This window comes from Anaerohalosphaeraceae bacterium (assembly GCA_035378985.1).
GTDB lineage: Bacteria > Planctomycetota > Phycisphaerae > Sedimentisphaerales > Anaerohalosphaeraceae > JAHDQI01.
Genome location: DAOSUR010000001.1, coordinates 288358 through 345820 on the forward strand (window position 1 = coordinate 288358; position 57463 = coordinate 345820).

56 protein-coding genes (2 of these 56 running past the window's edge) are annotated in these 57463 nt (G+C 53.0%); 25 read left to right on the plus strand and 31 right to left on the minus strand.

Features of this window, described 5'->3' with window-relative positions; translation table 11 throughout:
* The 9 genes in view from PKY88_01290 to PKY88_01330 are tightly spaced (at most 25 nt apart) and all read right to left on the minus strand, a layout consistent with a single transcriptional unit that may run on beyond the window.
* Window positions 1-239 carry the 5' portion of a hypothetical protein gene (locus PKY88_01290; GenBank protein ID HOQ03834.1) on the minus strand. It extends 160 nt beyond the left edge of the window, so 239 of the gene's 399 nt are visible here — the first part of the coding sequence; the start codon lies at window positions 237-239; its stop codon lies off the left edge, out of view.
* The gene (locus PKY88_01295) at window positions 236-1366 is read right to left on the minus strand and encodes a flagellar basal body P-ring protein FlgI (GenBank protein HOQ03835.1); all 1131 of its coding nucleotides are present in this window, start codon (window positions 1364-1366) and stop codon (window positions 236-238) included. Before PKY88_01295 ends, PKY88_01290 begins: the two co-directional genes overlap by 4 nt.
* A 14-nt stretch (window positions 1367-1380) precedes the next feature.
* The gene (locus PKY88_01300) at window positions 1381-2013 is read right to left on the minus strand and encodes a flagellar basal body L-ring protein FlgH (protein ID HOQ03836.1); all 633 of its coding nucleotides are present in this window, start codon (window positions 2011-2013) and stop codon (window positions 1381-1383) included.
* Complete coding sequence (gene flgA / locus PKY88_01305) at window positions 2010-2981, minus strand: flagellar basal body P-ring formation chaperone FlgA (GenBank protein ID HOQ03837.1); 972 nt, start codon at window positions 2979-2981, stop codon at window positions 2010-2012. Before flgA ends, PKY88_01300 begins: the two co-directional genes overlap by 4 nt.
* A gap of 17 nt (window positions 2982-2998) precedes the next feature.
* Complete coding sequence (gene flgG / locus PKY88_01310) at window positions 2999-3781, minus strand: flagellar basal-body rod protein FlgG (GenBank protein ID HOQ03838.1); 783 nt, start codon at window positions 3779-3781, stop codon at window positions 2999-3001.
* A gap of 11 nt (window positions 3782-3792) precedes the next feature.
* Window positions 3793-4533, minus strand: coding sequence for a flagellar hook basal-body protein (locus tag PKY88_01315; protein ID HOQ03839.1), 741 nt, complete (start codon window positions 4531-4533; stop codon window positions 3793-3795).
* A complete protein-coding gene (locus PKY88_01320) occupies window positions 4534-5718 on the minus strand; it encodes a hypothetical protein (GenBank protein ID HOQ03840.1) in 1185 nt (394 codons plus the stop codon).
* 25 nt (window positions 5719-5743) lie between these two features.
* A complete protein-coding gene (locus tag PKY88_01325; GenBank protein ID HOQ03841.1) occupies window positions 5744-7471 on the minus strand; it encodes a flagellar hook-basal body complex protein in 1728 nt (575 codons plus the stop codon).
* 18 nt (window positions 7472-7489) lie between these two features.
* Window positions 7490-7924: a flagellar hook capping FlgD N-terminal domain-containing protein gene (locus PKY88_01330; GenBank protein HOQ03842.1), complete on the minus strand. Its 435-nt coding sequence runs from the start codon at window positions 7922-7924 to the stop codon at window positions 7490-7492.
* 440 nt (window positions 7925-8364) lie between these two features.
* On the opposite strand from PKY88_01330, the gene PKY88_01335 reads away from it, so the two are divergent.
* Complete coding sequence (locus PKY88_01335; protein ID HOQ03843.1) at window positions 8365-9759, plus strand: sigma-54 dependent transcriptional regulator; 1395 nt, start codon at window positions 8365-8367, stop codon at window positions 9757-9759.
* Between the two features lie 48 nt (window positions 9760-9807).
* On the opposite strand, the gene PKY88_01340 is transcribed toward PKY88_01335, so the two are convergent.
* The 7 genes from PKY88_01340 to PKY88_01370 form a co-directional block, all read right to left on the minus strand.
* Window positions 9808-10266, minus strand: coding sequence for a biopolymer transporter ExbD (locus PKY88_01340; GenBank protein HOQ03844.1), 459 nt, complete (start codon window positions 10264-10266; stop codon window positions 9808-9810).
* A complete protein-coding gene (locus tag PKY88_01345) occupies window positions 10263-11045 on the minus strand; it encodes a MotA/TolQ/ExbB proton channel family protein (GenBank protein HOQ03845.1) in 783 nt (260 codons plus the stop codon). Before PKY88_01345 ends, PKY88_01340 begins: the two co-directional genes overlap by 4 nt.
* Complete coding sequence (locus PKY88_01350) at window positions 11042-12034, minus strand: VWA domain-containing protein (protein HOQ03846.1); 993 nt, start codon at window positions 12032-12034, stop codon at window positions 11042-11044. The genes PKY88_01345 and PKY88_01350 overlap by 4 nt, the downstream gene beginning before the upstream one ends.
* A complete protein-coding gene (locus PKY88_01355; protein ID HOQ03847.1) occupies window positions 11979-13118 on the minus strand; it encodes a L,D-transpeptidase family protein in 1140 nt (379 codons plus the stop codon). The genes PKY88_01350 and PKY88_01355 overlap by 56 nt, the downstream gene beginning before the upstream one ends.
* A 1-nt stretch (window position 13119) precedes the next feature.
* Window positions 13120-13710, minus strand: a complete 591-nt coding sequence (locus PKY88_01360) for a 5-formyltetrahydrofolate cyclo-ligase (GenBank protein ID HOQ03848.1) — start codon at window positions 13708-13710, stop codon at window positions 13120-13122.
* Complete coding sequence (locus PKY88_01365; GenBank protein HOQ03849.1) at window positions 13703-15106, minus strand: replication-associated recombination protein A; 1404 nt, start codon at window positions 15104-15106, stop codon at window positions 13703-13705. Before PKY88_01365 ends, PKY88_01360 begins: the two co-directional genes overlap by 8 nt.
* 98 nt (window positions 15107-15204) lie before the next feature.
* Entirely contained in the window at window positions 15205-16215 is a 1011-nt protein-coding gene (locus tag PKY88_01370; protein HOQ03850.1) for a sensor domain-containing diguanylate cyclase, read from the minus strand.
* 584 nt (window positions 16216-16799) lie between these two features.
* Here PKY88_01370 and PKY88_01375 point away from each other — a divergent pair.
* From PKY88_01375 to PKY88_01390, 4 genes are all read left to right on the plus strand, one after another.
* Window positions 16800-17075 (plus strand): MerR family transcriptional regulator, encoded by a 276-nt coding sequence (locus tag PKY88_01375; protein HOQ03851.1) that lies wholly within the window; start codon window positions 16800-16802, stop codon window positions 17073-17075.
* 35 nt (window positions 17076-17110) lie between these two features.
* Window positions 17111-17527, plus strand: coding sequence for a hypothetical protein (locus tag PKY88_01380; GenBank protein ID HOQ03852.1), 417 nt, complete (start codon window positions 17111-17113; stop codon window positions 17525-17527).
* A gap of 157 nt (window positions 17528-17684) precedes the next feature.
* On the plus strand, window positions 17685-18509 hold the full coding sequence (locus tag PKY88_01385; GenBank protein ID HOQ03853.1) for a MinD/ParA family protein: 825 nt from the start codon (window positions 17685-17687) through the stop codon (window positions 18507-18509).
* Between the two features lie 149 nt (window positions 18510-18658).
* Window positions 18659-19444: a FliA/WhiG family RNA polymerase sigma factor gene (locus tag PKY88_01390; protein ID HOQ03854.1), complete on the plus strand. Its 786-nt coding sequence runs from the start codon at window positions 18659-18661 to the stop codon at window positions 19442-19444.
* A 74-nt stretch (window positions 19445-19518) separates the two neighbouring features.
* On the opposite strand, the gene PKY88_01395 is transcribed toward PKY88_01390, so the two are convergent.
* Window positions 19519-20667, minus strand: coding sequence for a HEAT repeat domain-containing protein (locus PKY88_01395; GenBank protein ID HOQ03855.1), 1149 nt, complete (start codon window positions 20665-20667; stop codon window positions 19519-19521).
* A 263-nt stretch (window positions 20668-20930) separates the two neighbouring features.
* Here PKY88_01395 and PKY88_01400 point away from each other — a divergent pair, with 263 nt between their 5' ends.
* The 9 genes from PKY88_01400 (at window position 20931) to PKY88_01440 (ending at window position 29923) form a co-directional block, all read left to right on the plus strand.
* The gene (locus PKY88_01400) at window positions 20931-22916 is read left to right on the plus strand and encodes a NosD domain-containing protein (protein HOQ03856.1); all 1986 of its coding nucleotides are present in this window, start codon (window positions 20931-20933) and stop codon (window positions 22914-22916) included.
* Between the two features lie 486 nt (window positions 22917-23402).
* The gene (locus PKY88_01405) at window positions 23403-24017 is read left to right on the plus strand and encodes a redox-sensing transcriptional repressor Rex (GenBank protein ID HOQ03857.1); all 615 of its coding nucleotides are present in this window, start codon (window positions 23403-23405) and stop codon (window positions 24015-24017) included.
* A 34-nt stretch (window positions 24018-24051) separates the two neighbouring features.
* Window positions 24052-25095 carry a 4Fe-4S dicluster domain-containing protein gene (locus PKY88_01410; protein ID HOQ03858.1) on the plus strand — a complete coding sequence of 348 codons (1044 nt, stop codon included), beginning with the start codon at window positions 24052-24054 and terminating at the stop codon, window positions 25093-25095.
* 36 nt (window positions 25096-25131) lie between these two features.
* Entirely contained in the window at window positions 25132-25968 is an 837-nt protein-coding gene (locus PKY88_01415; GenBank protein ID HOQ03859.1) for an FAD/NAD(P)-binding protein, read from the plus strand.
* Window positions 25968-26714, plus strand: coding sequence for a hypothetical protein (locus PKY88_01420; protein ID HOQ03860.1), 747 nt, complete (start codon window positions 25968-25970; stop codon window positions 26712-26714). Before PKY88_01415 ends, PKY88_01420 begins: the two co-directional genes overlap by 1 nt.
* On the plus strand, window positions 26711-28018 hold the full coding sequence (locus PKY88_01425) for a Ni/Fe hydrogenase subunit alpha (protein HOQ03861.1): 1308 nt from the start codon (window positions 26711-26713) through the stop codon (window positions 28016-28018). Before PKY88_01420 ends, PKY88_01425 begins: the two co-directional genes overlap by 4 nt.
* Before the next feature lie 142 nt (window positions 28019-28160).
* Window positions 28161-28655, plus strand: coding sequence for a hydrogenase maturation protease (locus PKY88_01430; protein HOQ03862.1), 495 nt, complete (start codon window positions 28161-28163; stop codon window positions 28653-28655).
* A 124-nt stretch (window positions 28656-28779) separates the two neighbouring features.
* Window positions 28780-29115: a cupin domain-containing protein gene (locus PKY88_01435; protein HOQ03863.1), complete on the plus strand. Its 336-nt coding sequence runs from the start codon at window positions 28780-28782 to the stop codon at window positions 29113-29115.
* A gap of 1 nt (window position 29116) precedes the next feature.
* Window positions 29117-29923, plus strand: coding sequence for a DUF1080 domain-containing protein (locus PKY88_01440; GenBank protein ID HOQ03864.1), 807 nt, complete (start codon window positions 29117-29119; stop codon window positions 29921-29923).
* Between the two features lie 7 nt (window positions 29924-29930).
* On the opposite strand, the gene PKY88_01445 is transcribed toward PKY88_01440, so the two are convergent.
* The 4 genes from PKY88_01445 to amrB all read right to left on the minus strand — a co-directional run bounded on the left by PKY88_01445 (window position 29931) and on the right by amrB (window position 33735).
* Window positions 29931-30530 carry an SIS domain-containing protein gene (locus PKY88_01445; protein ID HOQ03865.1) on the minus strand — a complete coding sequence of 200 codons (600 nt, stop codon included), beginning with the start codon at window positions 30528-30530 and terminating at the stop codon, window positions 29931-29933.
* 38 nt (window positions 30531-30568) lie between these two features.
* A complete protein-coding gene (locus PKY88_01450; GenBank protein ID HOQ03866.1) occupies window positions 30569-31804 on the minus strand; it encodes a DEAD/DEAH box helicase in 1236 nt (411 codons plus the stop codon).
* A 40-nt stretch (window positions 31805-31844) separates the two neighbouring features.
* Window positions 31845-32621: a DUF1080 domain-containing protein gene (locus PKY88_01455; protein ID HOQ03867.1), complete on the minus strand. Its 777-nt coding sequence runs from the start codon at window positions 32619-32621 to the stop codon at window positions 31845-31847.
* A 244-nt stretch (window positions 32622-32865) separates the two neighbouring features.
* Entirely contained in the window at window positions 32866-33735 is an 870-nt protein-coding gene (amrB, locus tag PKY88_01460) for an AmmeMemoRadiSam system protein B (GenBank protein ID HOQ03868.1), read from the minus strand.
* Window positions 33736-33835: 100 nt separating this feature from the next.
* Between amrB and purE the strand changes: the two genes are divergently transcribed.
* The 3 genes from purE (at window position 33836) to PKY88_01475 (ending at window position 38511) form a co-directional block, all read left to right on the plus strand.
* Window positions 33836-34345: a 5-(carboxyamino)imidazole ribonucleotide mutase gene (gene purE, locus PKY88_01465; GenBank protein ID HOQ03869.1), complete on the plus strand. Its 510-nt coding sequence runs from the start codon at window positions 33836-33838 to the stop codon at window positions 34343-34345.
* A gap of 25 nt (window positions 34346-34370) precedes the next feature.
* Complete coding sequence (locus tag PKY88_01470) at window positions 34371-35009, plus strand: DUF4405 domain-containing protein (protein HOQ03870.1); 639 nt, start codon at window positions 34371-34373, stop codon at window positions 35007-35009.
* Window positions 35010-35412: 403 nt separating this feature from the next.
* Window positions 35413-38511: a GLUG motif-containing protein gene (locus tag PKY88_01475; protein ID HOQ03871.1), complete on the plus strand. Its 3099-nt coding sequence runs from the start codon at window positions 35413-35415 to the stop codon at window positions 38509-38511.
* A 61-nt stretch (window positions 38512-38572) separates the two neighbouring features.
* Here PKY88_01475 and PKY88_01480 read toward each other — a convergent pair whose 3' ends face one another.
* Both PKY88_01480 and lpxB read right to left on the minus strand, forming a co-directional pair.
* Complete coding sequence (locus PKY88_01480) at window positions 38573-39373, minus strand: FliA/WhiG family RNA polymerase sigma factor (protein ID HOQ03872.1); 801 nt, start codon at window positions 39371-39373, stop codon at window positions 38573-38575.
* Window positions 39374-39691: 318 nt separating this feature from the next.
* Window positions 39692-40897: a lipid-A-disaccharide synthase gene (gene lpxB / locus PKY88_01485; protein ID HOQ03873.1), complete on the minus strand. Its 1206-nt coding sequence runs from the start codon at window positions 40895-40897 to the stop codon at window positions 39692-39694.
* Window positions 40898-41273: 376 nt separating this feature from the next.
* Between lpxB and PKY88_01490 the strand changes: the two genes are divergently transcribed.
* The 5 genes from PKY88_01490 (at window position 41274) to PKY88_01510 (ending at window position 47602) form a co-directional block, all read left to right on the plus strand.
* Entirely contained in the window at window positions 41274-42959 is a 1686-nt protein-coding gene (locus PKY88_01490) for a tetratricopeptide repeat protein (GenBank protein HOQ03874.1), read from the plus strand.
* A 570-nt stretch (window positions 42960-43529) separates the two neighbouring features.
* Window positions 43530-44498 (plus strand): hypothetical protein, encoded by a 969-nt coding sequence (locus PKY88_01495; GenBank protein HOQ03875.1) that lies wholly within the window; start codon window positions 43530-43532, stop codon window positions 44496-44498.
* Window positions 44499-44559: 61 nt separating this feature from the next.
* Window positions 44560-45186 (plus strand): cysteine peptidase family C39 domain-containing protein, encoded by a 627-nt coding sequence (locus PKY88_01500; GenBank protein HOQ03876.1) that lies wholly within the window; start codon window positions 44560-44562, stop codon window positions 45184-45186.
* Window positions 45187-45600: 414 nt separating this feature from the next.
* Entirely contained in the window at window positions 45601-46260 is a 660-nt protein-coding gene (locus tag PKY88_01505; GenBank protein ID HOQ03877.1) for a hypothetical protein, read from the plus strand.
* 28 nt (window positions 46261-46288) lie between these two features.
* Window positions 46289-47602 carry a hypothetical protein gene (locus PKY88_01510; GenBank protein HOQ03878.1) on the plus strand — a complete coding sequence of 438 codons (1314 nt, stop codon included), beginning with the start codon at window positions 46289-46291 and terminating at the stop codon, window positions 47600-47602.
* Between the two features lie 38 nt (window positions 47603-47640).
* Here the strand turns inward: PKY88_01510 and PKY88_01515 are convergent, their stop codons facing one another.
* The 7 genes from PKY88_01515 to PKY88_01545 all read right to left on the minus strand — a co-directional run bounded on the left by PKY88_01515 (window position 47641) and on the right by PKY88_01545 (window position 53663).
* On the minus strand, window positions 47641-49314 hold the full coding sequence (locus tag PKY88_01515; protein ID HOQ03879.1) for a S8 family serine peptidase: 1674 nt from the start codon (window positions 49312-49314) through the stop codon (window positions 47641-47643).
* Window positions 49315-49404: 90 nt separating this feature from the next.
* Window positions 49405-49782 (minus strand): hypothetical protein, encoded by a 378-nt coding sequence (locus PKY88_01520; GenBank protein ID HOQ03880.1) that lies wholly within the window; start codon window positions 49780-49782, stop codon window positions 49405-49407.
* A 46-nt stretch (window positions 49783-49828) separates the two neighbouring features.
* On the minus strand, window positions 49829-50377 hold the full coding sequence (locus PKY88_01525) for a transcription termination/antitermination NusG family protein (protein ID HOQ03881.1): 549 nt from the start codon (window positions 50375-50377) through the stop codon (window positions 49829-49831).
* Between the two features lie 26 nt (window positions 50378-50403).
* The gene (locus PKY88_01530) at window positions 50404-51348 is read right to left on the minus strand and encodes a class I mannose-6-phosphate isomerase (protein HOQ03882.1); all 945 of its coding nucleotides are present in this window, start codon (window positions 51346-51348) and stop codon (window positions 50404-50406) included.
* Between the two features lie 70 nt (window positions 51349-51418).
* A complete protein-coding gene (locus tag PKY88_01535; protein ID HOQ03883.1) occupies window positions 51419-52240 on the minus strand; it encodes an N-acetylmuramoyl-L-alanine amidase in 822 nt (273 codons plus the stop codon).
* 239 nt (window positions 52241-52479) lie between these two features.
* A complete protein-coding gene (locus PKY88_01540; protein HOQ03884.1) occupies window positions 52480-52917 on the minus strand; it encodes a transcriptional repressor in 438 nt (145 codons plus the stop codon).
* Window positions 52914-53663, minus strand: a complete 750-nt coding sequence (locus tag PKY88_01545; GenBank protein HOQ03885.1) for a hypothetical protein — start codon at window positions 53661-53663, stop codon at window positions 52914-52916. The genes PKY88_01540 and PKY88_01545 overlap by 4 nt, the downstream gene beginning before the upstream one ends.
* 197 nt (window positions 53664-53860) lie before the next feature.
* On the opposite strand from PKY88_01545, the gene PKY88_01550 reads away from it, so the two are divergent.
* On the plus strand, window positions 53861-54442 hold the full coding sequence (locus tag PKY88_01550) for a hypothetical protein (protein ID HOQ03886.1): 582 nt from the start codon (window positions 53861-53863) through the stop codon (window positions 54440-54442).
* A gap of 71 nt (window positions 54443-54513) precedes the next feature.
* On the opposite strand, the gene PKY88_01555 is transcribed toward PKY88_01550, so the two are convergent.
* The gene (locus tag PKY88_01555) at window positions 54514-55059 is read right to left on the minus strand and encodes a bacterioferritin (protein ID HOQ03887.1); all 546 of its coding nucleotides are present in this window, start codon (window positions 55057-55059) and stop codon (window positions 54514-54516) included.
* 209 nt (window positions 55060-55268) lie between these two features.
* Here PKY88_01555 and PKY88_01560 point away from each other — a divergent pair, with 209 nt between their 5' ends.
* Together PKY88_01560 and PKY88_01565 are read left to right on the plus strand one after the other, a co-directional pair.
* Window positions 55269-56876 carry an LptF/LptG family permease gene (locus PKY88_01560; GenBank protein ID HOQ03888.1) on the plus strand — a complete coding sequence of 536 codons (1608 nt, stop codon included), beginning with the start codon at window positions 55269-55271 and terminating at the stop codon, window positions 56874-56876.
* 14 nt (window positions 56877-56890) lie between these two features.
* On the plus strand, window positions 56891-57463 hold the 5' portion of the coding sequence (locus PKY88_01565) for an LptF/LptG family permease (GenBank protein ID HOQ03889.1). 549 nt of this gene lie beyond the right edge of the window; 573 of the gene's 1122 nt are visible here — the first part of the coding sequence; its start codon is at window positions 56891-56893; its stop codon lies off the right edge, out of view.

Here is a 57463-nt window from a genome sequence, read left to right on the forward strand (position 1 = left end):
TCTCTGAATCCGGTCTCCTCTCCTTCCTCCTCGTCATTGACTTCAAGGGATTCTGTGGCCTCTTTCATCTGTTTAAAAACCTGCTGGAGGAGTATCCCTTCAAACTGTTTGGCCGTTTCCTCCAGCTCTTTGGTTCGACCGACCGACTCCTGCCCTGCTCCCAGACGCTCGACAGCCGTCAACGAAGGCAAAGGCACAGGAGGAATCAGAGAATCAGATGGAAACTCTATCGGCATCACATCATCTCCAGCTTGGCCTGCAGGGCTCCGGCTCGGTTCAAGGCGTCAAAAATGGATATCAAATCCCGCGGTGAAGCCCCGATGGCATTCAAGGCCCGAGCCAGCTCCTCCACCGTTACCGTTCGGGGAACCGAAATGAGATACCCCTGCCGTTCCTCTACCGAGAGTGCAGTATCGTCAATGACGGCGGTCGTAGCCGACTCCGTAAACGGCGTTGTCGGCTGGGATACGTACTGCTGCTCTTTGATTTTGACCACCAGGTCACCCTGCGCAACGGCTGTCTCAGAAATACTCACCGTTCCGCCGACGACAATCGTTCCCGTCCGTTCATTGATCACGACAATCCCCGGCAAATCCACCTCCACCTCCAACTGCAGCAGCGAATCCACAAATTTCAGGATATCGGCATCCGCTACCGTATCGGGAATCCGCACCCGTATCGTCCCGGGGTCCTCCGCAAAAGCAGACTCCGGATACAGCCGGTCAATGGCCGCCCGAATCCGCTCTGCCGTCGTAAAGTTGTGATGCCGCAGCGACAGCGTGATATACCGCTGATTGCCGATCAATTGAACAAATCGGGATGTCTCCGCCCGCTCCACATAGGCACCGTTCGGAATCCGCCCGACTGTGGGATGATTTTTGGCGACCTTGCTGCCGGTCTTGCCTTCCACGGTCCACGAACTGGTTGAGACCGACGCCACCCGCGCCACAGCATAGACTTCGCCGTCCAGTCCTTTCAGTTCCGTCGCCAGCAGTGTCCCGCCCTGCAGACTCTTGGCGGCACCCAAAGCGGAGATGTTAATATCAATAAGAGAACCTTCCCGGTCCCACGGCCCCAGTTCCGCCGTAACCATCACAAGGGCGATATTCTCCGACCGAAGCATCTCCGGAGACAAACTCACCTGCCCTTCCCGCTGGAGAAGACTGGTGAGCATTTGAGCACTGGGCAGCGACCCGTCGCCGGTTCCGTTCAGGCCGACAACCAATCCCGTTCCGAACAGCGGGTTTCCACGAATCCCGTGCACCTGCACAATGTCAGCGACGCGGGCTGCAAAACCGACAGTCGCCCATCCTGCCAGGCAAAGGAGGGCAGCGGCCGATTTCTGTATTCTGCTGACGGTCTTCATTCTCATTGTCCTCTTTAGAACGGCCAGATTTTATCGAGAAATTTCCCCAGCCAGCCGGGTTTGGTAAAATCCTTTGTGACCCCTTCATTGACGGCAATCATCTGAAAATTCGCCACCTGTTCACTGCGAATCGTATTGTCAAAACTGATATCGCGCGGACGAACAATCCCGCTCACCTGAATCGTCTGGGTGTCGCCGTTTAACTCCCGCGTCCGCGTGCCCATCACCACCAGATTGCCGTTCGGGTGAATATCCATCACGACGACGGTAATTCGGTCTTCGATTTTCCGTTCGTCCTTGTAGTCCGACTTTCCGCTCAGACTTTTGCTTGAATCGACATCCACCTTAACCTTGCTGACGTTCGGAAGGATATGGCCGACTGAGATATCATCCCCGCCCAAATCAAAACTCCGATCGCTGGTACGGCTCAAATCCTGCTTGACCTTGTTGTCCACCTTGTGAATTTCGCTGATAATAATCGTCAGGACATCTCCAATCTGATTGGCCTTGTCATCCGCATACATCGGCTTGGCGGCGGTTGTCCGTTTGGCCCAAATCGAACCTGCCTGAAGCGAGCCGGAAGACAAGAGAAGCACCATCAGGACGAATCCGCAGTACCGGGCATGTTCAAACCAGTCTCTCTTCATTTGTTCTCCTTTTCCCATAAAGGCTGAACTGTGCCGTCCGCCATCACACGGCCCAGCACAATCCGTTCATCCGGACGTTGCCCTCGCTTGACCCGGATTATCTGGCCTTCCGCACCTTCATCGAGGGCCTCGCCGCCGGCGGTAATCTGCATCAGACCTGTATCAATTTTCAGCACAACCTTTTGGCGTCGCTGAACAAGAATCGGCGGTGCGGGCTTCTGAAGCCATTGGGGACGAATCACCGTTCCGGCTGAAATGGCCCGTCGGGCCGTCATCCCAACCACCTCGGCCAATTCCACCGTCTGCGGCTCCGGGGTCTCCGCTGTTTCCAAACGAACCGCCTGCGGAGAAATCACCTGGCCGACCGCAATATCCGACGCGGCAACGACCTGACGGCTGCGAAAGCGAACCTCAAATGGAATCAGAACACGGCTGATTTCCTGCCCATTTTCACGAAAGGACAAAATCACGGTCCGCCGACCCGGCGTCCGGTCGCTTCCCAAGAGCGGCACCACCTCACAGGATTTGCCGGCCTCCAACACACGGCCGGACAGCACTGTCGCCGCTTCCCCAATCACGGCATCCTGTCCGGCCAGCTGCGACTGAAGATACGCCCGGGCTGTTTCCAACAGCGATGCACCGCTCAGTTCCTGACCCTTTCGGCTCACCACAACTCGTTCCGCCCCCATCAGGCGAATCTTCTCCGGAGAGACTCCGCCTGCCGCCAGACAGCTGCGAATGGTCTGCTGGTCCAGCGTAATCTGCTGGCCCGGCATCGAAAAACGCCCCAGCGAAATCTTTCGAACAGCGGCCGCCAGGTCCTGTGACCCCTGCAGCAGACCGATTTGTCCTAATTCGATAACCTCTGTTTCAACCTGAGCGGCTCGAGGCAGATAAATCTCCAAACCGGCGTCCTGAGAAACCGCCGTGCACAGCAACACCCCGTTCAAAAGCATCCAAAGCTTCATTTGTTCACCTATTTTGACTACCGGATCAGCTGGCTCAGCTGCTGAAGCATATTGTCCCCTGTGCGAATGCACCGGGAGTTGATTTCATACCCGCGCTGCGCCGTAATCAGATTCACCAGCTCCTGCACCATTTCCACATTGGACTTTTCCAGATACATCGAAAGAATCGTTCCGTAGCCGTTCTGACCGGCCTGACCGGCCACCGCCGCCCCGCTGGCCTCCGTTTCCCGGTACAGGTTGTCTCCTTCCGCACTCAGGCCCGCCGGGTTCGGAAATCGATACAACTCAATCATCCCGACCACCTGCACGCCGGAGGGCGTCTGCACGGTCACCGTTCCGTCCGTGCCGATGTCCACCGCCATTGCATCCGTCGGAATGGTAATGCCCGGGCTGAGCTGATACCCGTTGGCCGTCACCAGATAGCCGTTGGCATCCTTCTGAAAGGCTCCATCCCGCGTGTACCGCAGTTCTCCGTTCGGCAACGTCACCTGGAAAAATCCCTCTCCCTGAATCGCCATATCCAGCTCATTGCCCGTATTCTCCAGCGAACCGGGGGTAAAAACACGGCTGGTGGAGGCAATCTTGACGCCGCTGCCGACCTCCAGACCGCTCGGTGCAGTCACGCCGGAAGTCACTTCCCGGTCGGCCTGCCGCATCTTCAAATACAGCAAATCCTGAAAATTCACACACGACCGCTTGAATCCGTTCGTATTGACGTTGGCCAGGTTATGGGCAATGATGTCCACCATTGTCTGCTGAGCATCCATTCCCGTGGCCGCCGTTGAAAAAGCACGCAGCATAAAATCTCCTTTCACGTATTAACCGCTGACAAAACGGCCTGCGAGGCTTCCCGCTGCTGACGCAGCACATTCATATTCGCCTCATACAGCCGGGACAGCGTCATCATACTGACCATTTCCTGAATCATCTGAACATTCGAGCTCTCCTGATAGCCCTGCCGCACCTTGACCCCCGCCGCAGGCATCGGCTGAACATCCGCCGGAGCGGCAAATACCCCGAATCCCGAAGGAATCAGCCGATGTTCATTCTCCCCAAAATCCGCCAATCGGAGCTGCCCGACCTGAACAGTTCCGATCCGCACCACACCATCCTGCGAAATCTGAATATCCCCCCCCAGTGCATCCGCCGGCAGATTAATCGGGCCGTTCTGTCCGGCTACAATCCGCCCCTGACTGTCCGTCAGCTGCCCCAGGGCATTAATCTGAAGACAGCCGTTGCGCGTATACATCGGCCCATCCGGCGTCTGAAGCGTCAGAAACCCACGTCCTTCCAGCGCTATATCCAGCGGACGGTCCGTCTGAATCAAACGTCCCTGCGAAAAATCTATTTCCTGGCGAGTCTGAATGGGATTGCTCCGGAGCGAACGATTCCCTGACAAGGCCTCCAAAGACTTCTGATACTCCTGTTCAAACGTCAGCACGCGCCGCTTGAAGCCGGCCGTTTGGGCATTGGCAGCGTTATGCGCCACCACCTCCAGCTGCCGAACCAGCCCGTTCAGTCCTGATGCGATTCGTTCCGCTCCGTCCGGCATTTAAACGTGAACCTCCGCTTCCGTTTCTTCCCAGGAATCTTCTTCCGATTCCGCTTCCAGACCCTGTTCAATCGCTGCCTGATTGGTCAGCCGAATCATCTCATCCTCACTGCGGGCATCCAGCCCGATCAGTTCCGCCACACAAAACGGCCCTGTTCCGGAGCACCCGACCCGCTGAACCTCGGCGATATCCTGCACTACACGCCCCGGCTCCACTTCAAAAATCACCAGAACCCGCTCCCGCCGGCTCACATTCAGAGCACCTCGAATCCGCAGCGTCGGCCCCGAAAACTCCACCACCTCCGCCTGCTGAAAAACCGGCATGGCGGGCTTGTCCGTCTGGACAAAAACCGGAAACTTCGCCACCCAGATCGGCTGATGAAGCGGAACCCGCACAAACCGCCGCCGGTTGATATACCGCGCATGGTCCACATGGCAGACCTTTAAATGCGTCCCTTCAGAGCTGATGACAACGACATCAAATCCCCACAGAACCGACCCGAGCATATACTGCAGGGTGCAGGCATCCCCCGCCTTCAGCGGAAACGGAGCGACCCCTTCGAGCGAAATCCCCGTCACCTCATTCGAAACCACCTTGCCCCGATAGTCTCGACTTTCCATCGGGAAATTCGGGACAATCCCCACCTCTGCATCTGTCGGAATCTGACGGCTGGTTAAATATTGACTCCGGCGATACCGTCCTTTAGAGGATGCACCGGTTTTTACAAACCCAATTTTGTACTTAATGGATTCAATCACCGTAATTTGACGTTTTCGCTGCTCCTCATCCGCCGCATCAGCCAGTGTCCGGCGCAGCAGCCGCCTCATCCCCGTCTCAAATTCCTGCGGGCGGAAATAAATATTGACCAGCTGTTTCATCCGGGCCTGACGGGCGATGGATAAAAGAACCTGACGCTCCTCCGGTGTCAGCCCGAAGAGGTTGGCCTTCTCTTCAAACAGACGAAGCTGCTTCTGGCGATTCCGCTCCCGCTGCTGCTGACGAATTGCCGCCAGAATCAGCAGCAGAACCGCAATCATCGACCATCCCAGAATAATGAACCACTTATTGGTCAGCAGAGCCGTCAGACCCGACTGGCTGCTGCGGTCCATCTGACGCATTGCTTCAAACCGCTCATATGGCGACAGCCCCGCCAGAAACAGCACAATCGGTTGAAGTCGGCTCAAAAAAACCATTCCGTTCGTTCCCTTTTTACCGAATCAGATTGGTCAGTTCACGCAGCACATCGTTGGCAACCCGAATCGTTCGGGCATTGGCCTGATAGCCGTTCTGGGCCTGCATCAGCGTCACAAACTCCGTCGCAATATCCACATTCGACTGCTCCAGACTCTGGCCGGTAATCTTGCCCGCACCGCTGCTGGCTGCCATCGTGGCAATAGGCTCTCCCGAGTTGGCCGTCGGCAGAAAATACCCGTTGCCGATCGATTCCAGACCGCCCGGGTTCTGGAAAATCCCGATTTGCAGCGCTGCAATATTGACTTTCACGCCGTTGGTAAATGTCCCCACAATCATCCCCGACTGGTCAATCATCACATTTGACAGGGAGCCGGCTGCATATCCGTCCTGTGTCAGCGCCGCCGCACTCGACTGCTGCGAGGCAAACTGCGTCAGCCCCGTAAACTCTCCCGGTGTCCCCAGCACCAGCTCAATCGTCTGAATCGCAGAGGGATTGCTCTCGAACTGAACTCCGATCACCGCCTCCTCACCGGGAACGGAAATTCCTTTGAAAGAACCGTCCGGATTAAACTCAATTCCGGAGATGCGGCGGTTCAGGGCGCTCGAATTATGAATATCATAACTGTCCCACGAACCTGCCATTTCGCCTGTAATGGAATCAATCACCAAATCCCAGGTATTGGTCGTATTGGTCTTGACAAATGTGCCGCTGAGCACATGCTGTTCGCCCATGTTGTCATAGACCGTAATCTTGAAGTTCTTGGTATCATTGCCGCCGATGGTCACATAGTCAAAAAACGTCGGCACAGTCATCTCATCCGTTCCGGCCGGCACATACGTCATATTGGTAATCATCGCCAGGTTATAGCCGGCCTGGTTGGCTGTAACGACAATCTTGCCGTCCGAATTCAGGGTCGCCGTCGAATCCGTAAACAGGGCGGTAATCTGGTCCAGCAAATCCTGAATAGTCGGCCCCGAGCCGGAAGCAGCTCCAACCCAGGTAATCGGCTGGTTCGTAAACTCTGTCCCGTCCTCCAGATATCCGGATACAAGAATCGTTCCGGTCGCACCGACCGCCAGCGGCGTGGTCCACTGGTCCAAATCAGACAAATAAGTATTGGCCGTTGCCACACGCTCCCCATTGCTGGTCGTAAAGGCCAGATTGGACACAATCTTATGCACCGTCGCTGCGGTGCTTTCCGCCGAAGCCCGGAGGTTGCCGTTCAGCGTAATCTCCGTCGTGGCCCGGGCGGGCATCGAGGCATCCCAGGGAATATGAATGCTCGTATCGCCGGCGGTCTGGAAGCCCTCACTTTCTCCGTAGTTGCCGATCCGCTGAACCCGGTAGCCTGTCGCCGGGTCCACAAGGGTATTGCTCGCATCCACCGCAAACGAGCCGATGCGCGTATAAACATTCTGCGAGCCGTTATTCAGCACAAAATACCCCGAACCGTCAATCGCCACATCCAAATCCTGACCGGTCGTAACGATGTTTCCCTGCGAGGTATTGACCCGAATCGAAGCAATCCCCACACCGCTCCCCATCTGCTGCGGATTGACTCCGCCCAGATTCCCCGCAGGACCGCTGGCCCGACGCAGGGTCTGGCTGAGCAGCTCGGCAAATGTTACTGAGCTGCCCTTAAAGCCGACCGTGTTGACATTGGCCAGGTTATTGCCCGCCACATCCAGCATCGCCTGATGGGCCTTCAGGCCCGATACACCCGCAGATAGTGCTGAACCCATATGCTCACTCCCTTTTGATTATTGAATGCTGTTGATTTCATCCAGAGAAACAGTAAGCGTTTCCAGAGCGGAACCATTTGCCGGATTCTTGGCCTCCACCTGCAAAACCGGCTCGCCGTCGACAAATCGAATCCCCTTGACGCTTCCTTCCAGCGTCTGCTGATAGGTCTCGTTATAAAAGGAAACCGTGTGCCCAAGAAGGGAGCGGGCATACTCGATTTCCGCCATCAGCATCGCCCCGGTAAATCCAAGATTCATCTTGCTGATCGTGTCGTTGATTGTCTCCAGATTGTTGTTCATCTTTTCCGACAGTTCCAGCTGGGTAAACTGGGCAAGTTGCGCCGCCATCTGCTGGTTATCCAACGGCTCCAGCGGATTCTGATACTGAAGTTCCGTTACCATCAGCTTCATAAAATCCAATTTCTGTTCTGCAGCAGACTTCACAGTCGCCATCTTGTTCCCTTCCATCAAAGGCACGTTATTGAACTGTTCAGACCTTTCCAAAAAGGATTTCCTTGCAACATCTATGCCAGCTCTCAGGATAAATCCGACATGCAGAAGCTCTAACCTCTTAAGGAAAAACCAGTTAAATGTTTTCTCCAAAACTTCCTGAATCCCGTTCTCTTTTCCAAACCGAGGTCAAAAATTTCGCACCTGTCGGAAAATTATTCCTCCCGCTCCGTTTCAATCTTTCGTTTCACCCGCCCAGCTTTCCGGAATAAGTCCGATAATCTTTCCCGAAAAAAATCCTTCTTCACATTCTTCCTCTTTTACCAGTTTTGAATTATTGGACCGTCCCATAATTTATTAAAGTTTCCTATTTCCGCCTGCCGATGGTAGCAGTACGCTGATTTGAACAAACTGAGGATGAACTGTTCCGTGAGTAAGTGCATATGACTTTGGAAAAGATTCTGGTCGTCGGCAGACAGCCGAACACGCAGCAGGCAGCCAGACCTTTTGCAAAGAAACTTTATGCCGCCGATGAAGTCGAAGACGTGTGGGAACTCCTGGAAGCCGTCGATCCAAACCTGCTAATTTTCGGTCAGGACGTGGACCGCACTGATATCCTCCAAACCCTTCAATCTCTCCGGAAAAATAACCAGCAGCGGCCTGTTCTGGTGCTCGGTCCGCTCAATCATCCCCCGCTGGAAACGTACTTGGCCGAATACAAATCCGCCGAGTGCGTTCTTAATATTGAAAACAATGATCAACTCGCCGATGCCGTCCGACGGCTCACACAAAGCGAAGAACTGCCGGCTTCCGACAACCGCTTTTTTATGGAAGACTGCCCCTCCTCGGTTTCCATTGTCGGAAAAAGCCGGGCCATGCTGCAGACGCTGCGAATGATTCGCCTGGTTGCTCAGAGCAACTGCAACCCTGTTTTGATTGTCGGGGAAACAGGCACCGGCAAAGAATTGGCCGCCCGTGCGGTCCACATCCTCCGCAACGGCAGTCAGCAGCGGTTTGTCGCTATCAACTGTGCCGCCCTGACCGCCAACCTGCTCGAAAGTGAACTCTTCGGTCACACCAAAGGTTCGTTTACCAGCGCTGACCGCGAAAAAATCGGCCTCCTGGAACTGGCCGGCACCGGTACCGTCTTCCTCGATGAAATCAGCGAAATGCCTCTCGACCTGCAGGCCAAACTCCTGCGGGTCCTTCAGGAACGAAAATTCCGAAAAGTCGGCGGGCTGGAGGAAATCGAATGCAAGGCAACCATCATCGCCTCCAGCAACCGAAATCTGTTCCAGGAAGTCGAAGCCGGCCGGTTTCGAAGGGACCTCTATTATCGGCTGTGCGTCTGCCCCATTCCTCTGGCTCCTCTGCGGGCCGAATCCCGAAGGGAAGATATTCTCCTGCTGGCCGAGTATTTTATCCAGACCTCCACGATCTGCCCGGAAAAGAGAGGAAAAATCAAAGGGCTGACCTCGATGGCCGCTGAAATGCTCACACGCTATCACTGGCCCGGCAATGTTCGGGAGCTGAAAAATGTGATTGAAAGAGCCATCCTCCTCGAATCCTCAGACCGAATCGGAACCAGCAACCTATTGCTGAATCCCGCCTTCTCCTTTGAGACTGATCAGCCGCAGGAGACCGCTCAAACCATTTCCATCAAAGATTTTTCCCTCGAGAAAGCGGAACGGGAACTGGTCAAAAAGGCCCTCGAAGAAGCCGGTTGGCAGAAAAGCCGTGCCGCTTCTCTGCTCGGAATCACACGGGCCACCCTCTACGCAAAAGTCAAACAGTACAACCTTCAGGAACCCGAAAAAAAGCCCCAGCCCGTTTCCTGACCCATCCTCTTCCGGCAAAATTTTCTGTACTGTCAAAATAGATAAAGTTCAGTTCCCCTTTATTACAGACCACTGAATATCCGTTGCCCTGCTGTCCGCAATCCCCTGTAAAGCATATTTCGCTATTCCAAAAGGAATCTCCTTATCACAGCGAAGCCGAACAATTTTCTTGGAAGAACCGTTCTTTCGGGCTGCCTGCCGGTCAATCAAATCGGCTATCACCGAGGAAACTTCTTTCACTTCTGAGACTTCTGCTGATACTCCATCCACCCTGAAAAACACCTTCCCCTCGCTATCCCTGCCGACTGTAACCGTTGCCAGAACATCCTCCTCCGACGGCTGGGCCGAACGAATGGACTCCGGCACCTGTACATCCGCTTTTTCCGCTGTAATAAACTGAAAAACCAGCATAAAAAAGATAATCAGCAGAAAAACCACGTCAATAATCGGCGTCATATCAAACGAACCTGTCGGTTCAAAGGGGAGATTCAAAAAACCTTTTCTCATTCATCTGCCTCAAATTCAAGTTCAAGAGGTTCATCATCCTCTTCGTCCGAACTTTCCATTTCCTCCGCTATTGGAGTTCTCGTTGGTTCCTCGTGGATATTTGACGGACCTTTGCGGAAACATCCCATCTCCGCAAGCCGCTCCAGGAGAGCCTCCATTTCGAAAGCTGCCTGACCCATCAGAGACTCAATCCGCATCCGGAAAAATCCATGCAGAACCAGTGCCGGAATTGCCACCAGCAATCCCCAAAACGTTGTCACCAAAGCAACGGAGATGGACTGAGCCAACTGGTCCGGACGGGGCTGTCCTTCCGAAGCCCCCAACACAATAAACGCCTGAATCATCCCGAAAACCGTTCCGAAAAGTCCGACCATCGGAGCCACGGTGCCAATCAGATGACATCCCTCTGCTCGCCGCATCAGGTCCAGTCCCTGTTCCCGCAGACTGTCCGCCGCTGCCTCCCGTACCAGCCCGAAGTCAAACCCCTTTTTTCTGTTTTGGGACAAAGCCCACAGAATTGCCCGGCCCAAAAAGTCCGGACTGCCCTTGAGACGTGCCTCTAACCCGAGCAATCCATATTGGCCCGCCAGGGCGGCTATCTGGCCCGCACGACTGTTCGGCAGCAAAACCTTCCGGCGGAGACGAAAGCCCAAATCCAACCCTAAAGCAAGCATTGCGGCCGACATCGGCAGCAATACAAACCAGACTATCGGTCCGCCGGCCAGAAAAAACCGGTCAAACCACGACGGTGCTTCCATCACTCCCAACCCTGTCGTCATTTCAAATCCTCAATCCGATTTTCCGGCTCATAATCCACACAAGTAAAACTGCCTCCGCTTCGCTGGGCTATTATCTCCAAAACCTGACGGTCCATCGGAGATGCCCAGAAAGCAATCGTATGAATCACCGCCTGCGGAGCCAGTTTCCTCCTCAATTCCTCTGCCTGTTCCGCAAGGCTGGCGGTTCCTTCCTTATCCAAATCAAAACCGTCCGTCAGAAAATAAATTAAATCCGGACCTCGCCCATCCGATGTCCGCAGCGACATAGCTCTGGCCAAGGCCGACAAGGCATCTGTTCGACCTTCCGGCCGAACAGACTCCGCCAGCTGAATCGCATCTTGTTTAGCGGCCGGCACTGCACGCAGCAGCTCACCCCTGCCGAGCTCCAAAATCCTCCCGTTTCCTCCAAAAAAAAGAACGGAAAAGAACTGGTCTGGAGTCAGACGCGACACAGCTTCCGCAAGCTGCCTGCGCACCAGCCCCATCCTTCCAAACATACTTCCGGAACAGTCCACAACAAAACAGATGCGTCCGGCTGCACTGCGATTCCCGAAAAAATTGACCAAAGGCCTAACCAACTCTTCCGAAAGGTGAGACGGGATTGAAAAAGAAGGGTTCCGTGTTGGTTCGGGCCTGACTTCAGGATGGGGCTTTCGTTCCGCAGAAGGGGATAAAAGCCGTTCGGATGTCAGCGGTTTTACCTGAGGTTTCGGTGCCGTCAGCTCCCTTATCCGCACAGCCGCAGGCGTCTCAATCGATGAAAAAGCCCCGCTACCGGGTCTATCCGAGGTCCCTCCGGATGGAAAACGAACAAAGGCCAGTGCCCCCAGACATACAGCATGCACCCCGGCTGAAAGAATCCAGCATCCCAATCCTCCAAACCACCGGCTCATCCGATTGGTCATCCCGTCTACCTCACCCGTCCAGACAACCTCAATCCTCCACACGCACCAGGGATTGGCCTGCAAACAGAAGATTGTACACCTCAATCACATCCCCGTTAAACAGACGGATGCATCCCCGGGAAGATTGTGTTCCGATGGTCTCCGGTTCTTTGGTGCCGTGGATAGCAAAGCCGGTTCTCCCTTTGGCCGGGCCTTCCAGCCCTTCCAGACCAATCCAGCGCGACCCAAGCGGATAATCCGGGTCGGTAGCCACATATCGCCGGCCGGTATCCGGGTCTGTCCACGGCGGCTGAATCAGTTTATCGTTCGGCTTGACTCGCCAAAGCCCTGTGGGGGTCTCCCGCCCCGGCATCCCAAGCCCAACTTTGTAGGTTTTGACATATTGATTCTGAAGGTACAAATCCATCGTAAACCGCTTGCGGCTGATTACCGCATGAAACGGACCTCGAATCACTTTAATCTTCTGTCCCGCCTGAAGCCCTTCCGCCTTTCGAATCCCGTTAATCTCCATCAGAATTTCATACGGAACCTTATACGTATTGGCGATCTTGACCAGCAAATCGCCCGTCTGAACCTGATACCACTCCGTCAGCGTATCCCCATCCAGCACCTCTCGACTGAACAGCCACCGTGCGGACAACAAGGCCAGCTGCCGCTTGATTTCATCCCGAAGCACCTCGCTCATCGGCATCTTCAGGGCTTCGTTAAGAGAATCCCTTGCCGCAATAATGTTCCCGGCCTTTCTGGCCTCCACGGCCTTTTCAATCAGAGTCCGAACTTCAGGACTGGCAGCAACCTGCGCTTCCGCCGCAGCCTGTTCCGCTGTTCCTGTCGTTCCCGCCGCCGAAACCGGCTCCGGAGACTTCGCCTGCGGAGAAGACTCAGACACTGCAGGTCCCGGCGCCGGAGCAGCAGCCGGAGCTGAGCTTGACGGTCCGGGCATCTCCAGGGCCGGCTCATCAGCCGCTTCCGCAGGAACCGGCTTTATTTCCGACAAAGAAACCTTCGGAATCTCCTCCGCCGTCGGGACGACCGCTGCTTTCTTCTTCCGCATTTGAATCAAAACCACCATTCCGGCAATCACAACCATCAGCGCAATGGCAATCAGACGATTCCGACGAGCGGCATCTCCGCCTGAACCATAGGGTCGATATTTTCCTTTGGCCAAATTACTGCCCTCCCGATTGGGTTCGTTTTCTGCACAGAAGAATTCCTGTTTCCGTTACAACAGCATCCACCGGCTCATCCTCAGGGCCGACGGGAACTTCTTCGACTACCTGAAACGAAAAAGCCAGAGCCCAGCGAGCTGCTGACAGCCCCGGATTCTTAAAAAAACGGTCATAATACGCCCCGCCCCGGCCCAGCCGATTCCCCTGAACATCAAAGGCTAAACCCGGTGTTAATACCAGGTCAATCTCTTCAAGCGGAACCGGCACGCCGCCGGTCGGATTGCGAAGACCTTTTTTCCCCGTCTCCAATCCGCTTTCCAAAGACTGAATCTCCACCGGAATCATATGCCGCTGCTCCCAGGAGATTTTCGGGACGGCAATTGTTTTTCCCTGCCGCCACGACTGAAGAATAAGCGGCGTTGTATCTACTTCATACGGCATTGACAAAAAAGCCATCACAACCGTCGCCTGCCGAAAAACATCCGACTCCATTACCCATCGGCAGATTTGACGGCTTTTCTCCAACCGTTCCTCCGCCGGAAGGGCTGCCAGCCGCGAACGAATCAGTGCCCGAAGCTCCGTTTTATTCATCTTGCGCCTGCCCGTTCTTTTCAGTCCTCCTCTTTTTACCTTCTCTTTCGAAATGGGCAACCTGTTTTTTCAGTTTTTCCAGATACTCCTTTATGGTTTTCTCCCGCCCGATGTCCTTGGGAACATAATACGGTTTTTCCAGCGGCTGTCCCAGATAATCCTGTTTGATATAACCCAGCGGACTTTCATGAGGATAGCGGTACCCGATGCCGAAGCCGAGCTTCTTGGCCCCCTCATAGTGCGAATCCCGAAGATGAGGAGGAACAGGGATCGTCCGGCCAGACTGGACATCGGATACCGCCGACCAAATCGCCTTCGCACAGGCATTCGATTTCGGGGCACAGGCAATATAAATCGCCGCCTGAGCCAAAGCCAGCTGGGCCTCCGGCATCCCGACAAACTCCGCTATCTGCAGTGCCGACGCCGCCAGAACCGTGGCCAGCGGGTCCGCATTCCCCACATCTTCCGCCGCACAAACCGCAATCCGACGGGCAATAAACCGCGGGTCCTCTCCGCCCGCTATCATCCGAGCCAGCCAGTACACCGTCGCATCCGGGTCCGAACCCCGCATCGACTTCTGCAGAGCGCTGGCCAAATCATAGTGGGTATCTCCCGTTCCGTCATAAACAATTGACTTGCGCTGAATCGACTCCCGAGCCGTTTCCAAGTCAATGCAAATCCGTTCTTTACCGCTTTTTTTCTGCTGAGATAAAACCGCCACCTCCAGGGCCGTCAGGGCCTTGCGGGCATCTCCATCGCTCATCACAGCCAAAAACTCCATCGCCTCCGGCTCTACATCCAGCGGCAAATTCCCGTATCCTCTTTGCGGGTCTTTCAGGGCTCGCGTTAAGATAGTGAAAATGTCTTCCTTTTTCAGCGGCTCAAAGGTAAAAATTGTACTGCGGCTGATTAAGGGAGAGTTTACAGAAAAAAACGGATTTTCGGTAGTAGCCCCTATCAGCGTTAAAACCCCATTTTCAGCATCATCCAGCAGCACATCCTGCTGAGCCCGGTTAAATCGGTGAATTTCATCAATAAACAGGAGGGTTTTTTGACGCTTTTCAATCAGCCGATCTTTGGCTTTTTCAATAATCTCCCGGATATCCTTTACCGATGCGGCCGGAGCGCTGAGATAATGGAATGCCGCCTCAATCTGTCCGGCAACAATCTGGGCCAGCGTCGTCTTGCCGCAGCCCGGCGGACCATAAAAAATCAAACTCGTTATCGTTCCCCCCTCCAGCATCCGGCGAAGAAGCTTGCCCGGCCCCACAAAATGCTCTTGCCCCACAAACTCATCCAGGGTTCTCGGCCGCATTCGAACCGCAAGCGGTGCATTCGCACTGAGGGCATCTTTCTCTGCACCGGAAAAGAGAGATTCCGCTTGTCCCTTTCTCATATCTTCTGATTATACCAGAGATTGAGAAAAAGTCTATTCTCTTTCCGGAGCTGAAACGATGAAGAATCAAAAAAGAAAAGATGGAGAAGATGGGATATTTAGGTTGTCGCAGCGGAAGCAAAAACCTTAACGCGTCCCTTCCCTGCCTGTTTGGCTGCATACAGGGCCTGGTCTGTGGCCTTTGTCACATCGCTGATACAGCTGTCCGGTGAGTATTGCCCAACTCCTACGCTGATAGAAAGTTCTATCCGATGCCCCTCCCACACCATCGGCGTACTTTTCACCATTTCTACCATTCGCTCTGCGACAACCACGGCATCTTCCAGAGAGGTATTCGGCAAAATCACGGCAAACTCATCTCCTCCATACCGGGCCGCAATATCAATCTGACGAATGCAGGCACTGATCCGGCGGGCAATCTGCTTAATCGCCATATCCCCTGCCTTGTGTCCGTAATTGTCATTAATCGGCTTCAGATTATCCACATCCGCCATAATGATAGACAGATTTGTGGTATAGCGCTGGGCGCGGCGAAGTTCAATTTCAAGCTGCTCATAAAATGTGCGGTGATTGAGCATACCCGTCAGACCATCTGTCTTGGCCTGCCGCTGTGTTTTTTCAAACAAATGAATATTGCCTATGGAAGCGCCTATCAGATGACGAAACAGCTCCACAATGGCGATATCATCCGAGGTAAAACTGCCGCCCCCGATTTTTTCACTGAAATTCAAAACCCCGACAACCCGGCCGTGGCAGACCAGCGGAGCAATAATACAGCTGCGCGTTTTATAGTTCCCCGAAAACTGCCGAAGTGTTCGGTTAATTTGAGGACTGCGAAGCGATTCATCCCCCTCCACCACCAACAACTCTTTGCTTCGAATTGCCGCCACCATCGGTGAAGGCGGATTCTGATTCAGCGATACGATATTGTTAATTAGAAACGGATGATTATTTTTTTCCAAATGAAGAATATCACTGGTTTCATCCAGAATATACAAAGAAGCCAATTTGGCTCCGATTAACTGCGGAATTTCCGTAACACACAAATCCGCAATTCGTTTGACATCCAGACAATTAATCTGTTTCGCCAAGGGGGTAATCGTGACCAAACGACATTCACCGGCCGAACACAAACGTTCTGAGAGTCTGTTTTGTTCTTTTTCTTTTGACATAATCCTTTTTCTTGCCTTCTCCGAAAAAGCTTACTCCATTCCAAAGATGTCGTTTCTATATCGGTACTCCGGAGCGGAAAGTTAACCCTTTAAGTCTCTAAAAATCCTTGAAAAAGATGTCTTTCCTGAATCTGGAAAAACAAAACAACCGCGTTATTATCGGACCTGCCCATACAAAACAGCTCTCTTCTCTTGGCTCTTTTCAAACTTTCCCAATTTCTCTATAACCCCTCCCCCGGAAATACGAACGGAAAAATTTTCAACCTTACCTTTTGCGTAAATCCCTGTCTTCCTTCAACTTGCCATTTTTCTGCAAAAATTTTTTAAAAATTTCAATTTTTTTCTCGACATTTAAAAAATGTATTTTACATTTTGTAAAACGTAAAATATATTTCGAACACCCGGACGCTCAGCGAAAAGCTCTGACTGGAGCAAATAGGGTGTTTTCGAAAAAATGAAGATTCTCTAAAAAGCCAAAATTACTAACCGGAACCCGAAGACAACTCGATAAACAGCTGGATATGAACAAACAGCAGCGGCGAACTTTTGACGTGCCGGCTAAACTTTTCAGGATCGGTGAAATCGTCCGATACACCCCCTTCACAAGACAAACCATTCATAACTACACCATTATGGGACTCATCCGAGAGTCCGGCTGGACCGAGGGCGGCCACCGACTCTATGATGAATCGGTTTTTGAACGCCTTCAAAAAATTGCGGAACTTCGAAAAACAAAAACCCTCACAGAAATCCGAAAACTGCTCAGCGAAGAATCGGCGCCGGAGGTGAAAAACTGACAGGGCAGCTGCAAGCCCTTAGGAAAAGGAAGGATATGGACATCACAACCGCAAAAACCGAGCACCTCACCGAGCTGCTGACGCAAATCCTCGAGTTTACGGAACAGCGAAAAGAAATTCTCTTCCGCAATATCTTTGACCGAGGCAATCCCGGATTTGTTCCTCAAGACCTGCCGACAGCAGAGTTCGCTCACTGTATGACCCGGGCACTTTGCGAACACCTTTGCCGAAATCGTCTGCTCTTCTGCGACAGTTCTCATATACGATTTGAAACAAACGGAAATCTGAAGGTGGAGCCCCTGACGGACTCCGAAGCCCATCTCCTGCTGAGAAACAATCCGCCGCTTTATCTTCAGATGCAGATGCAAAAATTGTCCGAAAACCTTTTGAATAATCGAATTGCGGCTGAATTGCTCTCGCATATCAAGAGCAAAACGGCCGCCGCCAGATAAGACCGCCCCGCGAGCCGCCGGCTCGTTTGAAGAAACGCTGAAGGGACACCGGCCGGTGTCCCGGGAAAAACACGATGGGAGCGGAGCGGCCCGGTTTGTCTTTAAACCGTGCCCCGCTGCACACCACGATTCAGGACAACATCGAAGGCAGGGCAGAATGACACAGATTAGGAACGAGGAGAACAGCCGAGCCGCTGTGATGGCTGTAGCCAGCGGCAAAGGCAGAGTGGGAAAAACCAATATTTCAGTGAATTTGGCTATTTGCCTGGCCGCCGCCGGTCAGCGCATTGTTCTGATTGATGCTGACCTTGGTTTGGGAAATTTGGACGTCATAATGAACCTCAACAGTCGCTACAACTTGTCGCATGTGATTGACGGCCGCAAAACTCTTGACCAGATTACCCAGATCGGGCCGGCCGGGATTGAGGTCATCTGCGGCGGTTCCGGCCTGGAAAATATGGCCAATTTATCCCCTTTTCAGCATCATCGCCTTATCAGCCAATTCAACCGACTCCAAAACAGAACGGATATGATTGTCATCGATACCGGCGCCGGCATCGGTCAAAATGTTATCGGGTTTTGTATGGCTGCCGACCACACCCTTGTAGTAACAACCCCTGAACCTACGGCAATTACCGATGCTTATGCCGTCATTAAAATCCTTGCCGGCAAAAAATATCCCGGGCGAATCAGTCTTCTGGTCAATATGGCCTCTTCCATTGAAGAAGGCAAAAAAATATCTCGGCAGATTGCCCAGGTGGCCGCCCGATTTCTGGCCACCCCCATCTATGAAGCAGGAATTCTCTGCCGCGATGAATGTCTTCAGGCCGCCGTCTGCATGCAGAAACCGGTCGTTTTGGCGTTCCCCAAATCCCCTTTTTCAAGAGGGATCCGAACGCTCAGCCATCGGCTGACCAATACAAGTCCCATGCAGACTTCCGGCGAAGGGTTCTTTCGAAAAGTAGTGAACTGGTTTTTCTAAAGATGCAGGGCCTTTTTGCCGATAACTAAACGCTCTGTCAAAAAACCTGCGCGCAGAGCAGAAAAAAAAATAAGGGATTTACCAGCAAGGTTATCGGACGCGGCCATGCAAAGTGCGGAAATGAATGTGTCAGACATGGAGGTTTAGGCATGAAAACCGCCCGTATCCAAAATGTGGAGCAGGTTTGGGAAGAGTTCTTCCGAACGCGCTCCAATGAAGCCCGCAATCAGCTCCTTGAGCATTATCTGCCTTTAGCCAAATACACTGCAGAACGAATCTGGGCAAAACTCCCCGACAAAGTAGATATCGACGACCTGATTAGTGCCGGTATTTTCGGACTGAAGGACGCCATCGACGCCTTTGACCCCAAACGAGGCGTCAAGTTTGAAACCTACTGCACACCGCGAATTCGCGGAAGCATTTTGGATGAACTTCGCAGTATGGACTGGGTCCCTCGGCTGGTCCGAGCTCGTGCTCATCAGCTCGACAGAGCCATGCAGACGCTCGAGGCCCATTTGGGACGGCTGCCGACCGAAGAGGAGCTGGCCGAGGAAATGGAACTGGAAAAACACGAATTTCACCGGCTTCAGCGGGACGCCAACGTCGTCGGCCTGGTTTCCCTTAACACCAAATTCAGCGAATCAGACGGCGATAAGGACATCCGGGAGATTGACATCATTGAAGACCAGCGAAGCAAAAATCCCGTCATCGAAGCCCAGAAACGCGACCTCAAAAATCTTTTAACCAAAGGACTTACGCGGGCGGAAAAACTGATTATTATCCTCTATTATTATGAAGAAATGACGATGAAGGAAATCGGTGCCACGCTCGACCTCTCTGAATCCCGCGTCTCACAGATGCATTCCTCCATTATCGCTCGCCTCAAAGCCCAGCTCAACAGTCGCAAAAAGGAATTCGCTGTGTCCGCAGACTGATGAAATTCTCCTCTTCAAACCTCCCGGGCGTGCTGTTCGGCACGCTTTTTTTATGCGCTGAAGGCCGATTTTCCTCATTGCTCCAGCAGATTGTCATCATACCGACTGTGGTTGGCCTTCCACCAGCGCATCGCCTGATTGTAGCTGCTGAACTCCTGATTCAGCAGCAGGCGAAGAACCGACTTAACCTCCTCACGAAACTCCGGATTGGGGTCTTTCAGACCGTTGAACATCACCTCCACCGCCGCTTTATCTCCCCGCAGCTCCAGCAGCGAAAGGACCTCCGATTTTACCTCATCCGACGCCAACCCTATCGCCCGACTGAGCGAAAGAATCTGGATATCTGGGGACTGTCCGCGAATGACATCCAAAGCACATCCCCGCACGGTATCCGACGGGTCGCTCAGGGCCATTACCGCCAGTTCTGCACATCTCGGGTCTTCAATCTCCTCCAAAGGTCCGAGGACGCTCAAACGCACCTCTTCATCTCTCGAGCGCAGGGCCTTTTCTATCAGCGGCAGCACGGCAGGATTTCGATAGGGCTCCAGCATCTGAGCTGCCGTGCGAACAACCTCAGGGTCTGGGTCCTCCAATGCTTTCTCAAGCAGCCCAATCAGTTCCGGCTCCTGCTCCAATGCCAGTTCCTGCATCGACTCGAGAGCCGCCAGCCGTTCCGAAGATGCTGTTTCCTTCTGAAAAAGTGCATAGGCATCTTTGATTGTCTGGTTCCCCGATTCTCCAACCGCATAAACCTCTACAGGAGCGGAGGTTGGTTTTTGCTCCTCGACAGCCGGCACGGGCGGACGCAAAGCTTTCAAAGTCCGCACTTGGCCGGCAAGTCGGCTGTTTTCCTCTTTCAGCCGTTGTATCTCCTCGGTTAACTCCTTTGTTTTCGACAAAAGCACCTCTGCCCCGCCGGAAGTCTGGACCGATGCCGCCGCGGAAGGTTCAGCCGAAGAAGTATTACCCTGCCCCCCGCCTTCTCGATAATGTCGCAGCATTTCCGCCAGTTCGAGAGAGGTCTGCCTTTCGGCCTCCAATTCTTTTTGAACGGACTCCAGCTCAGACCGAAGAGTTTGAATCTGTTTCTGGAGAAGTGCCGTTTGGACTTCCTTCTCATCGGAAGCCGCTTTCCCCTTCTTGGCACATCCAGAAAAAACGATCTCTAATAAGACAATGGAAAGCCCCGCTCTTATAAAAACTTTTTTCTGTAGTTTCCCCATTTTTACTCTCTATCCTGAACTGTTAATGAATCAGATTGGCGAACCTACTCCCTTTATTTCGTCAACAAAAAAGATGTGCTTCATTCGAAAATTTCCACAATAAGGCATATATGGCTCTTTTATATCTTATTAATTCAGTTCTAAGAACTTCTTGCTTTATTGGAAGCAATTCATTAAGATAGTTGGAAGCAATTCATTAAGAATAGGTAGTTGCTGTCTTAGGATAGAGCAAAATTGGCTTGGAATATTTTTGGAGCAGGGTGATGAAAAAAAGGAGTATTTTTCTTCTGATTCTCTCACTATTTTTTTTCAGCAACTCTTTATCTGGAAAAATCTTATACGTCGCCGACAATGGGAATAACACGGACGGGTTAACGTGGGAAACTGCCTTTCGAACCATTCAGACCGCCGTGAATGCCGCTTCTGCCGAAATAGGGGCCGTGACCATCCTCGTCGGATCCGCTGGAACCGGACATGGCACCGGCGTTTATAACGAAAATCTACTCATTTCTCCGACACCTTCGACAATTCTTACAATCGAATCGGAAAGCGGGCCTCTTCAGACCACGATTCAAGCCAATTCAGGAACTGCTCATGCTGTTTCGATTATGGGCAGCTATGTTACCCTTCGAGGTTTCAGCATTTGCAAAACCAACTCAACTGCCGCTGCTGTCGCCTTAATCAATGCCAGCAACTGCACAATTGAAAACAACCGATGCGGCTGGGACAGTCAAAATCGAAACGGCAGAGGAATCTACCTGAACAATGCCTCCAACAACATTATCCAGAATAATACTTTTTCTTTCAATATTGGAGCCGGGATATCCATTTCGGCCGGCAGCGGAAATCTTTTGCTCGGCAATACCCTACAGGCCAACGGCGGTGCCGCAATCGAATTAAACAATTCCAACCAGAACACCATTCAGCAGAACCTCTGTACGGCTCATCAAAACTCCGCGGCAATCAGTTTGAACGCCTCCTTGTACAACGTAGTCACTCAGAACTCTTGTTTCGGGAATTACACCGGTCTTGCGCTGCTCAGCGGAGGAGCTCTTTATAACAGCATCACGGAAAATCTTTTTGAGAACAGCACAAACTACGGCATTCAACTCCAAAGCAACAGCAATCAGCTGCTCAGCAATACGGTCCGACAGAACTATTACGGCTTTTACTGCTTTGAATCCCAGCACAATCTCCTCTCCAATAATCTTTTCCAGGCGAACACGACTTCCTTTGTTTATTACCGTGTTTCTGAAGGGGACTATTGGAACAGTCCAATCCCGTTTACCTATCGCTACGCAGATGCCATCTTCTCCAGCAAAATGGGCAACTACTACAGCTCCTATTCCGGCACAGACCTGAATAACAATGGGATCGGAGAAACGCCGTACTCACTGTATGGAACTTTTTCACAAGATTACTTCCCCCTGACCGAACTGCCGACAAATTACCTCCTTCAGACCTGGTATTTGAAAGGAGGAGCAGCAATGTCAACGGAACCCAACAGCCCCGGTCAATGGCAAACAATACCGATAGGAAGCTCGCTCTTATGGCTGTCCGAGACGTCAGCCCTGGGCCCCATCAGCTTCAATGTCCTTTCCGCACAGGACGGCTGGAGCGGTCAAATCCTTTTCAGTACGCCGGTAAACGGCAGCGCATTTACAATCGAAATTGGTTATGCCGACCCGGCCGACGGACTTTTCATCAGCGGCGGGACATCTGCGGTTCTAAGCGGAACAAAAAATCTTTTCCAGTTTAAGACCTCTCCGCAGTCTTTCACTCTTCCTGCAGGCAAAGCCCTTGCTGTCCGGATTGCCAACAACAGCGGCATCCCCCGCTCCATATTCACCGGCGGCGGCTGGACCTTCATCACTCCGCCGGCGGGCACTTCAGAGGTCTGGCCGGGTACCCTGCCGCCCCCTCCCAATCCCGGCGATCTCAATCAGGACGGCTGGGTGAACATTCAAGACTTTGTCTATCTTTCCGCACGCTGGGAAATGGAGGGCTGCACAGACCTGAATAACTATTGTGATTTTGCAGATATCAACAAATCCGGCAAAATCGACTTGGAAGATGTTCAACTCCTGACGGTATTCTGGCTGATGGGCCCCGACGACCTCCTGGCCGGCGACTGGAATGAAGACTTCAAAGTCAATATGGATGACATCGCCCTGCTTTCCAGCCAGTGGACCGGTGATTTGAATCAATTAATTGAACTGTGCGAAAACTGGCTTAAAGGCGCCTTTTAATTCAGGCAAAACCGCCCGCGTGCGGACAGGAGTGGTTTGGGCAGGAGGAACAACCCGATTGAACAGAAGGGGTCGATTCCTTTACTTGAGCTGAAAAAGCAGAAAACTGCTTTTGGGTCTTTTTCGACCCGCAATGTTCACATATCGGTTTTTTGACCTCCGAAGAACGAACCAGGACCTCCGTAATCTTCCCGCAATCCAAACACTTATATTCAAAGATAGGCATTCAAGTTCCTTTCCAAAAAACGGCGAGCCCATCCTATCCTCCTTTGAAAAGACCGTCAAGGCGTTCCCATTTGCATTTCCTATTTCCGGATTTCTCCTGCTTAAAACAGGGTTTTATGTGATGCACGACAGATTATTTCCCGCACTTATTGTGAAAAACTTTGGATTTATTGATACAAAGTGATTGACGAATCGTTCTTTTTACGCTATATTACGGCAGCTGTTTGTGAATGTGAGCACAAATAAAATGCTGTAGGGAAAATGAAGTACCGCAGGATTCCAGACGAAACCATTCAGCGGCTGCCCATGTATCTGCGGGCTTTTTCGCTGCTGGAGGGAGAAAAAGAGCTCACCGTCTGCAGCCGGCAATTGGCCGTGCGGCTCGGACTGAATCCCCATCAGATTCGCAAAGACCTGTCTTACTTCGGAAACTTCGGAAGACCCGGTGTGGGCTATCCCGTCCAGACCACCGCCCAGCGCATTCGGCACATTCTCAAACTGGACAAAACCCAGAAGACAGCCCTCGTGGGCGCCGGACGGCTCGGGACCGCGCTGGTGGCCTATCCGGGCTTTTCCTCCTTCAATCTCGAAATCGCCGCCGTTTTTGACAATGATCCCAGAAAAATCGGAAAGAAAATCGGTCATCTGACCATTGAAAGCGCCGCCCGTCTGGCCGGACTGAAAAAACGAAACATCCATCTGGCCATCCTGGCCGTGCCGGCCGATGCCGCTCAGTCCGTTACAGAAAAACTCGTTAAGGCCGGTGTTCGCGGACTGCTGAATTTTTCGCCCGGACGCCTGAAAGTCCCGCCCTCCGTCAAAAAAATCGACATCGATCTGGCTTCCCAGCTGAGTATATTGCCTTATTATCTGTAAACAAAAACATGCAGAACAACAGGAACGAAAAACCATGAGCGTACTTAAATTTACCCCAAAGCAGTTCGATGACTTCGTATCGGCAATGCTCAAAACCGGTCAGTCTGTCATGGCACCGCAGGCAAAAAACGGCCGTTTCGCCTTCGGACCTCTCGCCTCTGCTTCCGACCTGCGGCTCGATTACGACGTGACCATTCTCCCCCCGAAAAAATACGTCCTGCCGCAGGTGGAAACGCTCCTCGAATTTGAAGTCTGCGGTCCCTGCCGCTCCGTGCAGGACGCTCAGCCGATGATTCTCCTCGGTGTACACCCCTATGACCTGATCGCCATCCTCCAGATGGATGAGTTGTTCCGTCAGGGTCAATATGACAAACATTATATGGACCGCCGCTGCCAGATTACCATTATCGCCCTCGATGTCGTCACCCCCAGCGCCAACGTCTTTGCCTCTTCGATGGGAACCGCCACCGTCCGCAGCGGCTACGATATCCTTCTGACCGTCCTTAAAGACGGTTCAATTCTGGCCGATGCCGCCACCGCCAAAGGACAGGAGCTCATTCGGCTGGCCGGTTCATCCGCCCCCGCCTCCGAGGCCGATTTGCTGGCCCGCAAGGCCGTCTGGGAACACAATAACGCTGTACTGAACAAACATATTCTGCTGTGCAAACCCTCTCTGCTGCCCAAAGTCCTTGAACAAAGCTACAATCATCCCGTCTGGGAGGAAAAAGCACGGCTGTGCTATTCCTGCGGCTCCTGCAATCAAGTCTGTCCCACCTGCTACTGCTTCGATGTGCAGGACCGCGTCAACTGGGACCTGAAAACCGGATACCGATTCCGTGCCTGGGACGGCTGCCTGCTGGAAAACTTCGCCACCGTCGCAGGCAATCACAACTTCCGCAAAGATCGAGCCGCCCGCTACCGCCACCGGCTGTATCGAAAAGGCAAATACGTGCCCGAAAAAATCGGCGGGCAAATCGCCTGCGTCGGCTGCGGGCGATGCATTTCCGCCTGCACGGCCAAGATCGCCAACCCCGTCGAAGTGTACAATCGTCTTCTTCAGGATACAAAACTCGGCTGACAGGGCCGAACGGTAAATCGTTAAGGAGAATCAGATATGTGTGAATGCTGCAGCGGCCATCCGGACATCTATCTGCCCCAGATGGCTACCATCACCAAACGCCGGATGCTCAACGGAACCGAGCTGTTCCTGCATCTGGAAATGGATTCCGGACAGGACCTTTCGTACAAACCCGGCCAATTCGTCGAGGTCTCACTGGCCGGCATCGGAGAAGCCCCTATTTCCATTTCCTCTTCCCCGACTCAACGAGGCCTTGAACTGGTCGTCCGAAACGTCGGCAGTCTCACCAAAGCCATCCACAAACTTCAGGTCGGCGATAAACTGGGCATCCGGGGCCCCTACGGAACAACTTATCCCATCGAAGAAGCCAAAGGCAAAGACCTGGTCTTTATCTGCGGCGGCATCGGACTGGTTCCCCAGCGCTCGTTCATCCGCTACGCCCTCGATCACCGAAGCGACTACGGGAAAATCATCGTCCTGATCGGCACCAAGTGCTATTCCATGCGGCTGTTCCGCGAGGAAATCGCTCTTTGGCAGGAACGCAAAGACATGACCGTGCTGGAAACCATCGACGAAGCCCACGACTGCTGGGACGGCAACGTCGGCGTCGTCACCACCCTGATCCCCAAGATTGAAAACGAACTGCCCGGCAGTCTGGTTCTGATTTGCGGACCGCCGATTATGTACAAATTCGTCTTGATTTCCCTGGCCGAAGCACAAGTCCCCGAAGAAAACATCTACGTCAACCTCGAACGCCGGATGAAATGCGGTGTCGGCAAGTGCGGCCATTGTCAAATAAACGATAAATATGTCTGTCAGGATGGGCCGGTGTTCCGCTACAGCGACCTGGCCCTCGTACCGGAGGCCATCTAATGAGCAAACCGCGCGTAGCTATTTTCGATTTCGCCTGCTGCGAAGGCTGCCAATTGCAGATTGTCAACCTCGAAGAAGAAATTCTGGATTTGATTCACGTCGTTGACGTCGTGGAATGGCGGGAAGCCATGAGCGAGCAGAGCCACGACTACGACATCGCCATTGTGGAGGGCTCCATCACCCGGCATGAAGATGAACTCCGACTGGAGGTCATCCGCAGCCGCTGCAAGATTCTCATTGCTCTCGGCGCCTGTGCCACTATCGGCGGCGTCAACAAAATGAAAAACAACTTTGACCTCAACGATGTCAAAGAGTGCGTGTACGGCAAAGACGCCAAGATGCCCCACCTGAATACGGAGATGACCAAAGCCGTCGATGAGGTGGTGCCCGTCGATGCTTATATTCACGGCTGCCCTATTGACCGCAAAGAGTTCGGCACCGTCATTCGCGCCCTGCTGCTGGGCAAACGCCCCCCCATTCCGGACTATCCCGTCTGCGTCGAATGCAAGGCCAAAGAAAACGTCTGCCGCTATGAATACAACGAAATCTGTCTGGGACCGATTATTCGAGCCGGCTGCGGCGCCCGCTGTCCGTCCAGCAATTTCCGCTGTTTCGGCTGCCGCGGGTATGTGGACCATCCCAACGTCGAAGCCGCCAAAGAAGTTATGGACAAATACGGTCTGACCGTCGAAGACCTCAAACAAAAAATGATTCTCTTCGGAAGCAAACAAGGACATACACTATGAGCGCCAATATCCAGATTAACGTTCATCACGTCACGCGTCTTGAAGGCCACGGCAATATCGTCGTTAACATCCGAAACGGCACCATCGAAAAGTGCCAGTGGCAGGTTCCGGAGGCCCCGCGCTTCTTTGAAGCGATGGTCCGCGGACGCCGATGGGACGATATTCAGACCATCGTCAGCCGAATCTGCGGCATCTGCTCCATCACCCACTCCCTGGCCTCCACCAAGGCGGTCGAAGATGCCCTCGGGCTGCAGGTTTCCGAACAGACCGACATGCTCCGCATCCTGATGCACTACTCCGAACAGCTCCAGAGCCACACGCTTCACGTCGGCTATCTGGTGGCCCCCGACCTTTTCGGCGAAAAATCCGTCGTCCCGCTGGTTGCCAAAGCCCCCGATGCCGTCAAAAAAATCATCAAGGCCCACCGCATCGCCAATCAGTGGTCCGACCTGCTGACCGGACGGACCACCCACCCGGTCACACTCACACCGGGGGGAATGACCAAAATCCCGACTGCTCAGGAGCTCAAAGACCTCCAGAAAACCCTCAAAGAGGCCGTGCCGGATTTGGTGGCCATCTGCGAAGTCGTCCACAGCGTCGCCGACCGGATGCCCGCCTTCGAACGGCCCACGGAATACATCTCGCTCCGGCAGGACAATCCGCCGACCTATACTTTCTATCACGGCGATATCGTCTCCAGCGACGGCTACGGCCCCGTTCACATTCGCGACTGGGAAAGCGTCGCCAACGAATATGTCAGCCCGCAGTCCACGGCCAAATGGTGCCGCTGGCACCGCGACTCCTACGCCGTCGGCGCCCTGGCACGCTTCAACAACAACGGCCATCTGCTCAGTCCGCTGGGCAAGAAAGTCGCCGATATGTTCGGCCTCAGGAAGGGCTGCTGCAATCCGTTTATGAACAACGTCGCGCAGCTGGCCGAGGCCGCCCATGTCGTCGAGGTGAGCATCGAACTGATTGACAAGCTCCTGACCAGGGGGCTCAAAGACGAAAAGGTGAAAGTCACCCCGCGGGCCGGGCGCGGCAGCGGCTGCGTCGAAGCCCCGCGCGGCATCCTCTTCCACACCTACGAGTTTAACAAAAAAGGCGAATGCATTGCGGCCAACATCTGCATTCCGACCAACCAGAACCACGCCAACATCCAGAAGGATTTCGAAAAATTCGTGCCTGAATATATGCATCTGGGCGAAGACGGCCTGCGGCACGGGATGGAAATGCTGGTCCGCTCCTATGACCCCTGCATCTCCTGTTCAACCCATATGCTCAATGTTACCTTCGTCAAATAATCATTTGGACAGTCTGCAAAAAAGAGCCCCGCGCGTCGGGGCTTTTTTATTGCGCATCTTCCTTTTTATCGTCTATAATCTGTGAAATCCGTGTAATCTGTGGTTAAATAAAATCAAACCCGTGTTCATCCGCGGTGAAACAATGGCAAAAGAAACCATCGTTATCGGGCTGGGCAATCCGCTGATGGCCGACGAGGGCATCGGGGTCGTCCTGATTGAGCGGCTGGAAGCCCTTGCGCGAGAAGGCAAAATCCCCGGCACTGACCGCATCCAGTTTTATGACGGCGGAACCGGCGGGCTGAATCTGCTTCATGTTCTGGCGGGCCGCCGAAAAGCCGTCCTGATCGACTGTGCCCGGATGGGAACCGAACCCGGCACCATCCGACGCTTCACCCCCGACCAGGTCCAAACCATAAAGCAGCTGACGCACCTGTCCCTTCACGAAGTTGATATCCTCAAAGTTCTTGACATTTCGCGTCAACTGGATGAATGCCCCAATGAGGTCGTCTTCTTCGGGATTGAACCGCTGGAAATCCGCCAGCGAATGTCTCTGTCCCCCCTTCTGCATGCTCAAATCCCGCATTATCTTCAAACCCTTCTGAGGGAACTTTCCTTGTCGTCTGATTTGGATTCTTAACCGGGAAAAGCGTTGCACAGCGATATACCCAAAAATGCCCCTTTTATCGCATTTGGATTGCGATTCCTAAAAAAATCCCTTATAGTAACCGCCGGATTTCCGAACATTCATCAGGAGCATATCGATGGCTGTCCAGGCATTTGTAGCAGAGCTGAATAACCGAAAAGATTATCAGCGGGTGATCGACCCGGCTTATACCTGCGGAATGAAGGCCGGAAGGGTTTGGCTGGAGCCCGGGACTGACTGCGGGGTCCATTCTACCGAGGACCGCGAGGAGGCACTGATTTTTCTGTCCGGCCGGGGAACAGCCCGGATCAAAGGGAAGGACTTCGCTGTCGGCGAGGGCAGGGTTTGCTACATTCCGCCCCATACGGAACACAATATTATCAATACCGGTTCGGAGCCGCTGGTTTATATATTTTGTGTCGCGCCGGTTCTCGAAAAAAAGAAAGGAGAATAAGATGAAAGGAAAAGGAATCACAATCGTTGCCGCTGCGGTACTTTTGTGCCTGTGCGGCTGCGCCCGCCATCAGACCGCCCCTGTCCTTAAGGAAAAGCAGGAACAATGGACTTCCCTGTTCAATGGGCAGAATCTGGAAGGATGGACGCCGAAATTTGCCGGCCGTCCCCTGGGGGAGAACTACAAAAACACGTTTCGTGTGGAAAACGGCATTTTGAAGGTATCGTATGACCAGTATGAACAGTTTGAAGGACGGTTCGGGCATCTGTTTTATGCCGTACCGTTTTCGCACTATCGGCTTCGCCTGGAATACCGGTTTGTCGGGGAGCAGGCGAAGGGCGGGCCGTCCTGGGCTTTCCGCAACAGCGGGATTATGATTCACTGTCAAAAGCCGGAAACGATGGGGCTGGAGCAGAACTTTCCGGTCTGTCTGGAAGTGCAGCTGCTGGGTGGCGATGGGCAAAATGAGCGGACAACCGGCAACCTGTGCACACCAGGAACGCACGTGGTTATCCAGGACCGCCGGCGGACAGAGCACTGCATCTTATCCTCTTCGCCGACCTTCCACGGGGACCAGTGGGTAAAGGCGGAGGTGGAGGTGCACGGCGACCGGCTGATTCGACATTTGATCAACGGGCAGGTTGTTCTGGAATACAGCCGTCCGGAACTGGATGACGGCGATGCAGATGCCCGAAAACTGATTGAGGCTGGTACTTCTCGCCGAGTGGCGGGCGGCTATATCAGTCTGCAGGCGGAAAGTCATCCGGTGGAGTTTCGCAACATCGAACTGCTCGTTTTGGAAGAGTAAACCAAGGTTATGATTGCCCTGCGAAATGGGCCTCTACCCAGTCGCAGAGGATATGGTAAGCCAACTGGTGGATTTCCTGTACGGCGGCGGTGGGCCCCTCGAGGCACAGGCAGACATCGGAGAAGGCTTCGAGGGGGGAGTTTTTGCGTCCGATAAAGCTTAAAACGAGTGCACCTTTGGCTTTGGCGGTTTGAGCGGCCTTGAGGATATTGGGAGACTTTCCGCTGGTGGAAAAGGCCCAGAGGATATCACCTTTTCCGACAAGGGCTTCGACCTGGCGGCTGAAGACTTCTTCAAACCCGTAGTCGTTGCCGACGGAAGTGAGAATAGAGGTATCGGTGGTCAGGGCGACGGCGGAAAGGCCCTTCCGATTGCGCCGAAAACGCCCTACTATCTCGGCGGCGACATGCTGGGCGTCAGCAGCCGAGCCCCCGTTGCCGCAGGTAAAGATGCAGCCGCCCGCTTCCAGACAGTCAATCAGCATTTGTCCGGCCTTTTCAAGCGGGCCGGCGCATTCCTTTTCGAAAGCCGTCAGCAATTGTTTGTGAACGGCGGCGGCTTCCGCAAACACACGGCCAAATTCATTGTTCCTGGATGACTGACTCATGGTTTCCAAATCCTATCGATTCCGATGCTCGAGAGCAATCACTTTTCCTCCGAGTGTCTGTTTCCCTTGGGGCGGGAATGCCTCCGGCGGCGGTTCGGCTGCCGTTTTGGGGCCTCGGAGTGTGTTTGATGAAAAGATTTGGATTTGGACGGTTTGATATTCAGGTCCGGTTCCGGGCCGAGCCAGACGGGCTGGATGCGGTTGACCCGAATCAGGGTTCGCAGTTTTCGAAGGTCCTGCGGGGTGTAAAACGTCAGGGCCACACCCTGTCGTCCCATACGAGCGGTGCGTCCGGTTCGGTGCGTGTAGGATTCCGGATGAGTCGGAAAATCATAGTTAATCACGTGGGTGGTATGGCTGAAATCCAGGCCGCGGCTGGCAATGTCCGTGGCAATCATATACCGGATATCCAGCCGCTTGAATCGGCGAAACAGACTGGTCCGGCGTGCCTGTTCAAGACCGCCGTGGATGATTTCGACGGAATCCAGCTCTTTTTTGAGATGATTGTACAGCTGTTCGCTGCTGCGGCGACTGTTGCAGAAAAGAATGGCCTGACGGGGGTTTTCGGTTTTCAGATAGTCCAGCAGGGCCTGAAGCCGATGATGCGGGCGGACCTGATAGAAGGTATGGGTGAGTGATTCGGGGGCGACCTTTTCTACATTCAGTTCAATGATGACCGGGTTTTTTAAATACCGCTGGGCCAGTGTTTTGATTTCCGGCGGCATTGTGGCACTGAACAGGAGCGTCTGGTGTTCGTGAACCAGACAGGAAAAGACAAACTCCACGTCCGGCAGGAAACCCATATCGAGCATTTCATCGGCTTCATCGAGCACGAGGGTGCGGACATGAGAGAGCGTCAGCGGGCTGTTGTAGAGCAGGTCGATGAGCCGTCCGGGGGTGGCCACAAGGACGTGGACGCCGTGGGCGAGCTTGCCTTTTTGGATGTCCATCGAAAAGCCGCCGTAAACGGCGAAGGCCTGAATGGAGGTAAACTGGGCAATTTTGCTGATTTCCTCAACGTACTGGAGGGCCAGTTCCCGGGTGGGCACGAGAATGAGGGCTTGAACTTCCTTCAGGTGAGGGTCGATTTTTTCGAGGATGGGAATGGCGCAGGCGGCGGTCTTGCCGGAGCCGGTCTCGGCCTTGGCAATCAGATCGCGCCCGGCCAGAATCGGCTCAAGCGTCTGCTGCTGAATAGGCGTAAGCTCTTCGTATCCGACTTTCTGAAGGCCTTTGATGATTGCCGGCTGCAGATTCAGTTCGCTGCACTTCATAACTCATCAACTCCTTCTTCCAATGTCAATTCGGCCAAAGTTAGTTCTCAAGCGGTCGAATCCAGATGTTGCGGAAGCGGACGGGGTTGCCGTGATCCTGAAGGGACAGCGGGAGTTTGTCGGCGTGGGGAGAATACGGAGGACGCTGCTTCCAGGCGGTCGGGCCGGTCAGAATCCAGCGGTCCTGGACGAGGACACCGTTGTGAAAAACCGTAACATCCGCGGGGCGGACGAGCTTGCCGTCCTCGAATTTGGGGGCATGGAAGACGACATCGTAGGTCTGCCACTGTCCGGGGGCTCGGGAAGCATTGACCAGCGGTGGATTCTGGCTGTACACGGCGGCGGCCATCCCGTCGGCGTAAGTGAGGTTGTCATAGGAATCGAGGACCTGGATTTCGTAAAGCCCCATCAGAAAGACACCGCTGTTGCCGCGGCCCTGGCTTTCGCCTTTGACAACCTCGGGGCTGGCCCATTCGATATGGAGCTGACAGGAGCCGAAACTGTCTTTGGTAACGATGTCGCCGGAGCCCGCAACGACTTCGAAATAGCCGTTTTCCACTTTCCAGGGGGCGGGTTTGTCGGGATTTTTGGCGCTCTTCCATGCCGATAAGTCTTTACCGTCAAAGAGAATAACAGCATCAGAGGGGGGCAGGTGATTTTCGGCACCGGGTTTGACGACCGGCGGAAGCGGACGCTGCGGGTCGTGTACCGGCCAGGCATAGTTGGCATCCGGATTTTCAAAGTTTATCGTGTGTGTGGCCATACAGCCAGCCCACAGAACAGCCAGAACAGATGAGATTGTCCAGAACGTTTTCATTGCTTATCTCCTGAAAATGCTTGGTTTTTTATATCTTCTACATTGTATTTGTTTTTCTTATTTTTGGAAGAAGGATATTTCGCAGAAGCAAAAAACAAAACAAAAATACAGGGCAGACGGCGCATCAGTTATCAGTGATCAGTCATCAGTAAGCAGTAAACAGTGATTAATGTTCGTTTTGCCGCACTTACAATCGGGGGTAAGAAACTGTAAGAAACAACAGGGAAAAAACGGCGAAGGTTGGTCAGAAAACGATGGCGGCATAGCCGACGGAATCTTCGCTGTGCTGGCGGAACCTTTGCAACATCACATCGCGGCTGTTGGTGTGAGCCAGGAGCACCCCCTTTGAAGCACCTCTGGCTTTTGCAGCGGCAACCAGCGCAGCGGCAGCCGCAGGTCCGCAGGCGTTCTGATTTTCACAAGCGTTCGGAACGATTTGGTCGGCCTTCATCTGAACAGCCAAGTCAATAAACTGTCTGTCATTAACCTGATGGGCCCATTCGATTGCCTCCGAATCGATACCCTGCGGACAAAAGCCGTACCGCGGGCCGTAGTGCGTCAGGTCCGTAGAGGCAATGCAGACGGTCTTCTTGTCCCGAATCGCATCCAAAAGGCGTCCAACCTCTTGTCCGAACCGGACTTCAGAACCGGACAGAGGCATCAAAATCGGAACGATTTGAGCATCCGGAAACAGATACTGGATAAAAGGAATCTGGACTTCAATGCTGTGCTCGCCCAAATGTGCAGCGGGTTTGGCGGAACCGCCGAGAGCAAGGATTTTTGCAGCCAGGTCTTCATCGATATGGGCCAGTCCCAAAGGAGTTTCCCAAGCACCTTTGTCATAGACAGCGGGCAGCCCGCTGCCGAATCGATGGGAGGCACCAAACAGGACAAAGGTATCTACGGAACCGTTGACCTGTTGGACGGCCTGAAAGACCATGGCGGCCAAATCGCCGCTGAAAACCCAGCCGGCATGCGGAACGATACCGGCCACGATGGGCTTGGGCAGTTCGACGGAAAAAGATGTTTTGGGGAGACATTCTTCTATTTCGCTCAGACAGCCGGAGCGACTGGCAGAATAGAATTGTCCGGCAACGGCGGGTTTTCGAATCATTTTGGGATTCTCCGCTTGTGTTTTTTGTATTTCCGCCTTATTATCCTATCTGTTCGGTTTGAAAAATCAATTCGGTTTCTTTTCACAAAATGAGGAGCATATGGCCGGCCCAAAGAAAACATCTCCCGTAGCGATTGTAATGGGGTCAGACAGCGATTTGGAGATAATGCAGTCCTGCATCGACCAGCTGAAAGAATTTGGGGTTGAACCGACCGTCCGCATTTTGTCGGCACATCGGACGCCGGATGCGGCAGGTGACTTTGCCCGGAAAGCAGCGGAAAACGGCGTTCAGGTGATTATTGCGGCAGCAGGGATGGCGGCACATCTGGCGGGGGTTTTAGCAGGCCAAACCCCCCTGCCGATTGTGGGGGTACCGCTGGCGGCCAAAGAGGGACTGCTGGGATTGGATGCCCTGCTGAGTATGGTGCAGATGCCGCCGGGAGTGCCGGTTGCGACGATGGCCATCGGACGGGCCGGGGCGAAGAACGCCGCGATTTTTGCGGTTCAGATTCTGGCACTCAAGGACAAAAAACTGGCGGAAAAACTGGCGGCCTTTCGAAAAAACCAGACGGAAAAAGTGCTGGCTAAAGATGCCCAACTCAATCGCTAACAACACAAAAGAAAGTGGGTGTTCTATGGAGAAGCCCCGCAGATTTTTTCAGTTTCGTGCGTTTGTGTCGCTTTTGACGGCAATCTGCTTTGCGATGGCGGTCATCAGCGGTGCAGTGCTGTTTCTTGCTCCTTCCGGACGCGGCGCCGGGCGGGCATGGGCCTTTTGGGGGCTGAGCCGTCGTCAATGGGAGGAACAGCATGTCTGGTTTTGCCTGATTTTTACCATTGTAGGGCTTATCCATCTAATCCTGAATATTCGCCCGATTTTATACTATTTAAAAATTGTCGGGATAAAAACCTACCGGTTTCGGTTGGAATGGCTGGCAGCGCTGGCAGTCGGCGCCGTGGTTTTTGCAGGAACCTATTATCGCTGGAAGCCGTTTGCGGCGTTTTTGGAACTGCCCAGAAGGATGACGGAGCCCAGCCGACAGACGGGAGGCGCAGATGTGGCTGCTCGCGGCGGCGGTCAGGAAAATCGCACTGGAATCGGACAGATGACGCTGGCTGAATATTGCCGGCAGGAGGGGCTGGAGCCGGCCAAAGCGATTGAGATTTTCCGGAATCGCGGGCTGACGGTCCAGCCGGACATGACAATGCGGCAGATTGCAGATTTGGCGGGGGTTCATCCGAGCCAGCTGAGGGAAATCCTGAGAAATCCGTAAGCGGACGCTTCCAGAACAAACCCGCTTTGCATTGCAAAAAAACGGTTCCCTGACATCGAGCCTTAAAAAAAGTCTGGTCCCCTGTCTTTTTTCTTGACAATCCGAAACAAAGCGGTATGCTGTAACAACACCTTGACGACAAGCCCATCTAAAGCCAATCAGAGGCGCACTTTACTATCATCAATAATTTTTCACGGGAGAAAGGAGAGGGGACATGAACCGTCTTGGTTTTTTGGTGTTTGCATGGAGTCTGTATGCACCTCTGTCTAACCTGTATGCCTTCAGCGGGGGCACCGGAACATAAGGGGACCCTTATCTTGTTTCAACGGCCGAAGAGCTGAATACAATCGGAACTTCGACCGCTTATTGGGCCAGTTTTTTTAAGCTGACTGCGAATATCAACATGTCCGGCTACACGGGCACTTCCTATAACATCATCGGCAATATCACAACCCGTTTTACCGGCGGATTTGACGGCAACGGTTATGTAATCAGCAACCTGACTTATACAGGCACAAACGTCAGCTATGTCGGTTTGTTCGGATATACGCAAAACGCCGTGATTCAGAATGTCCAATTAGTCAATGTTGCTATCTCCTCAACCAACGGTCAAAATGTAGGCGGCCTGATCGGCTGTCAGTTGTACGGCACGACGGCAAACTGTTCGGTATCAGGAACTGTTTCCGGCGGGTATCACACCGGAGGGCTGGCAGGAAGTGTTTTGCAGGGCACACTCAATTCCTGCTCGTCGGCAGCCGCGGTGAGCGGAGGAGACCACGTCGGCTGTCTGGCAGGCAACATTTATCAAAGTACGGTCAGCCAATGTTATGCAACAGGGAATGTCAATGGAGCCAGCAGCGTCGGCGGTTTGCTCGGATACAGCGATACGGGGGCCGTCAGCAACTGCTATGCCCAGGGAGCCGCCGTCGGAACCGGCGGGTATATCGGAGGTCTGATTGGATACATTCAATACGGCACGGTCAGCAACTGCTATTCAACCGGAGCCGTCAGTGCCGGCTACGGCGGCTGGAAAGGCGGACTGGCAGGGTACAGCTGGGAATTTGAGAGCCCCTGCGTCTTTACGGCCTGTTTCTGGGATACGCAAACCAGCGGAACCAATGACGGGCTGGGCAACATTACCCCAGATCCTGCCGGCATCACAGGTCTTACAACGGCGCAAATGAAGACGCAATCGACCTTTACCGATGCCGGATGGGATTTTGCGACGGTGTGGGTGCGGCTTTATGACGGATACCCCCATCTGCAATGGGAGCCGAAGTATTCCGGCGGAAAAGGAACCATCTCCGATCCCTATCGAATCAGCCGACTTTCCGATTTCTACAATATGACCGTCTATCCGGCGGATTGGAATAAGCATTTTTCTCTGACAACAAATGTCGATTTATCGACACTGACCTTCAGCAGTGCACCGATTGCCCCGGATACAGACAATGCCGCCAGCGGTTTCCAGGGAACCCGTTTTACAGGTTCCTTCAGCGGCAACGGTCATGTCCTGCAAAATCTAACGCTCTCGGCTCCGACGATGGACTTTGTCGGGTTATTCGGGTGGGTCTATTACGGGGCACAGGTCTCGAATCTGGGGCTTACCAATGTTTCCGTCAGCGGACGGACGTATGCGGGCGGACTGGCGGGGGTCAATTCCGGCTCCCTGATGAATTGCTATACGACAGGCACGGTCAACAGCGACGGCAATTACACCGGAGGTCTGGCAGGGTTCAATGCCGGCGGGACACTGAGCAGCTGCACGTCAAGCGCCGGCGTCAGCGGTTCCTATTGCGCCGGCGGTCTGAGCGGATACAATAATGTTTCCGGAACAATCAGCCGCTCGTCTGCGGCCGGCCCCGTGAACGGTTCGTCCTATATCGGCGGCCTGATTGGAGAGAACATAGGTCCGGTAAGTATGTCGTACGCAGTCGGCACCGCGGACGGTTCTTCTTATGTCGGAGGATTCATCGGGTCCAATTCCGGTTCGGTCAGCGGCTGCTATGCATCCGGTGCAGCAGCCGGACATGTCCTTTGGGTTCCTCCTTCGACCTATTATCACAGTTATTACGTCGGCGGTCTGATGGGATACAACTCCGGAACAGTAACGAATTGCTATGCACGAGGGTCAGCCACCCGTCAGGGATTCGGGGGCAATCTCTATGATGTCGGCGGGCTTATCGGATGGAATGCCGGTTCCGCTGCGGCCTGCTATTCCTCCGGTTTGGTCAGCGGCAATATTAATGTCGGCGGTCTGATTGGGTACAACACGGGTACTGCAGCAAGCAGTTTCTGGGATACGGAAACTTCCAACCAGCCGAGCAGCGCAGGCGGAACCCCCAAAACCACACTCGAGATGAAAACCGAAAGCACCTTTACATCAGGCGGATGGGATTTTTCCTGGGTCGACGGGGATGCAGCCGACTGGGTACTTTGGGTGGAGGGACAGCAGTATCCCGAATTGACCTGGCAGCCGCCGCGGTTTGCCGGGGGCAGCGGAACCCCGGAAAATCCGTGGAAAATTGCCCGTGCTCAACACTTGCTCTATCTGGCTTATAACGAATCCCTTTACGGCTCGCATTTCTTAATGACCGCCGATATCAATATGTCGGCTTATACAGGAATACAGTACAAATGCATCGGCAGCAGCGAAAAGCCTTTTACCGGAACCTTTGACGGGGGCGGACACATTATCAGTTATCTGTCCTACTTTGCAAAAGAGATTGTGTCAAATGTCGGGATGTTTGGTTATACATCCGAGGCCGTTATTCGCAATCTGGGTCTGGAAGGAGTGTCTATCTATACGGAGGGCGATTCCGTCGGCGGTTTAATCGGAACCCAGTATCGGGGTATCGTTTCCGGATGTTTTACGACCGGTACTGTGGAAGGCATACACACCGTAGGGGGACTGGTAGGAGATGAATACGGCTCCATCGAAAATTCGTACAGTCTGACTTCGGTTTACGGGCATGGAAGCGCTGCCGGGGGCCTGGTAGGGGCAATCACCGGCTATATGACCGACGGCATTCGAAGATGCTACAGTGCCGGTTATGTAAAAGGCGTTGACTATGTCGGCGGCCTGATCGGATATTCCAACGAGGGGCTGGTGCTGAATTCGGTCTGGGATATGCAGACAAGCAACCAGGAAACCAGCGCCGGCGGAATCGGCCTCCTCACGGAAGAGATGAAGATGCGAAGTTCTTTTACCGGTATAGGGTGGGATTTTCTCGACGAGACAGCCAACGGGACGAATGATTACTGGCGAATGTGCGTGAACGGTGTGTCGTATCCCCTTCTGTCCTGGAGTTTTGCCGGCCTCGGCGATTTTGCCTGTCCGGACGGTGTTGCGATGGCTGATTTCGCCTATCTGGCCCGACACTGGCTGCAGAGCAGCTGTATCCAATCGAACCAATATTGCGGCTGGGCGGACATGAGCATCTCCGGGACTGTGGAGGTGTCGGACCTTGCGGTCTTCGTCGAAAACTGGCTGAGAGAATAAATAACCTCCGGCCGGGTCTGTTTTTACGAAATAATTCGTTCGCTGTGTTTTTTGGAAGCCCTTACGACTCTTGAAATCCGGAACCTGGGAGCAGATTATCGTAGCAGGATTTTCGGTGCAGGCGGTCGCAAAGGCGGGCGTAAACGGAAGAATGAATCTGGCAGACTCGTGATTCGGAGATACCGAGGGCTATACCGATTTCTTTCATCGTCAATCCTTCCAGATAATACATAGTCAAAATCGCTCCTTCCTGCTGGGAAAAACCGTTTTTCAGGTATTCGCGGAGGTCGCGTATCTGTGCCTGCAGGACCGGATCGGGACTTTTTGTGTCGGTGATGCCGCTTAATTCGGAAAAGTCTGACTGTCCGTCGGAACCGGCAAATTCCCGACTGAGGGAAAGGAGATGAACCGTATTGACTTCCTTTAAATAGTCATAAAACTCGCTCAGATTCATCTTTAACTCTGCGGCCAATTCTTCATCCGCCGGCGGTCTGCCTAATACGGCCTCTAATTTTTGCAGCGCGGTGTGGTAGCGTCGGGCCTTTCGACGAGTCAGACGCCCAAAGAAATCACTTTTGCGGATCATATCGAGCATCGCCCCTTGAATGCGAAAGGCGCAGTAGGTTTCAAACTTGGCATTGCGGCTGGGGTCAAACCGCTCAATGGCTTTAATCAGCCCGACGGCACCGGCACCGAGCAAATCCTCCATTTGGACGCAGCGCGGCAGACGGGCCGCCAGCCGCTCGGCCGCATAACGAATTTCGGGCAGATAATGCATAAAGATTTGATTCCGGATGTGAACGTCGCGCGTCTGAAAATACTGCTGCCAGAGCTGGCTGAGTTTATCCCCGCCGGATTCCATTTGTTACCTCCGTGCAACAAAAGGCCGTCTTCGATCGGTTCAAATGAGCATTCTCCGAAAATGGACTTTATCGATCGCACAGGAAAAAATCTTCAGAATTTTTTTGTGTTTTGCAATTTTTTTCACGCATCAAACAAAACGATGCCAAAGGCCGGCTTCCAGCCCTTCTCCTTCGCTGAACACATCAGAAGACAGAACGCCCCAATGACAGCGAGGTTTGTTGGACTTAGAATAATGCGGACTTTTTTTCTCACCCGGGCTTGCGCCCGGGGCTATGTCTCCTGCAGAAATTTTTCGCAAGTCGGCATCTTGGATTGTTCAGCGAAGGCCGAGCATTTTGAGCACGATGGCGGCGGTTTGGGCGGATGCTTTGCGTGCGGCAAAAGGACGCATCAGCTCCACAAGGGCGGTGCTGGTCTGTATGAGAAGCAGTTTGTTATCGAGCATCGCACAGGTGCGTGCGGCCATTGCGGAAATGCGGGGCAGATACGGCATATATTCCGGAACCAGCTCTTTGCGGGCCAGGATATTGACCAGCGACAGAAAGCGTGTTCGGATCAGCCAGCGGCCCAGCAGGTGCCACAGAAGCGGATTGGACTGATACATCACAATCATCGGGCAGCCGGCGGCGGCAACCTGAAGCGTAGCGGAACCGGAAGCCACGAGGGCTAAATCCGCGCGGCGGGCCAGCGAAAAAACCTCACCGAGCTGGTACTGAATGGACAGAGTCGGAAGCTGATGGGCCTTCAGCCAGGCGAGTTTGTCTTCATCAGAAGCGGCGGCAAACAGCTGCAATTTCGGATGATGCTCGGCGACCTGGGCGGCGATTTTCTGCATCGGAAGCCAGAGGGACTGGATTTCGGCATGGCGGGAACCGGGCAGGAGAGCGATTTTGGGGGCGGCCGGATCGTAGTCGGCATAAGATTTATAGCACTGGTCGGGATTGAAAGGAATGTCATCAAAGAGCGGATTGCCGACAAAATCGGTCCGCACCCCGCGGCGGGTGAACCAATCCTTTTCGAAAGGCAAAATGCAGGCGAGCCGATCGCAGCAGCGCCGGAGCTTGCGGATTCGCCACGGGGCCCAAGCCCACAGCTGCGGAGCGACATAAAACAAAACGGGGATGCCGAGCCGCTTGGCGGCCTTGGCCAAGTGAAAATTGAAGGCGGGCGAATCACAGACGATGAGCAAATCGACGGGGTTGGTTTTCAGATAATCTACGGCGATTTTCAGGAGAGCTCGGTAAAAGCCGAGCTGACCGAAGACATTGTAGAGCATCGCCGCCCTGCCGACAGGATTTTCGAGGAGTCGGCAGCCGGCAGCGGCCATCTTGGCCCCGCCCAGACCAACCCACTGAATGGAGGGTTTTTCGGGCAAGGGAATATGTTTGCTGTCGGCACCGGGCCAGTTGGAGGGCGGGCCTTGGGTCCGTTCCGAGACGGCACGAATCAGGTTGGCACAATGGGCCTCGGCACTGGGCTCCAGTGCGGCGATGAAGATCTGTTTGGGCTGCAGGGCGGCCATCGAATTCCTTTCTGCCGATGCCTCGGAAAGCAGGATACTATACTCTGAAAAAGACCGCATGAAAAGGGCTTTTTGAAGCCGATTTCGGCAGCAAGCGGCGGATTTATCCGGAAAAGTACGGATAGCCGGGAGCGGAAGATTTCTGGTTCGTAAAAATTTTTTGAAATTTTTTATTTTTTGTCTTGACAAGCTCGGACAGGGGGGGGGTAATTAGAAAGAATCGTCCAAGGGTTTTCGTCCAGGTGATTTCGAAAAGTTCAGCAGGAGAAAAGAATCAGGGCAAGGCAGACGGATAAGGAGTCCTCCTTTTCGAGAGTTGTCCACACCTTGCATCCGTGGAGACAGGGTCTATTTGGATACCTTAAGGAGAGCGGTTATGTGTTTCGGGCATTTCTTCCACTGTTTGGGGGTTGGATTGGGTCTGTTGTCGGGTGTTTTGATGGTAAGGGCTCAGGACTCCATCCCGCCGGAGGCGGCGGCCCTGTTTCAGTCGGCAGAACAATTCCAAAAGGCCGGACAAATTGAACAGGCCCAGGCCGACTATCAGCGGATTATCGAGTCGTTTCCAGGGACCCCCTTGGCCGCCCAGGCGCAGGCGAAGATTGTCTGTGTGCGGCTCGAAGCCGGCGACTTGTCCGGGGCCGATGCGGAACTGGAAACTCTCTTTTCTGTTTATTCCGGGCAGACGGAGCCGTTTACCCGCTCGATCTATCCGATTCTGAATCGGTATGTGTATCGCAAGGAGTACGAAAAGGCCGTAGAGGCGGGCCGACGGGCCCTGCAGCTGTATCCGACGCACGGCCATTCCTTTTCGACACGGGCAGTGATGGCCGAAGCCCTCGTACAGCTGAATCGAACGGGAGAGGCAGATGCCCTCGTGGAAGAGATGTTTTCACTGTATCGGGGGCGGGAGGATTTTGTACCGTTTGTGCATACGGTCAAGAGTGCCTACTGGAAGGCCGGGCAGAAGGAAAAATCGCAGGTTTTATGCCGGCGGCTGCTGGAGGAATTTCCGGAGCATCCGATGGCGGCGCGGCTTTGGGGAGACTGGATCTGCGGGGCGATGGTGCTGGGACAAGAGGACGGGGTGGAGGAAGCGATCGAGACGCTGTTGGCCCGTCCGGAGCCGGCGGAGGAGTTCTTGTCGGCGGTGATTCGGATTCAGGAGCGTTCGCTGGCTCAGAATGATTATTCGCGGGTGCTTTCGGTGGGAACACGAGCCCTGGAAAAGTATCCGTTCCGTCCGGAGCGGATGTGGATTTACCGGTACCTGGCGGAGGCGTCGGCCGGGATGCAGGATGCGTCGGCAGCGGAGCAGTGGGCGCGGCGTCTGACCCAGGAATGCGGCGGACAGGCGGAGTTTGGGCAGGCGGCGGTCCAGACGGGGCATGGGCTTCGGCGACACGGGCTGTATGCGGCGGCGGCGGAGGTATATGGAGCGGTTCTGGGCCAGGGACGGAATCCGGCGGAGGAGCTGTGTGCCCTGACGGGGATGGCGCAGTCCTATATTCATTTGGGCGAGGACGGCCGCGTGGAACAGATTGTCGAGCGAATAATGACAGACTATCGCGGGCAGGAGAAACTGGGGTATTCGGTCTTTGTGATTGGCGAGGAATATCTCGTTCAGGCGGAACTGGCCCTTCAGGCCGGCCATCAGACAGAGGCGGAAGAAAACTACCAGAGAGCGGAACGGGTGTGGAAAATCAACCGATACCGCATTCCGGAGGACCCGAAACATCAGGCCATGGCAACACATTTTACCGGCTGGACTTATCACCAATGCGGGGATTACAAAAGAGCGGTAGAACTTTATGAGGAAACGTTGGAAACATGGCCTTCTTATGAAAAGGCATGGCAGTGCGCTATGGTCGCCGTCAACTGTTATGAAAAATTAGCGATTGCTGGAGTTCTATCCCGCCCAGAGGCGAACGCTTTTATCAAAAAGTGCTATGAACAAATCCTGAATAACCCGCAATCCTGCCCTGCTCCTATCCAGTACCGAATCAGAAACCAGATTGAACAAATTGAACAGGCCGGATCGCCCTCAGAAAACAAGAAATGACTTTTCAGCGGGTTTTTCTATTGATCTTTAAAAAAGAAACTGAACAGGATTGAAAACCTTAGGATCAAGACAAGCTTGCTCAAAATCAGGTTTTCGGAGCGTATTCTCTGGATTCCCGCCTGCGCGGGAATGACGATAAGAAAGGATGAGAAATGAATCAGAAACATCTTTTTGGGATTTGTTTATCTCTACTGTGGACAGGAACAGGAATGTTTTTTCTGGAACAGTCGCATCTTCCGGCAGATATGGAGAGTGTCAAAGGAGGTTGCGGCAGCGGTCCTTGTTGGAATATTTCTGATGGATGCGGTTTCATTGGCCATGCACGCTGTATATGGACGGAAGGAGTGTGCACGGGAACCTGCGGGGATATATGTCCAGGAAGTACTCCGGACCAATTGTGTCCCGGTGTTCTGTTCAATTGTACTATCCGTCTCGAACAATGCAGCGATCGATATAAGCGAGAGTGCAGGCCTGCGGCTTATCCTTCGAGATGCCAATGCATTCGAATGGGCATTGTAGGCTCCTGTGTTCGTACCGTCTGCGATTAAAATTTACGGAAAGGGCATAATCATGGAAAAGCGGCGAATCACTTGGGTCTGCCTTTTTTTGGCAAACTCCCTGGGAGGATATGGAAGGATTGTCGATATCAACCTGGAAAAACTGGCTGAGATTTGTACAAGATATGAAAAATATTTTAACAGCATTATGATGGAATATACCTACACGGCTCCGGAACCGTCTGAGGAACACCTTGAAGATTGGAAGCGAGGAGAACTGCTACTGTTTACAGGACCTCAAACCATCCTTTTCACTGCCGAAAAACCCTTCGACAAAAAGTTCAGGTTCATTCAGGCACTGCGGTATGACACTCTCCAGGGACTGAAAGACGTCTATGGGTGTCGGACCTATAACGGCCGAGTCTTCAGAGAATATTATATAGAAGACCCCAACAGGCCGCCCAGAGGTACTCTTCAAAAGGAACCTCACGAGGATCCGATGACAATGATTAATAATACGCCTTTGGGCTATACCATCTTTCATCGATGCGATTTTTCGCTCTCGGTGCTGGATCTTCTGAATCTGTATCGGAAGAACCACGACCCCAATCTTTTGTTTTCATTGGATCCTGCTGTCACCAAGGTAAACGGCTTTGATGCAATCGAATTAAGCTGTTCGGTGAAATGGCCCACAGGGAAAATGCAAAAAATGTTTGGGATGTATTTTTCGCTCGAACATAATTACGCTGCAGTCCGAATCACCTACTATAACGGAGACAAGGCTATTCTTGAATATAATGTAATGAAGCTGACTCCAATTGGAGACGAGTTTTGGTTTCCAATTGAATGCACGGTCTTATACAGCGATGGAACGTCCAGCCGGATAACCGTTACGGATGTCCGGGTCAACCAGCCGATTGAAGAACAGGAGTATGAGCTGGAATTTCCTCCCGGAACCAAGGTGAACGATACGATTACAGGAAAACAATATACGATCAAACCGACTCAGGAGCAGATCGATCAGGCATTATACAGGAAGTAAACGGATCTCTGTGCTATCGTCGGTCGATAGAGCAGGAAAAGGGAAGACGGAGAATTGAATCTTGACGGGTCTCCGGCAGTCCATTGTTATCTTTATTTCCCTTTGTATGCTGGTTGAAGCAGCCGCTTTTCCGCAGACAGAAATATCCTCGCTTGAAAATCCCCAACTTAGCCAATGCGGCATCAATTCTCTTTATCTATGCCTGAAATATCACGGAACAGACATTCCCCTGGAGGATCTATATGCACGGATCCAACCAGACAGCCAAAACAACGTCAGTCTGAAACAACTGGGAGACTATGCACGCGAAAAGGGACTGTACGTGAAATTCATTCGGGAACCCACCGCCCAAACGATTCAAAAAGCTCTTCAAAGAAACAACAGCATTGTACTGCAGTTCCAAATTCCGCTGCCGGACCATTCTGTTTATAAGCATATGGCTGGTTTAATCCAGTCGGATGCAAGCATCCTCCTGCTGGATTATCCCAATCCCCAAAGAAAACTATCGCTTCCGGAATTAACCAACATGGCTGCCCACAGCGAAGGAATACTGGTGCTTTCTTCACAAGCGGCTTTGAATCTGCATTCGGCAGGGTACTGGATGATGGGAAGCGGTCTTTTAGGAATGACGGTTTTGGGTTTCTCTTTCGTTCTGAAAAGACGGAGGCCACAGAGAACAGGGGATTGATTCCGGAGGAAACGAAAGAAAACCATCCATCTGATTGCCCCGCCGGTGCTCCCCTAAAAGAAGAGGAAGGCCGGAAGGGAACAAAAAAAGGGTTGGCGGCGGGGGCAAAAAAGACATCCTGAACCGTCAGTTAGGGGGGCATCACTTCTTTTTATCCGGAAAAGTACGGATAGCCGGGGGCGGAGGATTCCGGGTTCCGGATTTTCTGCTTTTCCGTATTTTTCCTTGACAAGCCCCGGTGGGAAAGAGGTAGAATAAAGCATCATCCAAGGGCTATCACCGGGTACGCGATTTCGACAAGTTCAGCAGGAGAAACGAAACAGGGCAAGGCAGGACGGATAAGGTGTCCTTTGCGCAAGAGTTATCCCCCTTGTGTCCGCAGAGGCAAAGTCTATTAACATAAGGAGAGCGGTTATGGGTTGGAGGCATTCGTTCGGCGGGTTGGGGGTTGGATTGGGGCATTTTGTGCTGTGTATTCCCCAAGAGGATAAGACGCTGATTCTGGACGGCCCCAACGAGCCGAAACTGATCGAGAGGGCTTTACTGGGGAATCATGACGAAACGGTTTGGGACGGGACGATTCTGCTGATTCAGACCAGCCGGCAGGACTATCTGGAAAAGATGGTCTCGGAGCAGATTTCCTGGCAGGCCGCCGTCCATGCAGCGTATGCATGGTTCGTGAAAGAGGATGCAGATGTCTCCGAGGAGATAGAGAAAATCTCCGCGTACTATGCAGAATTGTCCCAGAAACAGATGCAAAATATCAAAGGAGGGTGTCCAGCAAATAAATGTCAAAAACAAGATAACAGTTGTTTAACGTTCATTCCCTGCCAAACAAAAGAAGATTGTAAGTCTGGGTATGTCTGTGATGATCAGACAGTAGAGGAGTTGTGCGTGTCTGGAGGCTTTCTACTAAACTGTTATTATGATATTGCACATACATGTGCCCCAAAAAGACGGATCCTTCAACAATGTGTGGGTATCGAAAAGCGTATTTGTCTGCCGGATGTGACAATAAGCTATGGTCAATGCGGCGGCAAATATGTACGGGATTGCTACCTATGGCTGTTTTGAAAATACTGACTAAACAAAGGAGACGACGATGAGAATTCAGAAAGAAATACTGCTGATTCATTTGGTTTTTTCTTTGTTCACGCAATCTTATGCTGACGCCAAATTCATGACCGCAGAGCAGTTGTATAAAGTCATGCGTGCCTCGAGTGAACGGTACTTTTGCGTAGAATCGCAAGCTGACGTTCGTCTTTTCAGAATTGACGGCGAAACCGATACGATTGTGGAGGAGGCAAACGCTTTTGTTTGCTGGTCTCCATTTCGTCAGACTTGTCGAATCGACTTACATTCCTACGAACCAGTAACCGTCACAAAAAAACTGGTGTATGATATTGGAAGGAAAGAGGGACGCCGTCTTATGGATGAACCGAAAGCAGTCATCCGTTACAAAGCCGATATTCAAAAAACAGATCTGTCCTTTCAAGGGCAGATTGCTCCATATTGTCTGTATTGGAAAATATGGCCGCATACCATTTACGAATGGATTACTTTAACCGAACGGCTGGAAGATTTGACGGTGAATTTTGATGAGAATAAGAATCTGTATATTCTTGAGATCCGAACCGAAAAGCCAGGTAACCCCGGAGCAGCTGTCCAACAGTTCGCTATAGATCCAGCCAGAGGGTATTTGGCTGTGCAAGAGAAAACCGTTGTTTACGAAGAGGGGAAAAAGACGCATACTTTTACGAACAATTTCCTCGATGTCCGTCAGATAAATGGACTATGGATTCCAATGAAGATAGTCTGGTTTGATGATCAGATAAATATGAAGGGGGAATATACCGTTCAATCGGTTCGTGTTAATGAGGCATTTTCACTGGATCAGATACGGATAGAATTTCCAAAAGGTACTCAAGTCAACGATCATATACTCGGGCTCGAATATATCGTAGGCCGCAAGGAAGCTGCGGACAGCTCTTTGAGCGGAACAGCGGGAAACTCACAAGAGGATTCTTCGGTATTGCCGCCGGCGGCAACGGATGAGCAGCTGGCCGAGGCCGCCCAAAAGGCACAGCAGCTCCTGGCGCAGCAGACCCAGACCGCCGAAAAACAATCCCCTGTCATTTACCCCGAATATGTCTGGATTGAGCCGGGGCGAAAGGAGTATGTTCTGACGGTGGAGATGGACAAGACGGCACCCGGTCCAGTTCTGGGCGGCCATCAGTTTGAGGGGGGCGGGCTGCTGCTCCATCAGCTCAAGGAGCAAATCGCCGACAACGGACAGATTCGGCTTACAATAGAACGGCCGGCGGACATGACCGGCTATGGGGAGGGAACCCTCGTTCTCGACCTTGCCGGACAGAAAAAAACCATCTATCTGATCGCCCCGCCGCTGCAGCAATGACAACCCCCGGCTTTGATCAAACCTCACCGAAAAGGAATTTACGGCAGGATACAGTAGCGGGGATCGCGGGTTTTCCAAAGACCAGCCAGGATTTTCAAATCTCCCAAATCAATGAAATTATCGGCCAGCAAATCGAGCCGCTCGCAACCGTCAAAGGGAACCCCGCATGGATTCTGAAGCCAGGATTGCAGGAGAAGTTCCAAATCGGCCTTATCCACAACAGCATCGAGGTTCAAATCGGCCGTCAGGGGTTCGAGAATTTCGTAAGCCAGTCCATATTCGGCTGATTCCGTCGAAGACTGATTGCGGATGCGGATGCGGTACAGCCCCGTCTGAGCAATCAGCAGGTCGGCTTTTTTGAGATTGTCAAACGTGCCTGTATCCGAAAAAACGATCCGGCCGGCGGAGTCTTCAATGACCAAATCCAGGTTGGCCAGATAGCCGGTCAATTCCCCATTGTCTATCAGATTGTTGCGGGGCGGCTTATCCTGCCAGCGCACGCGCCGCTTCCACGTAACAGTCAAGACCAGCCGGCTGCCGATGGGGATGGACGGGAGCGTATAAGTATGGGTCTGTCCGGGCGAAAGAGATTGAAAAGTCCAGCCGCGGGGCTGAGAAGTCTCCTGGCCGACACTGAGTTTGGGGCTGCTCAGGATGGAGAAGGCGCGGGCGGCATCCAGCCGACCATAGCCGCGATGGGGATGCCAGAGCTGTCCGGTGGTTTCCAGGCCGGTTTTGTCCTGAATATTCGGAAACGCGGAATTGACCAAGACGGCCTTGAGAACAACGCTGCGGCCGTCATCCGGTTCGGATGTGGTATCCGCATACTCCAGCAGGACGGCGGCAGCCCCAGCGGTATGAGGGGCCGCCCAGCTGGTTTGACCGCGTTCTGTGCCTTCGCTTCTCCAGGCGGTATCACTGCCGTCCGTCGGGACCGTTAGCTTTTGTGCGGGGGCGGCGATTTCGGGTTTGCGCCGGCCGTCCAGCGTCGGGCCGGGATTGCTTGCCGAGCCGATGCGCCGATAGACATCCGGTTCGGTCGTAATCAGGCCCGCCGTTGTCACACCATTGAAAGCGGTACCGAAGATGGTGACAGAACCGTTGTCGTTGCCGGCGGCATTGGCAAAAAAGATACCGTGGGTGTATGTGTAATAATCGTACAGCAAGGTGAACGGGAATAATTGGTCATAATCCGCCCCCAGCTGAATACCGGTGACGACAATTCGGCACTGGCTGGAGCGGAAATAATCCAGCGATTTCTGAAACCACTGAAAGTTTGTTGTGCGGTTGGGGTCGGTCTCGGAAACACAGCGGGTTACTTTAGCACTGTAGATTTCGGCATCGGGGGCCATGCCTCTATGCTGAGGGAAGTTTTTTCCGCCGCGGGAAGCAACAATGCCCGCCAGCGAAGTATCGTGCCAGTACGGTTCATAGGGCTGGACTGTATCCGAGGTCGGATCATACCAATAGGCATGTGAATTACCAAAAGGATTCCCCTGCAGGTCTTTGTCAAAAAAGGCCTCGTGGGTTGTTCGGCAGTGCATCTGGGAAAGCACGCCGACACGCACCCCTTTGCCTGTATAGCCCATTTGGTGAAGGACTTTGACATTGATGCCGTTCGGGTCAGCGGATTCGGCCAAAGGATAAGCAACCCGGCAGACAGAAAAGAAAAGACCGAGTCGGACAACCCAGAGACACTTTCCTTTGTTCATCCCGCCAAAACCCTCCACCCATTACCGAGTCTTGCTGAACAAAAGCGCCCGACAATTATAGCAAAACGAACCGGGAAAAAGCAAGTCTGATTAAGACACCGGCCAGCCCGCGTAAAAAATGATGATCCCGAGCAGGACAGCCGCCACAGCCCAGAGGCGGTAAAACCAAAGGGGACGGCTGCGGCACCATTGGAACCAGGCATGGATTCTGGTAATCGGCATAGCAGCGAAAAGGACGCTGCCGACCACGGTAAGAATGCCGAGAACAATAATTACGGACGGGATGCGGCACTGGCGGGCATAAAGAAGAAAAAGAACCCCGACAACAATTTTCAAAACCACGGCTGCATAGGCCCGACGCCCCCGGGCGAAGAAGCCGATAAGCGTCTTGTGCCAGAGCGGCTGAATCACAACAACAAGACCCCAGACCGCCGTCAGAAGACCGATGATACTAATGCTGTATTCCATCGAGCACCTCCGTTTCAGAAGGTCAAAAGGAAAAACCGGAACCAGTTTACGCGATTCGTTCGACCATATCCATATCAATTTCGACACTGGCGGCCTGGCCGAGCATTTGGACCTGAAGAACCAGTTTGGCCTTTCTGGGCGTCTGGACGATAAGCCCTTCAATGCCCATAAGAGGGCCGGCAATGACACGGCATCGCTGCCCTACCCGAAGAAACTCGTGGGGCACAACGGTCCGGCCGCTCCGCAAAACCCTTTCAATGGGCAGCAGTTCCTGAACCAGCTGAGACTGGTTGCGAACAGTCAGAATGCCGGCGGTGCGGTTCGTCTTGAGAACCTCAAGCCGGTCCCGTTCGGTGCCGCAGAAGAACAGATAGCCGGGAAAGACGGGCATCAGGGAGCGCAAGGTTCGACTGCTTTTGCGGCTGATTTTCCAGGACATCGGCAGAAAGTAGCAAACCTCTTTTTGGACCAGCTGCCAGGCAAGGGCCTTCTCATTTCGGCTTTTGGTGTGAGCCACCCACCAGGTCCCCTCGAAGGAATCTATCGAGCGTCCCTCAGGCCAGATTATCGGGGGATTTTCGCTTTCTTTCAGCATCGATGTTTTCTCCCTCTCTGTTTTTTTCACACAGAAGCCGTCAGATACTCCGTTTCCTCCTGAAAGAGCACAAACCCTTCGACGCCGGCGGGAATTAAAATCGTATCTCCTTTTCGGAAAGCAATCGGGTCAAAATGAGGGCCATGAATGAGCCCGGCACCGGTTAAAAAGAGGACGGCTTTGGGAACGGGAGATTCGAGCAGAAGCTCGCCCTTGGGCATTTGATGCCCTTTATCGAGTTTAAATTCAGGAGCATCGACCAGCCGGCCGACCGTAGTCACAGGAAGCTCGTCGGCGGATACCCCAAAATGAATGCTTTCGAGGGCCTGTTGAATATGCAAGGCCCTGGGTTTGCCTGTGGAGGGGTCGAGGCGGTTCCAGTCAAAAACGCGATAGGTGGTGTCGGAGGGCTGCTGGATTTCAGCGATGACCAGACCGGCCCCGATGGCGTGTGGGGTTCCGCTGGGCAGGAAATGACACTGGCCGGGTTTCACCGGGACAGCCACCAGATACTCCGCACAAGTCCCCTCGGCAACAGCCCGGGCGAACTGCTCTCGGGTCGTGCCGGGCTTGAGACCCTTGTAAATAATCCCGTCCGATGGTGCATCCAGAATATACCAGCATTCCGTTTTGGGCTGCCCCGTCCCCATACGACGGCAGGTTGGCGCATCCGGATGAACCTGAACACTGAGCACGTCCCTCGCATCCAGCAGTTTTATCAGCAGCGGAAACGGACCGGGACGCCCTGTTTCGAGGGCCCGTCCAAATGAACGAATCGCCCGGTCAATGGTCTGTCCGGCCAGCGGACCGTTGGCAATCACGGACTTATCCTCCGGCAAATCAGCCAGTTCCCAGCTTTCCCCAATGGGCCTTCCGGCAGGCAGGTCTTTTCCGAACAAGGCCCGCAGACGCTGGCCGCCCCAGATACGCTCTTTAAAAATCGGTTTTAATTTTAATGGATAGGGATTCATAAGAACTACTGTACGCCAAACAAGCGGTCTTGTCCAGTCTTAGAATTGAACAAGGCAAGCGTCTATCCCGTCAGAGAGCTTCGAGAATGGCCTGGGCTATTGCAGCGGCAAGGCGATTTTGGAAATTTCCATCATAAAGGTTTGCGGCTTCGGAGGGATTGGACAGATACCCGCATTCAATCAAGACAGCCGGTCCGTTGGTGCGAACCAGTACGCGGTAATCATTGGTTCGCAGACCGTTGCTCGAAAGGCCTGTCTGGGCCAGATACCGTTCAATGAGCCGCCCTGCTCGTCGGGAGGCCTCTGAGGCATTCGGGGCAATATAAACGGTATAGCCATGATGAGAACGGCTGCGATTGGAATTGTGATGAATACTGACAAACAAATCAGCGTTAACACGGTTGGCAATTTCAGGGCGCTCGTTCAGCTCGATAAAGGTATCATTATTCCGTGTCATAATCACATTGACGCCCTGTTTTTTGAGAAGCCAGGCAATTTTCTGGGCAAGTTTGAGATTGACTTCCTTCTCATAATACCCCAGATAGCTGATTGCCCCCGGGTCTTTCCCGCCGTGTCCGGGGTCAATAACGACGGTTTGTCCGCCGGAAGGCCGCGAGGGGGACGGGGTATATCGGGGCGAAGGCGTGATGGGGGCTGCCGTTTTCAGAGAGGCGCGAATCCGAGGCAGCAATAGTTGAGAAACATAAACAGTCGAGCCCTCCATAATAACGGTACCGGTCTGACCGATATTTTCTCCATTGACATAGACGCTGCCGCCGGGATGAGTGAAGATAACGACACGATTGGCCGAGTTGGTCAATTCTACATAGCGGCCGTTTGTAAAGGATACGTGCAGACCGAGCCGAGCGGCCAGATGATCCACAGAAATCATATAGGATGGCGCCGAAGGAGCCGTTGTTTTAGGTGCAGTTTGACAGCCCGAGAGGGCCATTAAAAGCAACAGAAGCGCAGGCAGCCATCTGTTTATTCTCGGCATACTAAATCCGGAAATTACTTTTTGACTCTTGTTATCTATGCGGTAAAAGTCGGACTATCGAGTCGCAATTCTTTAGCAGTTTGGGCGATATTTAGCGAACGAAGAAGAAAAAATCAAGCAAAAACAAAAATACCCTACGAATAATGGCGTACTCGACAGTCCGCACAAATCCCCTCCAAACGAGTCTGCCGATGCAGCACAAGAAATCCGTCCGGCAGATTTTGGACCGCCGGAACGACGGCCTGATAAAGACAGACCGTTCGGCCGCAATCCCGACAGGTAAAATGCGGATGGCAGTGGTCGGGTTTGCAATGATGAGCGAGTTCAAAATGCCGGATGCGGTTTCGCAGATAGGCATTGTGAACAATATCATGTTTGAGCAAAAGCAGCAAAGTCCGATAGACCGTGGCCTTATCCACAGAGCCCGCCGTCACCCGCTCAAAAACCTGTTCACCGGTCAGAGGACTGTCCGCTTCCAAAAGAACACAGAGAATCTCTAGACGGGGTCGTGTTTTCCGCAACCCGTTTTTATCCAGCAGCTGTGCAGCTTTTTGGAGGTGTTCGTCCGTCATGAATGTGTCCGTTCGGCTGACTCAGAAGGAGTCGGATTTTCCTTGCGGCCGCAAAGAATACACTGATGACCGAGATGAGCCCCATCGGCACGGACAAACAGAAGCGGAAAGACGATGTCGCTGATGCAGCAGGGAAGCCAGACAGCAATAAAGAGGGCCAAAAACATTCCAACCAACAGTGTAATACTCCAGTCAGCGTGTGTGTTCATCAGCATATGGCTGGAAGAGGCCCACGTGCTGACCAGGACATGAAGAGCATGCGGGTACTTGGTCTTGGGGACAAAATAGGCGATGACAATCCCCAGAATTGCGGCGGGATTGACGAGCCACCATTCTTCGATAAAGCCCAGATGCAGCTGGGGTTTATGGTCATGCTCCTGCGGAGATTGAGCCGGAGTATGGTCATGTCCATGCTCCGTGGGGACGGCAGCACCGAGAATCGTCTCGCCGAAGAAGGGAATAACGCTGTCGCTGATTGTAGCGATTCCCACAGAGCCGACATAGCCGATGACAAGAATCAGGAGAAAATTTCCAGCTTTTCGGTGGAGCTGGAAGAGGGCTGCGGTGACCATTGCACTGAGAACAACATGAAGAGGATGGAATATGGAAAAAAGGATATGACCGCCCGTCACTCCGAGTCGTCGGAAAAGGAGCATAAAAACAATGCCGGTAAGGGCTCCAAAGACAGTAAAGGGAGAATGTTCTTTTAACTGACGGGCAATTAAACGCAACTTTTCATACGCCATAAGAACCTTCTCCTAAACTGTAAATTCACCTTTAATCCGATGTGGTTGCATATTTATAAAAACCATAACCTATTTGCAAATGATTTGCAAGAATAAAATATACAAAACATACTCGACCTATAATGTTATTAATTAAATCTGCTTGTTTTAAGAAAAAACAGACCTACAATAAAAAGCATTTATTGAGGAGAGTCATAATGCGGATAAAACTATTCTTCTTCGGATTGTTTTGTTTCTTTCCGGCCGGGTGCGGGACTGTCAGACAAGTGCGTTCGCAAATCGAAGCCAGCTCCCAGGCCGTTTCCGAAAATATTCAGGCCGTCGAAGCCAGCACAGCCGCCATCACGGCCAATCAGAAGGCAATCCGGGAAATTACGACATCCCTTGAGGATGCGGCTGAAGCGATGAGAAAAACAACGGAATCGCTCGAGGCCAGTTCACGAGCTGTAACAGCCGCCACCGAATCGATACAGGCCAATCAAAAGGCGGTAGAAGAAAGCACGCGTGCGATTGAGGCCAATCGGGAAGCCATCGAACAAAGCACAAAAGCCATCCAACGTACAATGGAAAAACTAAAGCCCGTTCTGCTGCTGACAGAACAGGGGCACTTTCCATGGAAAATCCTTGCGGCAGTCGGCGCATTTCTGCTGACTGTGCTGGTGATGCCGAGCATTTTGCTGCTGCTTCTGGTGATCAGGACAGTAAAGAGAACAAAGGAAACCATTTCAGAGAATAAGACAAAACCTGTCTCACACCCGGGGCATGGACAGACAAAATAACCGGAAGCCGGTAAAAAAGGCGGACACAATGAAAACACCTGTCCGCCTTTTGTTTCTACTATGCCAATGGATTAAGCAGCGCCGCCTCCCTGCTCACGAATGACAAACCCCTGCGGGGCCAGTCCGGTTGAGGAAGGAGTGCCGGCGATGCGAGCCAGATAAGTATTGCCCATCTTCTTGATGTGCTGATCCACATTGTCAAAGTAGTTGAAATGGGACTGCTCTTCCTCGATGATAGTCTCGAAGAGCTTTTGGCTGACGGAGTCGCCGTTCTCACGGCAGACCGCAGCGAACTGGTTGTACACATCGATGGTATGGTCTTCAAGGCCGGCGTCAAAGGGGAAGATTTTTTCCACTTCCTGCCCCCGGACGGTCTTGGCGGCCGGCTCGGCGGTGGGTTCGCCGCCGAGTTCTTTAATGCGTTCCGCGAAGGATTCGGCATGACGCATTTCATCAATGGCAATCAGTTTCATATTGGCGGCCAACTCGCCGAAATCCATATCATCCAGGCCGTAATGCTGATTCATATACTGGGAGATGGCTTGCAGTTCCATCGCCCGAGCTTTATTGAGGACTTCAATCACTTTTGCCTTTTTGTCCTTTGCGCTTTTGGCCATAGTTTTTCTCCCTTCGCTTTTGGTTTCGGGTTGTCCTTAATTTCGAGAAATTCTAAGCGAATCTAACTCCAAAATCCAGCCAATTTTGGGGGAAAAAGAATCAGAAATACCCTTGCAGAGCTCCAAGAAATGCAATTATCCGCTTTGCAAACGGATGTTCGGGGAGTAAAATCCGGACTTTGTCAGAATCCTTGAGAAAGAAACAGGTTATGTTTTTTCTGCTGCATCGATATTTGATGAAAGAGTTGCTGCGGGTGTTCTTTTTAGCCACCGTGGCGCTGACGCTGATGCTCAGCGCGGGGCTTTTGGTCCCGATGATTAAGGAGTACGGGGTCAGTCCGCGCCAGATGCTCAGTTTAATCGGGGACTTTTGCCCGATTACCCTGACGTTTGTGATTCCGATGGGTGCCCTGTTTTCGGCGGCGATTACCTACGGGCGGTTTGCGGCAGACCGGGAATTGGATGCCTGCCGGGCCAGCGGAATTGCCTTTCGGACGCTGATTCAGCCGGGATTCTCACTGGCGCTGGCGGCGGCGCTGGCGAACCTGCTGCTGAGTTTCCACATTACACCGGCCTTTGTGCACCGCAGCGAGTATCGGGTTCGGGCGGATGCCAAGCAGATTCTGTTCCGCAATATCCAGCGGAAAGGCTATTGGGACATTCCGGGAGGGCGGTACAAAATCTACGCAGAACAGGCCGTTCCTGCAGACAATCTGCTTTTGGATGTGGTTATTTTGGACATTCAAAAGAATAAACCGCCGCGAATGATTACAGCTCGTCAGGCAATCGTGGATATTGAAACGCGGCGGGAGCATCATTCCGTCACGGTGATTACGGAGGATACGATTCGTTTCGATGAAAACCAGCCGGTTCGTGTGGGCACGATTGGGGTCAGCCGGCGTGTGCCCCCCCTGCTGGCGGATAAAATCAAGTTTCAGAAAATCGAGCAGCTCAAACAGATTCAGGCGGACAAACTTCAGTTCGGCCCGATATATGATTTGGCCCTGACGGTACGCGCTCAGACCATCCTTGAGCGTCTGGCGGAAGAAGGCCGTCAGACGCTGAAAAAACCGCAGGAATACATTCGGTTTCGCAGCGCCGACGGAGGACGGGAATACCTTCTGCGGGCGGCAGGTTTGGAAGTGAATCAGGAGCGGCAGATTGACCTGACCGGCCCCGTACGGCTGCTGGAAATCCTGCCGTATCGCAACAATGAGGTTTATTGCCGGTACGAAAGCGACCGGGGAAAGATTACCCTCGAAGATGACCGAATTGACCGGGGGCTGGAACTGATTCTGGAAACACCGCAATGGCAGCTGGGAGGCGGCGTGAAGGGAACCGCGCTTCAGAAAGCAATTCCGGAACTGCCGATACCGGAAGCGATCCTGGAAGGACTCCAGCGGGACAAGCTTCTTGAGACCCTGACAAAAACGGATTCCTCCGGAACAGGGCTCGGTGTTTCCAAACCGAGCAGGATTCTGCAAGCTCTGCAAACTCAGCTCCGGGAGCAGCTGGTTCAGGTGGACAATCAGTTAACCAGTGAGATTCATTCCCGGCTTGTTTTGGGCTTGGGGTGCATTCCGCTGATTGTGACGGGGATTTGTCTGGGGATTCTGTTTCGGGGGGGACATATTCTCAGCGCCTTTGGAGCCAGCACGATTCCGGGGGCCCTGCTGATTGTATTTATTCTCTCGGGCAAGCAGCTGACCAAAAATCCGGCCGCCGGCCCGGAGGTTGGGATCGCCGTGATGTGGGGCGGGCTGGTTTTGCTGACGGTACTGGCGTGGATTTTGTATCGGAAAATCAGTCGGGTTTGAAAGCGGACAGAGTTATGCGGCTGCTGGATCGATATATCGCAAAAAACTTTCTGGTGGGGTATTTTATTTCCTTCTTCGTCCTGATTGGGCTGTGCATCACGCTGGACTTGTTTGTGAATATTGATGAGTTTGTCGAGCAATCCGGTCAGAGCAAGGGCATAATGCTGCGGCATATTCTTTTGTACTACGGGCCGCAGACAGCGCTTTGGTTTCGGCATCTGGCCGGAATGATTACCGTGATTGCGGCGGTTTTTTCGCTGGCCCGGATGACAAAAAACAACGAACTGATTGCCGTAATGGCCTCCGGAATCAGTCTCAAACGCATATTGGCACCGATTCTGTTTCTGGCAGTGCTGCTGATGGGACTTCAAATTGCCGATGAGGAATTTTTGATTCCGCGGCTGGCAAACGACCTGACAAGAGGTCGAGACGAAATCAGCCAGCCGCGTCGGTTTTCGTTTTGGTTTATCAGCTCTCCGGAAGGGCATTTGTTCTGCGGTCGGGAATACAATGAATCCACTCGGACAATGAAAGATGCCTTTGTGATTCTCCGGCGGCAAGAACCGTCCAGCCAGCGATGGACAGTA

Excerpts from the sequence above, each read along its gene's own strand:
- PKY88_01295 (HOQ03835.1), bottom strand. The coding sequence starts at position 1,366 with ATGAAGACCGTCAGCAGAATACAGAAATCGGCCGCTGCCCTCCTTTGC.
- PKY88_01300 (HOQ03836.1), bottom strand. The coding sequence starts at position 2,013 with ATGAAGAGAGACTGGTTTGAACATGCCCGGTACTGCGGATTCGTCCTG.
- flgA (HOQ03837.1), bottom strand. The coding sequence starts at position 2,981 with ATGAAGCTTTGGATGCTTTTGAACGGGGTGTTGCTGTGCACGGCGGTT.
- flgG (HOQ03838.1), bottom strand. The coding sequence starts at position 3,781 with ATGCTGCGTGCTTTTTCAACGGCGGCCACGGGAATGGATGCTCAGCAG.
- PKY88_01315 (HOQ03839.1), bottom strand. The coding sequence starts at position 4,533 with ATGCCGGACGGAGCGGAACGAATCGCATCAGGACTGAACGGGCTGGTT.
- PKY88_01325 (HOQ03841.1), bottom strand. The coding sequence starts at position 7,471 with ATGGGTTCAGCACTATCTGCGGGTGTATCGGGCCTGAAGGCCCATCAG.
- PKY88_01330 (HOQ03842.1), bottom strand. The coding sequence starts at position 7,924 with ATGGCGACTGTGAAGTCTGCTGCAGAACAGAAATTGGATTTTATGAAG.
- PKY88_01335 (HOQ03843.1), top strand. The coding sequence starts at position 8,365 with ATGACTTTGGAAAAGATTCTGGTCGTCGGCAGACAGCCGAACACGCAG.
- PKY88_01340 (HOQ03844.1), bottom strand. The coding sequence starts at position 10,266 with ATGAGAAAAGGTTTTTTGAATCTCCCCTTTGAACCGACAGGTTCGTTT.
- PKY88_01345 (HOQ03845.1), bottom strand. The coding sequence starts at position 11,045 with ATGACGACAGGGTTGGGAGTGATGGAAGCACCGTCGTGGTTTGACCGG.
- PKY88_01360 (HOQ03848.1), bottom strand. The coding sequence starts at position 13,710 with ATGAATAAAACGGAGCTTCGGGCACTGATTCGTTCGCGGCTGGCAGCC.
- PKY88_01365 (HOQ03849.1), bottom strand. The coding sequence starts at position 15,106 with ATGAGAAAGGGACAAGCGGAATCTCTCTTTTCCGGTGCAGAGAAAGAT.
- PKY88_01375 (HOQ03851.1), top strand. The coding sequence starts at position 16,800 with ATGAACAAACAGCAGCGGCGAACTTTTGACGTGCCGGCTAAACTTTTC.
- PKY88_01380 (HOQ03852.1), top strand. The coding sequence starts at position 17,111 with ATGGACATCACAACCGCAAAAACCGAGCACCTCACCGAGCTGCTGACG.
- PKY88_01385 (HOQ03853.1), top strand. The coding sequence starts at position 17,685 with ATGACACAGATTAGGAACGAGGAGAACAGCCGAGCCGCTGTGATGGCT.
- PKY88_01390 (HOQ03854.1), top strand. The coding sequence starts at position 18,659 with ATGAAAACCGCCCGTATCCAAAATGTGGAGCAGGTTTGGGAAGAGTTC.
- PKY88_01395 (HOQ03855.1), bottom strand. The coding sequence starts at position 20,667 with ATGGGGAAACTACAGAAAAAAGTTTTTATAAGAGCGGGGCTTTCCATT.
- PKY88_01400 (HOQ03856.1), top strand. The coding sequence starts at position 20,931 with ATGAAAAAAAGGAGTATTTTTCTTCTGATTCTCTCACTATTTTTTTTC.
- PKY88_01405 (HOQ03857.1), top strand. The coding sequence starts at position 23,403 with ATGAAGTACCGCAGGATTCCAGACGAAACCATTCAGCGGCTGCCCATG.
- PKY88_01410 (HOQ03858.1), top strand. The coding sequence starts at position 24,052 with ATGAGCGTACTTAAATTTACCCCAAAGCAGTTCGATGACTTCGTATCG.
- PKY88_01415 (HOQ03859.1), top strand. The coding sequence starts at position 25,132 with ATGTGTGAATGCTGCAGCGGCCATCCGGACATCTATCTGCCCCAGATG.
- PKY88_01420 (HOQ03860.1), top strand. The coding sequence starts at position 25,968 with ATGAGCAAACCGCGCGTAGCTATTTTCGATTTCGCCTGCTGCGAAGGC.
- PKY88_01425 (HOQ03861.1), top strand. The coding sequence starts at position 26,711 with ATGAGCGCCAATATCCAGATTAACGTTCATCACGTCACGCGTCTTGAA.
- PKY88_01430 (HOQ03862.1), top strand. The coding sequence starts at position 28,161 with ATGGCAAAAGAAACCATCGTTATCGGGCTGGGCAATCCGCTGATGGCC.
- PKY88_01435 (HOQ03863.1), top strand. The coding sequence starts at position 28,780 with ATGGCTGTCCAGGCATTTGTAGCAGAGCTGAATAACCGAAAAGATTAT.
- PKY88_01440 (HOQ03864.1), top strand. The coding sequence starts at position 29,117 with ATGAAAGGAAAAGGAATCACAATCGTTGCCGCTGCGGTACTTTTGTGC.
- PKY88_01445 (HOQ03865.1), bottom strand. The coding sequence starts at position 30,530 with ATGAGTCAGTCATCCAGGAACAATGAATTTGGCCGTGTGTTTGCGGAA.
- PKY88_01450 (HOQ03866.1), bottom strand. The coding sequence starts at position 31,804 with ATGAAGTGCAGCGAACTGAATCTGCAGCCGGCAATCATCAAAGGCCTT.
- PKY88_01455 (HOQ03867.1), bottom strand. The coding sequence starts at position 32,621 with ATGAAAACGTTCTGGACAATCTCATCTGTTCTGGCTGTTCTGTGGGCT.
- amrB (HOQ03868.1), bottom strand. The coding sequence starts at position 33,735 with ATGATTCGAAAACCCGCCGTTGCCGGACAATTCTATTCTGCCAGTCGC.
- purE (HOQ03869.1), top strand. The coding sequence starts at position 33,836 with ATGGCCGGCCCAAAGAAAACATCTCCCGTAGCGATTGTAATGGGGTCA.
- PKY88_01470 (HOQ03870.1), top strand. The coding sequence starts at position 34,371 with ATGGAGAAGCCCCGCAGATTTTTTCAGTTTCGTGCGTTTGTGTCGCTT.
- PKY88_01475 (HOQ03871.1), top strand. The coding sequence starts at position 35,413 with ATGTCCGGCTACACGGGCACTTCCTATAACATCATCGGCAATATCACA.
- PKY88_01480 (HOQ03872.1), bottom strand. The coding sequence starts at position 39,373 with ATGGAATCCGGCGGGGATAAACTCAGCCAGCTCTGGCAGCAGTATTTT.
- lpxB (HOQ03873.1), bottom strand. The coding sequence starts at position 40,897 with ATGGCCGCCCTGCAGCCCAAACAGATCTTCATCGCCGCACTGGAGCCC.
- PKY88_01490 (HOQ03874.1), top strand. The coding sequence starts at position 41,274 with ATGTGTTTCGGGCATTTCTTCCACTGTTTGGGGGTTGGATTGGGTCTG.
- PKY88_01495 (HOQ03875.1), top strand. The coding sequence starts at position 43,530 with ATGGAAAAGCGGCGAATCACTTGGGTCTGCCTTTTTTTGGCAAACTCC.
- PKY88_01505 (HOQ03877.1), top strand. The coding sequence starts at position 45,601 with ATGGGTTGGAGGCATTCGTTCGGCGGGTTGGGGGTTGGATTGGGGCAT.
- PKY88_01510 (HOQ03878.1), top strand. The coding sequence starts at position 46,289 with ATGAGAATTCAGAAAGAAATACTGCTGATTCATTTGGTTTTTTCTTTG.
- PKY88_01515 (HOQ03879.1), bottom strand. The coding sequence starts at position 49,314 with ATGAACAAAGGAAAGTGTCTCTGGGTTGTCCGACTCGGTCTTTTCTTT.
- PKY88_01520 (HOQ03880.1), bottom strand. The coding sequence starts at position 49,782 with ATGGAATACAGCATTAGTATCATCGGTCTTCTGACGGCGGTCTGGGGT.
- PKY88_01525 (HOQ03881.1), bottom strand. The coding sequence starts at position 50,377 with ATGCTGAAAGAAAGCGAAAATCCCCCGATAATCTGGCCTGAGGGACGC.
- PKY88_01530 (HOQ03882.1), bottom strand. The coding sequence starts at position 51,348 with ATGAATCCCTATCCATTAAAATTAAAACCGATTTTTAAAGAGCGTATC.
- PKY88_01535 (HOQ03883.1), bottom strand. The coding sequence starts at position 52,240 with ATGATTTCTGTGGATCATCTGGCCGCTCGGCTCGGTCTGCACGTATCC.
- PKY88_01540 (HOQ03884.1), bottom strand. The coding sequence starts at position 52,917 with ATGACGGACGAACACCTCCAAAAAGCTGCACAGCTGCTGGATAAAAAC.
- PKY88_01545 (HOQ03885.1), bottom strand. The coding sequence starts at position 53,663 with ATGGCGTATGAAAAGTTGCGTTTAATTGCCCGTCAGTTAAAAGAACAT.
- PKY88_01550 (HOQ03886.1), top strand. The coding sequence starts at position 53,861 with ATGCGGATAAAACTATTCTTCTTCGGATTGTTTTGTTTCTTTCCGGCC.
- PKY88_01555 (HOQ03887.1), bottom strand. The coding sequence starts at position 55,059 with ATGGCCAAAAGCGCAAAGGACAAAAAGGCAAAAGTGATTGAAGTCCTC.
- PKY88_01560 (HOQ03888.1), top strand. The coding sequence starts at position 55,269 with ATGTTTTTTCTGCTGCATCGATATTTGATGAAAGAGTTGCTGCGGGTG.